The sequence below is a fragment of the Streptomyces sp. NPDC003036 genome (assembly GCF_040611175.1).
In the GTDB taxonomy this organism is placed as follows: domain Bacteria; phylum Actinomycetota; class Actinomycetes; order Streptomycetales; family Streptomycetaceae; genus Streptomyces.
Map to the genome: position 1 here is coordinate 1 of NZ_JBEXNO010000016.1, position 56544 is coordinate 56544.

The following is a 56544-nucleotide window of genomic DNA, read 5'->3' on the forward strand; positions in this document are numbered from 1 at the left end:
GTAGACGGCTACGCTCGCGATCCCGGCGTCCCGGCAGGCACGGGCGACACGGACAGCGATTTCGCCACGGTTGGCGATGAGCACCTTGCGCACGATGGCTCCCTCCTTGAAACAAGCTGAGTTTAGGGACTGCCGACACGGCCTTTCGACCCATCCCCACTAGTGAGCTTGCCCACACGGAGCGTGATCCGAGGCGTAGCCAGGGGGTGAAATCCCTTGTCGCACCACGTTACGCAGGGCGCCTTCACGGCACAGTAACCCTGGGGTGTGGTCAAGGTCTCTGTCCTGGCGTCCAGGGCGCTGTCCCGTTTCTTTGTGGACTCCCTACGAATGGGCGAATGATTCTTTGCGGTCGTGCCGGGACCCTTGTCCAAAGGTTTACCAGTCAGTAGCGTTCGCGTCGTCGTCCCTACCGGCCGTACTGCTGGTAACAGTCAGGGGGGTACTTGTGGTGACCCGCAGACCGATAGCCCTGGCGACCGGGGTCGCCCTGCTCGCCGAGGCGGCGGGCGTCCTGCTGGTCCACGTCGCGCTGACCGCGGTCCTTGGCAGCCAGCGGATGTCCCTGGCGGGCCTCGACCCCGACGCCATGATCGCCGGCACCTGGGCCATGGGCGGCGTCCTCGCCGCGTTCCTGGCCCTGTGCGGTGCCGCCCTGCTGGTGCTGGCCCTGCGCGACCGCGCGCCCGGCCGCACGTTGCGCCTCCTGCTGATCTCCTGCGCGATCACGCACGGCGTGCTCGGTGCCGTGACGGCCGCCCTGGTGGGCTGGGGCGCGTTCGCCTTCATGATGGCGATGCTGGCGCTGGTGGTGGCGTCGCTGATCCTCTACGGCCCCGAGACCGGCGAGGCACCCGAGAGCGGCCCGGGCCCCGAGGCGGCGGAGCCGGGCGCGGCGCCCGCCTGACCCGCCGGGGACTCAGCCCGCTTCCCGCGCCCGCTCGGCGAAGCGGGAGGCGAGGTCCTTGACGAGTGCGGCGTCGAGGTCGCCCTCGCGGGCGCCGGTGGCCTCGACCCACAGCAGAGCCGTGCCCACCCGCACCTGGGCCACCGCGCCCGGTCCGCCCTGGTAGCCGTACGTGCCGAGGACGGCGTCGCCCCGGTCACCGGGGCCGCCGAGGTCCACCTTTCGCGCCGTGGGGCCGGCCTTCGGGGCGTAGAGCCGCCAGAGCGTGTCGTACGCCGCTTCGGCGGCCTTCTCGCTCCCGTACGCGACCAGCCGGAAGTCGGCGCCGGCCTTCCCGTCCACGCGGCGGAAGGTGGAGACGCCGTAGAAGCGCGCGTCGTCGCAGCCCTGGTTGCCGTTGGTGGGGCACGCCTCGCTCTTGTAGAGGTCGTTCATGGCGGTGGCGGTCGGCTCCAGGGTGGCCTTCCACCCCGGCATGGCCGCACCGTCCGGCAGCGCCGCCCGCGCCTGCTCCTCGGTGAGGGCGGGGGCCTGCTCCGGAGGCTTGTCACCACCGCCCCCGGACTTCGTCCCGCAGCCCGCGAGCAGCAGCACGGCCGCGCAGGCCGCCGCGAACGCTCCGTACGCGCGCCTCACCGTCGCGGCTCCACCCACAGGTCCGTGATCTCGACGCCGAGCTGCCGCAGCAGCCTGCGCAGCAGCGGCAGCGACAGCCCGATGACATTGCCCGGGTCGCCGTCGATGCCGTCGATGAACGGGGCCGAGCGGCCGTCGAGCGTGAAGGCGCCCGCCACGTGGAGCGGTTCGCCGCTGGCGACGTACGCCGCGATCTCCTCGTCCGTCGGCTCGCCGAAGCGGACCAGCGTCGAGCCGGTAGCGGAGGCGTACCGCTTGGCCGCCGTGTCGTAGACGCAGTGGCCCGTCTGGAGGACGCCGACACGGCCGCGCATGGCCTTCCAGCGGGCGGTGGCCTCCTCGGCGTCGGCCGGCTTGCCGAGGGCCTGCTTGTCCAGCTCCAGGACGGAGTCGCAACCGATGACGAGCGCGCCGCTCACCTCGGGGCGGGCGGCGACGTGGGCCGCCTTGGCCTCGGCGAGGGCGAGGGCGAGCTCGGCCGGGGTCGGGGCGGTGACCTTGTCCTCGTCGACGCCGCTGACGATCACCTCGGGGGCGAGTCCGGCCTGCCGCAGCAGGCCGAGGCGGGCGGGGGACGCGGACGCGAGGACCAGGCGGCGCTGAGCAGTCATGCCCGTCATCGTACGGAACGGATCAGTGGAGGGGCCGGTCAATGCAGGCCGGCGACGAACATGGCGAGCACCATCGCCAGCGCCAGCAGGATCCCCGCGCGGCGCAGCATCGCCTGCATGTCGCGCATCTCTTTGGGGGGTTCGTTCTTCGGGTCGGACCAGAGCATGCCTTCGATCCTGAGGCCCACGGCCCGATGGCGCCTGAGTACGCGTACTCAAGCGCCACCGTCCTGACGAACTACGACCGACCCCTACGTCGGCCAGTACGACCGCGCCCACGAGCGCGGCCCCGGCTGCGGCCGCCGCGTGCGGGCGATCCTGGCCGGGTCCGACCACTCCTCGGGGACGCGTGCCGCGCCGCCGGAGGCCGCCGAGGCCGTCGCGGGGGCGCGCGCCCGGACCACCGCCAGTGCGGCGGCCAACTCCTCCGGCGTCGGGTTGCCCCGCAGCACCTTGATCATGGGGGCTCCTTACAGGGGGATGTTGCCGTGCTTCTTCGGAGGCAGGTTTTCCCGCTTCGTACGCAGCTGACGCAGCCCGCGCACGATCTGCGCGCGCGTCTCGGACGGCATGACCACCGCGTCGATGTAGCCGCGCTCGGCCGCCGTGTACGGGTTGAGCAGGGCGTCCTCGTACTCCTGGATGAGCCGCGCCCGCGTCCCCTCCACGTCCTCCGCTTCGGCGATGGTGCGCCGGTGCAGGATGTTGACCGCGCCCTGCGCGCCCATCACCGCGATCTGCGCGGTCGGCCACGCCAGGTTCAGGTCGGCGCCGAGGTGCTTGGAGCCCATGACGTCGTACGCGCCGCCGAACGCCTTGCGCGTGATGACGGTGATCAGCGGCACGGTCGCCTCGGCGTACGCGTAGATCAGCTTGGCGCCGCGCCGGATGATGCCCTCGTGCTCCTGGCCGACGCCCGGCAGGAAGCCCGGCACGTCGACGAAGGTCAGCACCGGGATGTTGAACGCGTCGCAGGTGCGGACGAACCGCGCCGCCTTCTCGCTCGCGTCGATGTCGAGGCACCCGGCGAACTGCATCGGCTGGTTCGCGACGACGCCGACCGGATAGCCCTCGACGCGCCCGAAGCCGGTGACGATGTTCGGCGCGAACAGCGCCTGCGTCTCCAGGAACTCGCCCTCGTCCAGGACGTGCTCGATCACCGTGTGCATGTCGTACGGCTGGTTGGCGCTGTCCGGGATGAGGGTGTCGAGCTCGCGGTCCTCGTCCGTCGGCTCCAGGTCCGCCTCCTCCGGGAAGGCGGGCGCCTCGGAGAGGTTGTTCGAAGGGAGGTAGGACAGGAGGGACTTGACGTACTCGATGGCGTCCTTCTCGTCCCCCGCCATGTGGTGCGCCACGCCCGAGGTGGCGTTGTGCGTCCGGGCGCCGCCCAGCTCCTCGAAGCCGACGTCCTCGCCCGTCACCGTCTTGATGACGTCCGGGCCGGTGATGAACATGTGCGAGGTCTGGTCCACCATCACCGTGAAGTCGGTGATCGCGGGGGAGTAGACGGCTCCGCCGGCGCAGGGGCCGACGACCAGGCTGATCTGCGGGATGACACCGGAGGCGTGGGTGTTGCGGCGGAAGATCTCGCCGTACATGCCGAGGGCCATGACGCCCTCCTGGATGCGGGCGCCGCCGGAGTCGTTGATGCCGATGACCGGGCAGCCGGTCTTCAGGGCGAAGTCCATCACCTTGATGATCTTCTGCCCGAAGACCTCGCCGAGGGCCCCGCCGAACACGGTGAAGTCCTGCGAGAAGACCGCCACCGGGCGCCCGTCGACCGTGCCGTACCCCGTGACGACGCCGTCGCCGTACGGACGGTTCTTCTCCAGGCCGAAGCTGGTGGAGCGGTGCCGGGCGAACTCGTCCAGCTCCACGAACGAGCCTTCGTCCAGCAGCAGGTCGATCCGCTCGCGGGCCGTCAGCTTGCCCTTCGCGTGCTGCTTCTCCACGGCGCGCTCGGAGCCCGCGTGTGTCGCCTCGTGAATACGGCGCTGGAGATCCGCGAGCTTGCCCGCGGTCGTATGAATGTCGATCTTCTCGGCCGGCTCGGACATCGGGATGCGGCTCCCTGACTGGTCACGGGTTCGTTGGCTACTGATCCGTAGCGTATCGGCGGCGATACCGTTCGGCAGTGCGGTGTTTGCCACACCTACGCTGGCTTGCATGACGTCCTCACAGTCCTCACATGGTCCCTCGCGAGGGCCCTCGAACCGCTGGTCGGATCTCGACCGGCCGCCCCTCAACGCCCCCGCGTTGCGCCGCGCGCTGCTCCAGCCCGGCGGGCTGTGGACGTCCCTCGACGTCGTCGCCGCCACCGGCTCCACCAACTCCGACCTCGCGGCCCGGGCCGCGGAGCTGCCCGAGGGTGCCGTGCTCGTCGCCGAGGAGCAGACCTCCGGGCGCGGGCGGCTCGACCGCGTCTGGTCCGCCCCGGCGCGCTCGGGCCTCTTCTTCTCCGTCCTGCTCAAGCCGGACGTGCCCGCCGAGCGGCTGGCCTGGCTGCCGCTCCTGACCGGGGTGGCCGCCGCCACGGGCCTGGCCCGCGCGGCCGGCGTCGACATGTCGCTGAAGTGGCCCAACGACCTGCTGGTGAAGGTCCGGCGGGAGGACGGGGTGAAGGAGGAGCGCAAGACCGGCGGCATCCTCGCCGAGCGGGCCGGGGGCGCCGCCGACGACGGGATCGTCGTCGGGCTCGGCCTCAACGTCACGCTGCGCGCCGACGAGCTGCCCGTACCGACGGCCGGCTCCCTCGCCCTCGCGGACGCCGTCTCCACCGACCGCGACCCGCTGCTGCGCGCCGTCCTGCGCTCCCTGGAGCACTGGTACGGGCGGTGGACGGCCGTCGACGGCGACCCGGCCGCCTGCGGGCTCCAGGAGGCGTACGCGGCGGGTTGCGCGACCCTTGGGCGCACGGTCCGCGCGGAGCTGCCCGGCGACCGGACGCTGACCGGCGAGGCGGTCGCGATCGACGGGGGCGGACGGCTCGTCGTGGAGCGCGCGGACGGTGGCGGGCGGGAGGCCGTGGGCGCGGGCGACATCGTCCATCTGCGCCCGGCGGACTGAACGCGCTCCCAAGACGCTCCCGCGAGGGGACGTGAGCCACGGCACACCTGCCGTATCGTTGAGGCGATCCAGCGACAGATCGGCAGGGCAGTGCGCAGGGAACGGGCAGGAGGCGGCCGGTGACCGTCGACGACGCGAATTCGCGCAGGTCCGGAGCCGGGTCGGGAGCCGGGTCGGAAACCGGGGCCGAGCCGGGCTCCGGGTCGCGGTCCGAGCCGCGGTCCGAATCACGGGCCGGGGCGGGGGCCGGCGGAGCCGAGTACCCGACTCCCCACCACGTCGTCGACCACACGGCGGAGCCGACCGACGACCCGCTCGCCATCCGTCTGGAGCAGCTGATCCTCGGCGCCGAGCGCCGCTACACCCCCTTCCAGGCCGCCCGCACGGCGGGCGTCTCCATGGACCTGGCGTCCCGATTCTGGCGGGCCATGGGCTTCGCCGACATCGGCCAGGCCAAGGCGCTGACGGAGGCGGACGTCCTGGCGCTGCGGCGGCTGGCCGGTCTCGTCGAGGCGGGGCTGCTGAGCGAGCCCATGGCGGTGCAGGTCGCCCGGTCCACCGGGCAGACCACGGCGCGGCTCGCCGAATGGCAGATCGACTCCTTCCTGGAGGGCCTGACCGAGCCGCCCGAGCCCGGCATGACGCGTACGGAAGTGACGTATCCGCTGGTCGAGCTGTTGCTGCCGGAGCTCCAGGAGTTCCTGGTGTACGTGTGGCGGCGGCAGCTCGCGGCGGCGACCGGGCGCGTCGTGCAGGCCGCCGACGACGAGGAGATGGTCGACCGGCGCCTGGCGGTCGGGTTCGCGGACCTGGTCGGCTTCACGCGCCTGACGCGGCGGCTGGAGGAGGAGGAGCTCGGCGAGCTGGTCGAGGCCTTCGAGACGACCTGCGCCGACCTGGTGGCGGCGCACGGCGGGCGGCTGATCAAGACGCTCGGGGACGAGGTGCTCTTCGCGGCGGACGACGCCGGTACGGCCGCCGAGATCGGGCTGCGGCTCATCGAGACCCTCGCGCACGACGAGACCATGCCGGCGCTGCGGGTGGGCATCGCCTTCGGCACGGTGACGACCCGGATGGGCGACGTCTTCGGTACGACGGTGAACCTCGCGAGCCGGCTCACGTCGATAGCGCCCAAGGACGCGGTGCTGGTCGACGGGGCACTGGCGGAGGAGCTGTCGCGCACGGGCGAGGCGCCGGTGTCGGAGGCGCAGGTCGCCGACGAGATCGCGCGCGCCGAGAAGGACGGCGAGACGCCCCCGTCGTACCGCTTCGCGCTGCAGCCCATGTGGCAGCGGCCGGTGCGCGGGCTCGGCGTGATCGAACCCTGGCTGCTGGCGCGGCGGGAGCCTAAGATCCCCGGGTAGCGTCGCTAACGCTCGTTAACCGGGAGGGTGTCAGATATGTCCGAGGATGTGTCCGAGGAGCGCTTCGGGGAGTTCGTCGCCGTACGCCGTCATGGGCAGGGTCACGTGGCCGAGCTCGTGCTCGACCGGCCCAAGGCCATGAACGCCGTCTCGTCGGAGATGGCACGCTCCATCGGCGCGGCGTGCGACGCGCTGGCCGCCGACAAATCGGTCCGCGTCACCGTGCTGACCTCCTCCAACGACAAGGCGTTCTGCGTCGGCGCCGACCTCAAGGAGCGCAACTCCTTCACGGACGCCGAGCTGGTGCGCCAGCGCCCCGTCGCGCGCGGCGCGTACACCGGCGTCCTGGAGCTGCCCATGCCGGCCATCGCCGCCGTGCACGGCTTCGCGCTGGGCGGCGGGTACGAGCTGGCGCTCGCCTGCGACGTCATCGTGGCCGACGCGACGGCGGTCGTCGGACTGCCCGAGGTGTCGGTGGGCGTGATCCCCGGCGGCGGCGGTACGCAGCTGCTGCCGCGCCGGGTCGGGGCCGCGCGGGCGGCCGAGCTGGTGTTCACGGCGCGGCGGCTGGAGGCGGAGGAGGCGGCTTCGCTGGGGCTCGTCGACCGGCTGGTGGAGGACGCGCGGACGGGCGCGCTGGAGCTGGCCGCGCGGATCGCCGCCAACTCGCCCGTCGGCCTGCGCGCCGCCAAGCGCGCCCTGCGGCTCGGGCAGGGCCTCGACCTGCGGGCGGGCCTCGAGGTCGAGGACGCGGCGTGGCGCTCGGTGGCCTTCTCGGGGGACCGCGCGGAGGGCGTCGCGGCCTTCAACGAGAAGCGCGCGCCGCAGTGGCCCGGCGAGTGACCGCCGGTCGCCCGTCGGTCGCCGGGGCCCGGGAGTGAAAAGTTCGGGGGCGTCCCTAAGCTTGAGGAATGGGTGAGGATGTCCGGCTACGGGCCGTAGTGGCGCTGGCGCAGTCGATGGCGGCGGCGCACACCCCGCGCGAATCGTGGCGGGCGGCGGCGCTGGGCGCGCGCGACGCGCTCGGCGGCACGTTCGCCGCGCTCTCGACGTGGGAGCGGGACCTGGGCCGGCTGCGCGTCCTGGTGAACGCCGGGGACCGGGTCCAGGGCGAGGAGGAGTTCCCGGACTCCGAGACGTACCCGGTGTACCAGTTCTCCGAGATCACCGAGTTCCTGCACGAGCGCTGGGCCGGGGGCGGGGAGCCGAACGCCTGGGTCGAGACGGCCGAGGGCCCGGGCCCCGGCTCGCACGGCTACTGCGCGCAGCGTGTGGCGGCCCTGCGCAGACGGGGCCGCGGCTGCTGCGTCGTCGCGCCGATCGTGCTGCACGGGCGCGCGTGGGGCGAGCTGTACGTGGCCCGGCCGGTCGGGGCGCCGGTCTTCGGCCCGGAGGACGCCAAGTTCGCCACCGTACTCGCGTCGGTCGTGGCGGCCGGGATCGCGCAGACCGAGCGGCTGGAGGAGGTCCGCAAGCTGGCCTTCACCGACCCGCTGACCGGGCTGGCGAACCGGCGGGCGGTCGACATGAGGCTGGACGAGGCGGTGGAGCGCTCCCTGGCCGACGGGTCGGTGGTCTCGCTGGTGGTGTGCGACCTGAACGGCCTCAAGCACGTCAACGACACGCACGGCCACGCGGTCGGCGACCGCCTGCTGGAGCGGTTCGGTTCGGTGCTGTCGTACTGCGGGGCGATGCTGCCGGGCGCGCTGGCCGCACGGCTGGGCGGCGACGAGTTCTGCCTGGTCTCGGTGGGGCCGGGGGCGGACGAGGTGGTCGCGGCCGCGGACGAGCTGTGCGTACGCGCCGGGGAGCTGGAGCTCGGCGAGGGCGTGGCGTGCGGGGTCGCGTCGACGGGCGATCCGATCGGCGAGGTGCGGTCGGCGCGGCGGCTGTTCCGGCTGGCGGACGCGGCGCAGTACCGCGCGAAGGCGGCGCGCTCCCTGAAGCCGGTGGTGGCGGGGCGCGACGGCGCGGTGATCGAGCTGGCGGACCACCCGCCGGCGGCGGCCCGGGACCGGCGCAGCTTCCGCGACGCACCTCCGGCCGCCGGGGCGTAAGGAGCGCCTGGGAGGTGGGGTAGTGACACGTTGGGATTCAGTCCGTACGCTGCTGAATATGGATATGCACACAGTGGTGGTGGGGACGTCCGGAACCACCGCTCAGGACGTCATCGCCGTGGCCCGCGGCAACGCACGCGTCGAGCTGTCGCAGGAGGCCCTCGACGCACTGGCCACGGCCCGCGAGATCGTCGACGCCCTCGCCGCCAAGCCCGAGCCCGTCTACGGCGTGTCGACCGGCTTCGGCGCCCTCGCGACCCGGCACATCAGCCCCGAGCTGCGCGCCCAGCTCCAGCGCAACATCGTGCGGTCGCACGCCGCCGGCATGGGCGCGCGCGTCGAGCGCGAGGTCGTGCGCGCGCTGATGTTCCTGCGGCTGAAGACCGTCGCCTCCGGGCACACCGGCGTCCGGCCCCAGGTCGCGCAGACCATGGCGGACGTGCTCAATGCCGGGATCACCCCGGTCGTGCACGAGTACGGCTCGCTCGGCTGCTCCGGCGACCTCGCCCCGCTCAGCCACTGCGCGCTCACCCTCATGGGCGAGGGCGACGCGGAGGGCCCCGACGGTGTGGTCCGCCCCGCCGGGGAGCTGCTCGCCGCGCACGGCATCGCGCCCGTCGAACTGCGCGAGAAGGAGGGCCTCGCCCTCCTCAACGGCACCGACGGCATGCTCGGCATGCTGATCATGGCCCTCGCCGACCTGGACACGCTCTACAAGTCCGCCGACATCACCGCCGCGCTCTCGCTGGAGGCGCTGCTCGGCACGGAGAAGGTCCTCGCGCCCGAGCTGCACGCCATCCGCCCGCACCCGGGCCAGGGCGCCGCCGCCGCGAACATGCTCGCCGTCCTCAAGGGCTCCGGCCTCACGGGCCACTTCCAGCAGGACGAGGCCCCGCGCGTCCAGGACGCGTACTCCGTGCGCTGCGCGCCCCAGGTGGCCGGCGCGGGCCGCGACACCATGGCCCACGCCCGGCTCGTCGCCGAGCGCGAGCTCGCCTCGGCCGTCGACAACCCGGTCGTCCTCCCTGGGGGTACCTCCCAGGCCGAAGGCCCTGGGGGAGGGCGCGTCGAGTCCAACGGCAACTTCCACGGCGCGCCGGTCGCGTACGTCCTGGACTTCCTCGCCATCGCCGCCGCCGACCTCGGCTCCATCGCCGAGCGCCGCACGGACCGGCTGCTCGACAAGAACCGGTCGCACGGCCTGCCGCCGTTCCTCGCGGACGACGCGGGCGTCGACTCGGGCCTCATGATCGCGCAGTACACCCAGGCCGCCCTGGTCAGCGAGATGAAGCGGCTGGCCGTCCCGGCCTCCGCCGACTCCATCCCGTCCTCCGCCATGCAGGAGGACCACGTCTCCATGGGCTGGTCGGCCGCCCGCAAGCTGCGGACCGCCGTCGGCAACCTGAGCCGGATCATCGCGGTCGAGCTGTACGCCGCGACGCGCGCCATCGAGCTGCGCGAGGGCCTCACCCCGGCGCCCGCCTCCCGCGCCGCCATCGAGGCGCTGCGCGCGGCCGGCGTCCAGGGCCCCGGGCCGGATCGTTTCCTCGCCCCCGACCTGGAGGCCGCCGACGCCTTCGTACGGGCGGGGCGGCTCGTCGAGGCCGTGGAGCGGGTCACCGGCCCGCTCGCCTGACCGCCGGAAGCGGAACCCGTGGGGCGCGCGCCGTCAGAGGGCGGTGTGCGCCCCACGGCGTACCGCGAAGGCCACGAGCCCCGCGCCGAGGGTCAGGAACGCCGTGCCCCCGATCAGATACGGGGTGGTGTCCACGCTGCCGGTGTCGGCGAGCGCCAGCTCCTGCCGCTGCTGCTGCCGCTGCAGTTGCTCCTGCGGCGGCGTGGCGGAGGACGCGCTCGTCCGGGTCTCCACCGGTGGCCGGTCCACCGTGTCCTCAACGGTGGCGTTGGCCGAAGGGACGAACCACAGCGCGCAGAGCAGCGTCCCGGCGGCGGTGGCGGTCAGCAGCGGTCGACGTGCGACGGACACAGATTCAGATCCCCTTGCGGAACCGAGAATTGGTGGGTGCGCCGATGCTAATGAACACAGCGGGTCGCAGGAAAGTCGCGAGGGCGGGCAGCTTACGCTCCGTCATATGAGCCCTTCTGAGACATCACGGTATGTGCGACTTCGGGTGGAACTGACGCTGGAGATCAGGGACACCGAGGAACTCACCGCGGCCGCCCTGGACCGCATCGACGCCGACGAATTCATGCCCGAGGACGAGGTGACGCACGCCCGCGCGGTCGTCCGCGAGGACGAAGCGGAAGCTCTCGCGTACCTCGTCGACCCCGACACGCTGCTCGGTGAGCTGCCCGGCGTCGAGCTCCTCCAGGCCTCCTGGACCAGCGAGCAGGTCGAGTACGACCCGGAGGTGGAGGAGTGGGATCTGGACGAGGAGGACGAGGACGACGAGGAGGACGCCGACGAGGAGGAGCGGGCGTAGGGGCCGCCCCGCCGCCCGCCGGGGAGTGGCCGAATTCCGAGGCCCCGGATCACGCCTCCGGGGCCCGCCCCCGCATGCTGGGAACCGGAACCGGTCCGCCAAGCGTCGGTCAGTGGTGTTCCCCACATACTTCGTGGATCCTTCGTGGATTTGGAACCGGACGGGTTGTTATGGATGTTGTTGAAACAGTTGGCAGGGATTCGGCGACGATGGAGAAGCGTGTGATGACGGACAGCAAGCGGCGCAAGGGCCTCATGGCCGCGTCCGCCCTGCTCGGTGGCGTGCTGGTGCTCACGGGCTGCAACGACGGCGAGGCCAAGAGCAACGGCACCTCCGACGGCCCGTCGTCACAGGCCCAGGTCGACGAGGCGGCCGCCAAGGACGCCTCCAAGGCCCGAATAGTGATCTCCCCGAAGAACGGCGCGAACAACGCGGGCATCAACGACGACGCGAAGGTCACCGTCAGCGAGGGCACGCTCACCCAGGTCACCATGACCACGCAGGACGGCAAGAGCGTCAAGGGCGAGATGGCCGCCGACGGCACGAGCTGGAAGCCCACGGAGCAGCTGGAGCGGGCGACCACGTACAAGATCGCCGCCTCGGCGAAGGACTCCGAGGGCCGCGAGGCCCACGAGAACTCCTCGTTCACCACCGTCTCGCAGGCCAACAGCTTCATCGGCAACTTCACGCCCGAGAACGGCTCCACGGTCGGCGTCGGCATGCCGGTCTCGATCAACTTCAACAAGCCGATCACGGACAAGAAGGCCGTCCAGTCCGGCATCACCGTGTCGTCGAGCAGCGGCCAGGAGGTCGTCGGCCACTGGTTCAACTCCCAGCGCATCGACTTCCGGCCCGAGCAGTACTGGACCGCCGGCTCCACGGTCACGCTGAAGCTGAACCTCGACGGGGTCGAGGGCGCCGACGGCGTCTACGGCGTCCAGCAGAAGACGGTCACCTTCAAGATCGGCCGCAGCCAGGTCTCGACCGTCGACGTCGCCGAGAAGACCATGAAGGTCGTCCGGGACGGCAAGACGATCAAGACGATCCCGATCTCCGCCGGCTCCCCGGAGAACCCGACCTACAACGGTCAGATGGTGATCTCCGAGAAGTTCAAGGAGACCCGGATGAACGGCGCCACCGTCGGCTTCACGGACGACGACGGCAAGGGCGAGTACGACATCAAGGACGTGCCGCACGCCATGCGGCTGTCCACGTCCGGCACCTTCATCCACGGCAACTACTGGGGTGCCGACTCGGTCTTCGGCAGCGTCAACACCAGCCACGGCTGCGTGGGCCTCAACGACGTCAAGGGCGCCGGCGACCCGGGCCAGCCCGGCGCGTGGTTCTTCGACAACTCGCTCGTCGGTGACGTGGTGATCGTCAAGAACTCCAAGGACAAGACGATCGCGCCGGACAACGGCCTCAACGGCTGGAACATGAGCTGGGCCGAGTGGAAGGCCGGCTCCGCCGTCTGACCCGTCCATCCGGCACCTCCGCGGCACGCACGACGAAGGCGGCGGCTCCCCTCACCGGGAGCCGCCGCCTTCGTCGTACCCGCCGCCAGGGCGGTTCTCAGCGCGTCGGCGCGACCTCGTCCACGCCCCAGTTCGCCAGCAGCCGCAGCGCGTCCGCCGACGCCGAACCCGGCTCCGCCGTGTACGTCACCAGGCTCAGGTCCTGGTCACCCGGCAGCTTCAGCGTCTCGTACGACAGCGTCAGCTCGCCCACCAGCGGATGGTGCAGCCGCTTCACGCCGTGGCCCTTCTCCTGCACCGTGTGCGCGGCCCACAGCGCCCGGAACTCGCCGCTCTTCACCGACAGCTCGCCCACCAGCGCCGACAGCTTCGGATCGTCGGGGTAGCAGCCCGCGCACAGCCGCAGGACGCTGACCACCTCGGTGGCCTTCGACTCCCAGTCGACGTACAGGTCGCGCGCGTTCGGATCGAGGAACACCAGCCGCGCCATGTTCCGCTCCTCGTCCGGCAGGGCGGCGAAGTCACCGAGGAGCGCGCGGGCCATCCGGTTCCAGCCGAGGATGTCGAGCCGCCGCCCCAGCAGGAACGCGGGCACGCCGTCCATGGCGTCCAGCAGGTGCCGCACCTCCGGCCGCACCCGCTGCGGGCGGGAGGCGGCCGTGCGCTTCTTCTTCGCCGTCGGCCCGGCCAGCCGCGTCAGATGCGCGTGCTCGGCGTCCGTCAGCCGCAGGGCGCGCGCGATGGCGTCCAGCACCTCCGTGGAGACGTTGGCGCCCTTCCCCTGCTCGATCGAGGTGTAGTACGCGACCGACACCCCGGCCAGCTGGGCCAGCTCCTCCCGGCGCAGGCCCGGCACCCGGCGCGCTCTGCCGAAGTCCGGCAGGCCGACGTCCTGCGGCTTGAGCCGGGCCCGTCGGGAGCGGAGGAACTCACTCAGTTCGGTGCGCTGGTCCATGACATCCCAGTATTCCCGTTCGTACGCGGGCGAGCCTGACCCCGCCAGTAGTAGGACCAGCGAACGTACGGAGACCAGGGGGCTGGGCCGATCGATCCCGGCCAGGAAAGATCATCCGCGTACACCCCACCAGGAGGAGAAACCGGCATGAACACCGTTGCCGCCTACGCAGCCCCCGCCGCCAACGCCCCGCTGGAGCGCACCACCGTGCCGCGCCGGCCGGTCGGCGAGCACGACGTGCTGATCGAGATCAAGTACGCGGGCATCTGCCACTCCGACATCCACCAGGCCCGCGACGGCTGGGGCGAGGGCATCTTCCCGATGGTGCCCGGCCACGAGATAGCCGGTGTCGTCACCGAGACCGGCTCGGCCGTGACCAAGTTCACGGTGGGGGACCGGGTCGGGGTGGGCTGCTTCGTCGACTCCTGCCGTACGTGCTCGTTCTGCGAGCAGGGTCTTGAGCAGTACTGCACGGGCGGTGGCTCCATCCCCACGTACAACGGCCTCGGCAAGGACGGTGAGCCGACCTACGGCGGCTACTCCACCCACATCGTCGTCGACGAGAACTACACCGTCCGCATCCCCGACAGCCTCCCGCTGGACGTCGCCGCGCCGCTGCTGTGCGCGGGCATCACCCTCTACTCGCCGCTCGTCCACTGGAAGGCCGGCCCCGGCAAGAAGGTGGCGATCGTCGGCCTCGGCGGCCTCGGCCACATGGGCGTGAAGATCGCGCACGCGCTGGGCGCCGAGGTGACCGTGCTCAGCCAGACGCTGCGCAAGCAGGAGGACGGCTTCAAGCTCGGCGCCGACCACTTCCACGCCACCAGCGACCCCGAGACCTTCCAGAAGCTGGCCGGCACCTTCGACCTGATCGTCTCCACGGTCTCGGCGCCGCTGGACTTCAGCGCCTACCTGAGCCTGCTCAAGACGGACGGCACCCTGGTGAACGTCGGCGCACCCGAGGAGCCGGTGTCGCTCAACCTCTTCTCGCTGATCAACGCCCGCCGCACGCTGGCCGGTTCCATGATCGGTGGCATCGCCGAGACGCAGGAGATGCTGGACTTCTGCGCGGAGCACGGCCTCGGCTCGGAGATCGAGCTCATCCGCGCGGACCAGATCAACGAGGCGTACGAGCGGGTCCTGAAGAGCGACGTGCGCTACCGGTTCGTCATCGACGCCTCGACGATCTGAGGGCAGGGCCTGACGGTGCCATGACCTCCGGGGTAATCGACCCCGGGCGGACGCGCGGAGACCATGGGGTCATCCCGATCACGAGGAGGACCCCATGGCCGCGTACGCCATCGCCCGTCTGAAGCCCCCGGCCGTGCTCCACGACGAGGTGCTGGACTACATGGAGCGCATCCAGTCCACCCTCGACCCCTTCGAGGGCCGCTTCCTGGTGCACGGCGCGCCCACCATGGAGGTGCGCGAGGGCAGCTGGGACACCGCGCTGGTGATCATCGGCTTCCCGTCGCTGGACCACGCCCGCCGCTGGTACGACTCCGACGCGTACCAGGCCCTCGTGCCGCTGCGCACCCGCCACATGGAGGGCGACATCATCCTGATCGACGGTGTCGCCCCCGGGTACGACCCGGCGGCGACGGCGGCGGCGATCCGCGCGGCTCAGTCGTCCGCGCCGGCCGCCGCCACGCCCACCGGGCAGGAGACGCCCGTGCCGCCGATGCCGCAGTAGCCGTTCGGGTTCTTGTCGAGGTACTGCTGGTGGTACGCCTCCGCCGGGTAGAAGGGGCGGCCGTCGGCGGGGAGGATCTCCGTGGTGATGGCGCCGTAGCCCGAGTCCTTCAGCACCTGCTGGTAGGCGTCCCGGGAGGCGTCGGCCGCCGCCGCCTGGGCGGGGGAGTGGGTGTAGAGCGCCGAGCGGTACTGGGTGCCCACGTCGTTGCCCTGGCGGAAGCCCTGGGTGGGGTCGTGGGACTCCCAGAAGAGCTTCAGCAGCGCGCTGTACGGGACGACGGACGGGTCGAAGATGACGCGGACCGCCTCCGTGTGGCCCGTCAGGCCCGAGCAGACCTCTTCGTACGACGGGTTCGGCGTGTAACCGCCCTGGTAGCCGACGAGGGTGGTCCACACGCCCTCCGTCTGCCAGAACTTCCGCTCGGCGCCCCAGAAGCAGCCCAGCCCGAAGTCCGCGACCTCCAGGCCGGCCGGGTAGGGGCCGAGGAGGGGGGTGCCGAGGACCGTGTGGCGGTCGGGGACGGTGAACTCCGGCTCCGGGCGGCCGGGCAGGGCCTGGTCCGGGGTCGGCAGGACGGGCGTGCGGCCGAAGAGCATGGTTCGGTCTCCTTGCGGGGCGGATGCGCCGGGGGCGCCGGACGCGGGTGACGGCACCGGAACAACGTTCCGGTGCCGTCGGGAATTCCGCGCGCCGCGCGGGTGCGGGTCAGCCGCTGGTCGCCGCGGCGGCGGCCACGCTCTCGTCGCGCAGTCGGCAGTACGCCGCCGCCGGGTCGTTCCGGTAGCGCCACGGCAGGGCGTCGACATAGCCGTCGACCAGCCGGAACTGCTCCACGGCGGCCTCGTCCCGGTCCTGGAGCGAGAGGTAGTACGCCAGCAGGTGGCGGACTTCGGACAGGCGCGGGTGGCCGGGGTCGGCGGCGGCCGCGTCGGCGAGGGCGGCGTCGACCAGGGCGTGCATCTCCGGCGTACGGTCGCCCTCGGTCGTGTCCGACTCGTCGTGCTCGAAGTGCGCGATGAGCGGGAACGCCGTCATGAGGCTGCCCAGCGGTGCCCCCGCGGCCGCCCGGGCCGCGAAGTCCCGCGCCAGCTCCTCCGAGCCCCGCCACTTGGCGCACCAGTACTGGAGCGCCGAGAAGTGGGCCTCGTAGTGGTGCGGCGCCCGCTCGGTGATCTCCCGCCACAGCCGGTCCATCTCGGCGTGCGGATAGCCGAGCCCGAGCGCGGTCCAGATCTCGCCGACGTACGGCGCCGGGTCGCCCTCGGGCGCGAGGGCCGCCGCGCGGGCGTGTTCCTCGCGCGAGCGGGCCAGGATCCGGTGGAACCCCTCGAACTGCTCGGACGTGGTGTTCCGGGCCCGCTGGGAGCCGCGGACCCGCCAGGCCAGGAAGACCGTCGAGCGGGCCCGTAATAGCGCCGCGCCCGGGTCGTCGGGGTGCGCGGCCTCCCAGGCCAGCAGCCAGGCGTCGTCCTCGGCCGCCACATCGGCGAACTCCTCGCAGTACCGGGTGCGCCACTCCCAGTCCCGCGTCGCCGCCGTCTCGTCGAACAGGGCGGCGGCCGGCCTGAAGTCGCCTGCCTTCGCGGCGGCGAGCGCCGCGTCCAGCCGGGCGGGGCGCGGGGCCGAGAGCTCGGTGTTCTGTCGCTCGGGCGGCAGGAAGCCGAGCGCGGCGGCCTCGTCCGCCCGCTGCTCCTCGGAGCCGACGTAGCGCCAGCCCTCGCGGGCGCCCTGCACGATGGCCTTGAGGAAGTACCCGCCGATCGCCAGCACGCCGAGCGCGATCGGGGTCAGGATGATCCAGAGGAGGACGGTCACCGCGCGGCCCCGTCCGTGAGGCCGTCCGTGAAGCCGCCCGTGAGGCCGTACGAGAGCAGCGCGCGCAGCGGCGCGGTGTCGGGTACGTCGGCGATCGCCGCGTCGACGGCCGCGTCCAGGTCGGGCTCGGCCCCATCGGGGCCCGGCGGCAGGTGGACGGTCGCGGGCTCGGTCCACGAGAACTCCCAGCGCAGCCGGGAGCGGGCGCTCAGCTCCGCCATCACCATGCTGGTGACCGACTTGCGCAGCGCTGGCCGGACGAACTCCCGGAAGACGCGCCCGTTCGCCGACGCCGCCTCCTCCGACAGCGGCAACCGCTGGGCCAGCTGCCACAGCTGACCGTCGTCGATCACCTTCAGCAGCGCGGGCAGCGTCGGCGGTTCGCCGGTGTACGCGGCCAGCGCCCGGTGCAGCGGCGACTCGACCGAGCCCAGGCGGGCGCTCATGGCCCCGTCGAGCAGCTCCTCCCAGCTGTCGGCGCGGCGGAACGTGCGCGCCTGCTCCGACAGCACCACGTCCTCCAGCGCGGTCAGCGTGCGGGCCGGGTCGGCGAGCAGGCCCGTCGCGGCGCCCTTGCCCTCGTCGATGCGGCCGTCCTCCGGGAGCGCCTCGACGGCGCGGACCCGGTCGGCGACCGACGGGTGCGAGTCGTACGGGGAGACCGGCTCGGTGGGCAGTTCGGCGCGCAGCCCGGCCAGTTCCAGCTCGCGGGCGGTCAGCAGACGGCCGAAGCCGCCGAAGACCTCGCCGCGCGGCGGCAGCAGCCGCGCCGAGGTGCCCAGCGTGGCGTAGCACTCCTTGTAGAAGGTGAACGCGGCGTCCAGCGAGGGCAGCTCGCGCACCGCGGAGGCGGTCGCGTCGCGGCCGGCGATCCGGGCGGCCGCGGCGTCGGCGGCGTACTCCTGCAGGCGCGAGTCGTGCATGGTGGCGCGGAAGTACAGGTGCGCGTAGCCGGTGTAGATCCGGGCCATCGTGCGGTACGTGATACCGGCGCTGCCCGTGTCGACCTCGCGGGTCTTGCGGCCCTTGGCCTCGGCCTTGGTGTTCCGCTTCTCCTGCCGGGCCCGCTCGCGGCCGGCGGTCTTCGCGGCGCGCTCCTCGAAGTGCGCGATGGTGCGGAAGAGCTGGGTGCGGCCGCGCGCGGTGAGGGCGCCCAGCCGGGTGTCGTGGTTGACGTAGTGCCCCAGCTCATGGGCGAGGACCGCGCGCAGCTGGGCTTCGCTGAGGCCCTGCATCAGCGGTACGCCCAGGTAGAGGTGGCGCGGCCCGGGCAGGAGGCCGAGGAACCGGGCGTTCTCGGTGACGGCGGCGTTGACGTCGCCGGTGAGCAGGATCCGGGTGGGCGGCCGCGTGCCCACCTGGTCGGCGAGCTCGCGGACGGTGCGCCACAGCTCCGGTTCGTCGGCCTCGGTGACGGCCAGACCGCCCTGGCCGTCGTCCTTCGGCGTCCGCAGCATGAACATGCCGCGTATGACGGGGATGGCCAGCAGCACGGACACCACGTACAGCTTGGTGGCGAGCCCGGAGGGGGCGTGCAGGTACAGCAGGTAGTCGATGCCGGCGAGGACCGCCAGCAGAAGGACGCCGAGCAGAAAGAAGCCGGCGAGCAGAACGAGTGCGCGCAGCGCGCGCAGGGATGCGCCCATCGGGCAGAGCTCCCCCACTGAAAATGGACATGACGAAGAGGCGTGGGGGGAAGCGGAGTATCACCCGGCGGGGCCGCTGGGGGCAACCGAGATCCGTGGGGCTAACCTGACGCGCATTCACTGCCACAGGGGGGCACACACCACATGCGCAACCTGCGTATTTCCCTGCGCGCGGCGGCCACCGCCGCGCTCACCGCGCTCGGCGTGCTGGCGACGGCCGTCCCGAGCGCGCACGCCGCGTCCGGGTACGACCGCTGCCCGCAGGGGAAGTTCTGCCTGTTCGACAACGTCGACGGTACGGGCACCATGGCCACGTACAGCGGCAGCACGGCCACGCTCGGCACCTTCGACAACAAGGCGTCCGGCATGCGCAACCGCACCGGGCTGTACGCCTGTGTCTACAGCCAGCCGCGGTACGAGTACTCCGACTCCGTCCGCCACGTGGCGCTCCAGGCGGGCAATGAGGACTATGCGTACGGGTTCGAGCACATCAAGGACGAGAACAGCTACCTCGACAACAACGTCAGCTCCTTCCGCCTTGCCCGCACCCAGCACGAGTGCGGCACCGGCCTGGAGTACATGCCGTGGTATTCGCCGTCCGAATCCAGCGAGCGCGGACCGCAGGAGTTCGGCGACTTCAACGCGGACGGCACCACCGACCTCCTCTTCCGCTCGGTCCACGGCAACCTGTGGTTGCAGCGCGGCGACTCCACCGCCACCCGCCTCGGCACCGGCTGGCAGTCCATGACCGCGCTCCTGCGCCACGGGGACCGCAACGGCGACGGCGCGGAGGACATCGTCGCCCGCGACACCGCCGGCGCGCTGTGGATGTATCCGGGCAACGGCGCGGGCGGGCTCAAGCGGCGCGTCCAGATCGGCACCGGCTGGCAGTCGCTCAAGCACCTCACCGCCGTGGGCGACTTCAACGGCGACGGCAGCAAGGGCGACCTGGTGTCCACGGACTCCACCGGTGCGCTGTGGCTGCACCCGGCCAGGGCGGCCGGCACCGTGGGCCCGCGCCAGAAGATCGGCTCCAGCGGCTGGCAGTCCATGACCGCGCTCGTCGGCGCCGGTGACATGAACGGCGACCGCCGGAACGACCTCGTCGCCCGCGACTCGTCCGGCAACCTCTGGCTCTATCCGGGCCGCGGTACCGGCACCCTGGGCCCCCGCAAGCTGATCGGTACGAGCTGGAAGAAGTTCAGCCGCGTCTTCGCCGTCGGGGACGCCAACGGAGACGGCTCCAACGACCTGTACGCCCTGGAGGATCCGCTGCTGTACCTGTACGCCAACAACGGCACAGCCCGGCTGCGCGAGAGCGGCGTCGACTGGGACTGGGACCGCCGCGAGATAGCGTTCTGACGCCTGCCGTAGAAGCGGGGGTGGCCCGGCCTGGCCACCCCCGTCCGCGTCAGTGCGGCAGCGTCGCCGGGCTGCCGCCGTTCGCCTCGTAGCCCGCCACCGCCAGCGCCCGGAATATCGCGTACTGCGCCGCCGGGTCCTCGCTCAGCGTCCACGGCAGGGCACCCACGTGGCCGTCCACGTGCACCAGCTGGTGCATCGCCTCCGACCAGCGCTCGGAGCTCACCAGGAAGTGGATCAGCAGATGGCGCACGTGCGCCAGCATCGGGTCGTCCGGGCGGGCCGAGTGCACGGCGTACAGGGCGCCCTCCATGGCCTTGGAGACCACCTCGGTGCCGTAGAAGTCCCGCACCAGCGCCACCTCGGGGAGGTGCTCGAAGACCGCGAACAGCGGCAGCGCGGCCAGCAGCGAGCCGCGCGGGGCGCGGGCCGCCGCGGCAGTGGCGAACTGGTCCGCGTCCCGGCGGGAGCCGTGCCACTTCTCGCACCAGAAGTGCAGCGCCGCCAGGTGCGCCCCCATGTGGTGCGGCGCCCGGTCGATGATCTTCGCCCACACCTGGTCGAACTGCTCGTGGCTGTATCCGAGCCCGCGCGCGACGGCGAGCTCGATGATGTACGGCACCGGGTCGCCGGGCGCCAGCAGCGCCGCCTCGCCGCTCACCGTGCGCGCCTCTTCGAGGATGATCCGGAAGTCGTCCGTGCCGGCCGACGACGAACGCCACGCCTGCTGCACCAGGAACTCCGCGTGCACCGCCGCGCCGCCCGGGTCCTTCGGCTTCTCGGCCCGCCACGCCCGCAGCCACGCGCCCCCGGTGCCCGGCTGCTGCTGGAGCTCCAGCGCCGCCGCCCCCGCGAACGCCTGCACGCGCTGCCAGCGCACCTCGCTGTCCTTGTCCGTACCGGCCAGCAGCTGCGAGGCGGCCCGCCAGTCCTGCGTCCGCTGCACCACGTCCAGCACGTCGACCAGGTCCTGGTCGGGCCCCGGCAGGCGTACGTCCAGCTCCTCCTGGCGCACGAAGCCGTACGCGCTCGGGTCGGCCGCGTCCGGCGCGCCCGGGTCGACCAGCCGGATGCCGCCGCGGCGGCGCGACAGGAACGACGCCAGGACCACGCCGATCAGACCGACCGCCAACAGGAACCAGAGAATCTCCATGCGCCCATTGTCGCGGACCCCACCGACAGTCCGGACCCGGCCGGTCCGGACCCGGCGGCGGCGTGGCCTCCGCTCCACCGCGGGCCCGACTACGCTCGGGGTGCATGAGCGACGAGCACACGCACCAGAGCTTCGAGACCCGCGCCATCCACGCGGGCAACACCGCCGACCCGCTGACCGGCGCGGTCGTCCCGCCCATCTACCAGGTCTCCACCTACAAGCAGGACGGTGTGGGCGGCCTGCGCGGCGGCTACGAGTACAGCCGCAGCGCCAACCCCACCCGTACCGCCCTGGAGGAGAACCTCGCGGCCCTGGAGGGCGGCCGCCGCGGCCTGGCCTTCGCCTCCGGTCTCGCGGCCGAGGACTGCCTGCTGCGCGCGCTCCTCGCTCCGGGCGACCACGTGGTCATCCCGAACGACGCGTACGGCGGCACCTTCCGCCTGTTCGCGAAGGTCGTGGCCCGGTGGGGCGTGGAGTGGTCCGTCGCCGACACCTCCGACCCGGCGGCGGTACGGGACGCGATCACCGACCGCACGAAGGCGATCTGGGTCGAGACGCCCTCGAACCCGCTGCTCGGCATCACCGACATCGCCGCCCTCGCGGACGTCGCCCGCACGGCGGGCGTCAAGCTCGTCGTCGACAACACCTTCGCCAGCCCCTACCTCCAGCAGCCGCTGGCGCTCGGCGCCGACGTCGTCGTGCACTCGCTGACCAAGTACATGGGCGGCCACTCCGACGTCGTCGGCGGCGCCCTGGTGACCGCCGACGAGGCGCTCGGCGAGGAGCTGGCGTACCACCAGAACGCCATGGGCGCGGTGGCCGGCCCCTTCGACTCGTGGATCGTGCTGCGCGGCATCAAGACCCTCGCCGTCCGGATGGACCGGCACAGCGCCAACGCCGCCCGCGTCGCCGAGATGCTGACCCGGCACCCGAAGGTGACGCAGGTGCTCTACCCCGGCCTGCCCGAGCACCCCGGCCACGAGGTCGCCGCCAAGCAGATGCGCGACTTCGGCGGCATGATCTCCTTCCGCGTCGCGGGCGGCGAGGCGGCGGCGGTCGAGGTCTGCAACCGCGCGAAGCTGTTCACGCTGGGCGAGTCCCTGGGCGGCGTCGAGTCGCTGATCGAGCACCCGGGCCGCATGACCCACGCGAGCGTGGCCGGTTCGCTGCTGGAGGTCCCGGGGGACCTGGTGCGACTGTCGGTCGGCATCGAGAACGTCGACGACCTCCTGGCCGACCTGCGCCAGGCGCTCGGCTAGATCCGGCCTGACCGGCAGGGCGCCTAGGGCCTCTCGTACGGATCTTGTGGGCCAGCCTGATCCAAACGAAAGACCCTAGGGCTCCACGGCCGACGCCCACACCGCGAACGCGGTCAGCGCGGCGCACAGCAGCAGCCACACCGTGCGCCGCAGCAGGCGAGCGCGGCGCAGCCTGCGGGTGCCGCGCTCGACCGCGCGGGCTGCGAGGTCGGCCGGGACCCGCGGGCGCGGCGGGGCCTGCAGCATCCGCCGGACCTCGGCCTCCTTCGCGGGGTCGATCACGGCGCCGTCACCGCCCGGCCGTCGCGGCGCCGCCGTCGCGACGCCGTGCCCGTGCCCGCATCGCGCGGACCGCACGCGTGCAGAGGGCCCGCACCCGCTCGACCGGCAGGTCCATCAGGGCGGCCGTCCGCTCCTCGCCGATCCCCTCGTACAGGCACAGGACGAGGACGAGCCGCTCCCGAGGGGTCAGCGCGGACAGCAGGCCGTCCCGCGCGCGGGGGGAGCGCCATGCCGTGCGGGCGAACCGCTCCGTCAGCTCCTGGCGGGCGATGTCGTACGGGTCCTCGCCGCGCAGCCGGTCCCAGCGGGCGTACGTGGCGGCCAGCGCGGCGGTTAGGAGTTCCTGGGCGCGCGGGTTGCGGGCGGGCGGCTCGGCGGTCAGCAGCGTGGCGGCGTGCAGCAGCCGGCCGGCCGCGCCCGCGACGAACGCCTCGAACTCGCGGGCGCGGTGGGCCGGTGTTCGCCGTGCCGTCGCCCGCCGCCGCTGTCGCACGTCCTCATATGAGGCCGTGCGCACGGCCGGGTCAAGAGGCCGGGGAGGCTTCCGTCGCGTCCTCTTCCGGGGAGGCCGCCGCCGCGGGCGTCTCCACGGGCGGCAGTCCGGCCTGGCGCGCCGAGAGCGCCGAGTTGAACCGGGTGAGCAGCGTGCAGAACGACTCGCGCTCCTCCTCCGTCCAGCCCTCCGTCACCTGGGCCATCAGCTCGCGCCGCGAGGAGCGGACCTCCTCCAGCCGGGCCTGTCCGCGCGGCGACAGCTGGAGCACGACCGCCCGGCCGTCCTCCGGGTGCGAGGTGCGCTTGACCAGGCCGGTGTCCACCAGCGGCGCCACCTGGCGGGTGACGGTGGACGAGTCGATGCCCATCCCGGCCGCCAGCGCCTTCACGCCCATGGGGCCCTCCCGGTCGAGCCGGTTGAGCAGCAGGTACGCGGCCCGGTCCATCGAGTTGCGGAGCTGGCCGGTGCCGCCGAGGCGGGTCTGCTCCGCCCGCCGGGCGAAGACGGCCACCTCGTGCTGGAGGGCATCGAGGAGGCCTTGGTGAAGATCAGTCGTCATGTCCTGGGACGTGGGCATGGCTGCGGCTCTCTCGTGCGGTGGTGGTGGTTGGTGGGGGACAGAGTACGCGGACCCGCGCGAGTCCGTACCAGTGCTGCACAAACGTGATGAGCGGCGGTGCGGCGGCGGCGCGGCAGGGCGTCAGCGCCGGGGTGAGCGGTGATGTGAGCCGTGGTGTGAGCTGCGAGACTGGCGGTCATGAGCTTCCGTACGCCACACCCCTCACACCCGCTCATCCTGGACGACATCCGCGGGGCGCAGAAGATGCTGTCGGGCGTGGCCCGGATGACCCCCCTGGAGGGCAGCCGGCACCTGTCGCAGCTGGTGGGGGCCCCGGTACACCTGAAGTGCGAGAACCTCCAGCGGACGGGCTCGTTCAAGCTGCGCGGGGCGTACGTGCGGATCGCCGGGCTGCGCCCGGAGGAGCGGGCGGCCGGGGTGGTCGCCGCGTCGGCCGGGAACCACGCGCAGGGCGTCGCCCTCGCCTCCTCCCTGCTGGGCGTGCGCTCCACGGTCTTCATGCCGGTCGGCGCTCCGCTGCCGAAGGTGGCGGCGACCCGGGAGTACGGCGCCGACGTCAGGCTGCACGGCCACGTGGTCGACGAGACGCTGGCCGCCGCGCAGGAGTACGCGCGGGCGACGGGCGCGGTCTTCATCCACCCCTTCGACCACCACGACATCATCGCCGGGCAGGGCACGGTCGGGCTGGAGATCCTGGAGCAGTGCCCGGAGGTGCGCACGATCCTCGTGGGCGTCGGCGGCGGCGGCCTGGTCGCGGGCATCGCGACGGCGGTCAAGGCGCTGCGCCCGGACGTGAAGGTGATCGGGGTGCAGGCGCAGGCGGCGGCCGCGTATCCGCCCTCCCTGCGGGCCGGCCGCCCGGTCGCCGTGGACACCGCGCCGACGATGGCCGACGGCATCAAAGTGGGGCGCCCCGGCGACGTGCCGTTCGCGATCGTGGACGACCTCGTCGACGACGTCCGTACGGTCTCGGAGGACGCCCTGTCGTCGGCGCTGCTGCTGTGCCTGGAGCGGGCGAAGATGGTCGTGGAGCCGGCCGGGGCGAGCCCGGTGGCGGCATTGCTGAGCGCGCCGGAGACCTTCCAGGGGCCGGTGGTCGCGGTGCTGTCGGGCGGGAACGTCGATCCGCTGGTGCTCCAGCGGATCCTGCGGCACGGCATGGCGGCGGCCGGGCGCTACCTGAGCCTGCGGCTGCGGCTGACGGACCGGCCGGGGGCGCTCGCGACGATGCTCGGGGTGCTGTCGGTGGTGGACGCGAACGTCCTCGACGTGGGCCACGTACGCACCGATCCCCGCCTCGGGCTCACGGAGGTGGAGGTGGAGCTGCACCTGGAGACCAAGGGGCCGGAGCACTGCGAGGAGGTGCGGGCGGCGCTGCGGGACGCGGGGTACGTGGTCATGGAGTGAGGGGCGGGGGCGCGCGGGTGCGCGGGGCGCCGTATATCGCGATACCCATCGCGAGTGCGGCCGGCAAAAAGGGTTGAGCAAACGCGATGTATCGCGTTACGGTGAGCGGGTTGTCATGTTCGCCGAGCGCGACCACCTCGGCGTCCCTACGCTCGGGTAGTACGTCTTGGTACGCCCGACCCACCACTCGCACCTGCCAACGGGAGAACCCACATGCCAGGCGCTATTCATGCCGAGGGTCTCGTGAAGACCTTCGGCGACGTAAGGGCTCTGGACGGCGTGGACCTGGACGTCCCCGAGGGGACGGTCCTGGGGCTTCTCGGCCCCAACGGCGCCGGCAAGACCACCACCGTGCGCGTGCTCACCACGCTCCTGAGGCCCGACAGCGGCAGGGCAGTCGTCGCGGGCATCGACGTGCTCAAGCACCCCAACGAAGTCCGCCGCTCCATCGGTCTCTCCGGGCAGTTCGCGGCCGTCGACGAGTACCTCACCGGCCGCGAGAACCTCCAGATGGTCGGGCAGCTGTACCAGATGTCCGCCAAGGCGGCGAAGATACGCGCCGGTGAGCTGCTGGACCGGTTCAACCTCGCCGACGCCGCCGACCGCCCAGCGAAGACGTACTCCGGGGGCATGCGCCGCCGCCTCGACCTCGCCGCCGCCCTCGTCGTCTCCCCGCCCGTGATGTTCATGGACGAGCCGACGACCGGCCTCGACCCGCGCAACCGCCAGCAGCTGTGGGAGGTCATCAAGGAGCTCGTCGCCGGCGGCACGACCCTGCTGCTCACCACGCAGTACCTGGAGGAGGCCGACCACCTGGCCCACGACATCTGCGTCGTCGACCACGGCAAGGTCATCGCGCGCGGCACCTCCGACCAGCTCAAGGCGCGCACCGGCGGCGAGCGCGTCGAGGTCGTCGTCCACGGGCACGACGAGATCGCCCCGGCCCGCGAGGTGCTGCGGGGCTTCGGCAAGGGCGAGGTCGCCGTCGAGGAGCACACCCGCAAGCTGACGGTGCCGGTCACCGGCGGCGCCAAGCTGCTCGCCGAGGTCATCCGCGAGCTGGACACGCACGGTGTCGAGATCGACGACATCGGCCTGCGCCGCCCCACCCTCGACGACGTGTTCATCTCGCTGACCGGCCACGCCGCCGAGCGCGGGGACGACGACACCGAGGCCGCGAAGGAGGCCGTGAAGTGAGCACCCTCTCCGACGCCCCGAAGGTCCCGGCGCCCCGCCCGCGCGGTGGGATGGCCCAGTCGGTCGGCGACTCGCTGGTGGTCGCCAAGCGGAATCTGATCCGGATGTCCCGGATTCCCGAGATGGTCATCTTCGGGCTGATCCAGCCGATCATGTTCGTGGTGCTGTTCACGTACGTGTTCGGCGGCTCGATCGAGGTGGGCAGCACCATCTCGCCGGGGGCGTACCGCGAGTTCCTGATGGCCGGCATCTTCGCCCAGACCGTCACGTTCGCCACCGCGGGCGCCGGCGCGGGCATCGCCGACGACATGCACAAGGGCCTCATCGACCGGTTCCGGTCCCTGCCGATGGCCCGCGGGGCGGTCCTCACGGGCCGGACGCTCGCCGACCTCGTCCAGACCACGTTCACGCTGGTCGTCCTGGCGGTCGTCGCCCTCATCGTGGGCTGGCGGGTCCACGAGAACATCGGCAAGGTGCTGCTCGGCTTCGGCCTGCTGCTCCTGCTCGGGTACGCGTTCTCCTGGATCGGCGCCCTCATCGGCCTCTCGGTGCGTACCCCGGAGGCGGCCACGTCCGGCGGTCTGATCTGGCTGTTCCCGCTGACGTTCATCTCGAACGCCTTCGTCGACGCCAACAAGCTGCCGACGTTCCTGCGCCACATCGCCGAGTGGAACCCGTTCAGCGCCACGGTGCAGGCGTGCCGGGAGCTCTTCGGCAACCTGCCGCCGGGCTTCACGGTCTCGGACGCCTGGCCCATGCAGCACCCGGTCCTCGCCTCGGTGCTGTGGTCGCTGCTGATCCTGGCCGTCTTCCGGACCCTGGCGGTGCGCAAGTACCGGTCGGCCGCCGCCTGAGGGCGGGGCGTGCGAAAACGGGGGGCGTACGAAAAGGGGCCGGGCCGCGTCTCGCGCGGCCCGGCCCCTCGTGTCGATGAGCGTGGGCTCAGCCCTGGTACGGCTTGGCGTCGAGGATCTTGACGGACGCCTTCTTGCCGTTCGGGAGCTCGTACTGGGCGTCCTCGCCCACCTTCTTGCCGTTGACGCCCGTGCCGAGCGGCGACTGCGGCGAGTAGGTCTCGACGTCGGAGCTCGCGTACTCGCGGGAGGCGAGGAGGAAGGTCAGGGTGTCGTCCTCGTCGCCGTCGAACGCGATGGTGACCACCATGCCGGGCGCGACGACACCGCTCTCCGTGGGAGCCTCGCCGACCTTCGCGTGCTCCAGCAGCTGGGTCAGCTGGCGTACGCGCAGCTCCTGCTTGCCCTGCTCCTCCTTGGCCGCGTGGTACCCGCCGTTCTCGCGCAGGTCGCCCTCCTCGCGCGCAGCCGCGATCTTCGCGGCGATCTCGGTTCGCGCGGGACCAGACAGGTACTCCAGCTCGGCCTTGAGCTGGTTGTACGCCTCCTGGGTGAGCCAGGTGACGTTCTCGCTGGTCTGGGTCACAGGTGCTCCTCGTCGGTACTGGGATACAAAGCAACGCCCTACCCAGAAGCATTCTGCCTTCCTGGATGGGCGAAACCACGAGCCTAACAATTTCGTGGGGAAAGGGGGAGGACGAACGTCACTTATTTTGCGTCGTCGCAGGTCAGCGCAGAATCGGACAGGGCCGTTCCAGTTACTTCAGGCTACTCCGAGGTGCAGCCGAGCAACTGGGCGCTGGTCGCCTCCGCCGTCGTACGCACCGTGACGATCTCGTCGAGCCGCGTCGCGGCCCCGTCGAAGCGGACCTCCTTGCGGCCCACCTCGCCGCCGTCCTCGGCGAGGGCCCGCAGGGTGCAGTAGCCCCGGGCGTCCCGCTCCTTGCGGACCTCCAAATGGACCGCGACCCGGTCCTCCGAGGAGAGGTCGAACTTGATCACCTCGGCGCTGATCTTCTGGCCGGCGACGTAGTCGTACCCGAACCAGCCGACCATGGCGAGCAGCGCGGCGCCCAGCACGGCGCCGAGGACCTTGAGCCCGCGGTCGGCGCGCTCGTCCGCCGAGCGGCCGTAACGGCCTTCGGGGAGCCCTTCCCGCACCGCGCTCATGATCGGTCCTCTCGTACGCCGGACGACGGAATTTTCCGTGCGCCGATTCCGTCACTATAGAAGCCGCCCCACGCCGACTATTCACCGAGGATCGAGTCTTGACCGAGCAGCTGCGACTGATGGCCGTTCACGCCCACCCCGACGACGAGTCGAGCAAGGGCGCGGCCACGATGGCCAAGTATGTGTCCGAGGGGGTGGACGTGCTGGTCGTCACGTGCACCGGTGGCGAGCGCGGCTCCATCCTCAACCCGAAGCTCCAGGGCGACACGTACATCGAGGAGAACATCCACGAGGTGCGCCGCAAGGAGATGGACGAGGCGCGCGAGATCCTCGGCGTCCGGCAGGAGTGGCTCGGCTTCGTCGACTCCGGCCTGCCCGAGGGCGACCCGCTGCCGCCGCTGCCGCAGGGCTGCTTCGCCCTGGAGGACGTCGACAAGGCGGCCGGCCGTCTGGTGAAGTCCATCCGCGCCTTCCGGCCGCAGGTCATCACGACGTACGACGAGAACGGCGGCTACCCGCACCCCGACCACATCATGACCCACAAGATCACGATGGTGGCCTTCGAGGGCGCGGCCGACGCCGAGAAGTACCCGGAGCAGGAGTTCGGCCCCGTCTGGCAGCCGCTGAAGGTCTACTACAACCAGGGCTTCAACCGGCCGCGCACGGTCGCGCTCCACGAGGCGCTCCTCGCCCGTGGTCTGGAGTCGCCGTACGGCGAGTGGCTGGAGCGCTGGAAGGAGTTCCAGCGCGCCGAGCGGACGCTGACCACGTACGTTCCGTGCGCCGACTTCTTCGAGACCCGCGACAAGGCGCTGATCGCCCACGCCACGCAGATCGACCCGGACGGCGGCTGGTTCCGCGTCCCGATGGAGATCCAGAAGGAGGTCTGGCCCACCGAGGACTACGAGCTCGCCAAGTCGCTGGTCGACACCTCCCTCCCCGAGGACGACCTCTTCGCGGGCATCCGGGACAATGCCTGACATGAGCGCACACCAGGCACTGACCCAGCTCGTCCCGATCGCCGCCCAGGAATTCGACAAGAACAAGGTCACCCCGGGCGTCCTCGGCTTCATCGTCTTCGCCGTCATGGCCGTGGCCGTGTGGATGCTGATGAAGTCGATGAACCGCCACATGGGCAAGGTCGACTTCGAGGAAGCCCCGGAGCCGGAGGCGGCGGCGCCGAAGGCGAAGGCGGCCAAGGGCGCGGCGGCGGGCAACTAGCGGCGGGCAACTAGCGGCGGGCAACTGGCGGCGGGGCAGGAGGACCGTCGGCGGCCGCCGGCTCAGCGCGCGTGCTCGGCGAGCGACAGCAGCAGGTGCGCGGACTCGGGGCGCAGGTGGTCGGAGTGGGCGCCCGCCGGGCCGTGGCCGTTCACGAACACGGACCCCGCGTCGACGCTGACGAACCAGTGGTCGAGGTCCCTCTTCGCGTACGGCTGGTCCGGCGGCAGCATCCGCACCTGGGACACCGGCTCGGGTGCGGTGCCGATGCCCTGGTTGCCGATGCCGCGCCGCTTCTCGGCGATGCGGTGCCACAGGCCGGTCGCCCAGTCGCGCTCCGCGTACGTCGCGACGACCGGGCCGCGCAGCGGCGCGGCGGCCAGCGCGGTGAAGGTGGTGGCGAAGGCGTCGCGGGGCGCGGCCATCTGGAACAGCAGCATGCCGTCCACGGTGAACGGCCGGTCCGGCGGTCCGGTACGGGACCAGCCGAGGGTGGCCCCGGGCGCGCCCTCCGCCGCCCACTGCACCGCCTCGCAGAGGAACCGGCAGCCGAAGGAGTGGCCCACCAGGTGGAGGTACTGCCCGTCCCGGTTCGCCAGGACGGGGGCCGCCGTCGGATCGGCGCGGTGCGCGTCCACGTATCCCAGCAGGTGCCCGATGACGCGGGCCGCGTGGGCGCCGTCCGCCGTGCTCATGGCATGGGCCCGGTCGCGCGTGGTGCGGTAGCCCGCCCGGGACGGCCAGCGGACCAGCACCGTCCACGGGGCGAAGGCGGCTGCCAGCCGCGGGTAGGAGGCGGGGCGTTCCGCCAGCCGCTCCGCGACGAGGGCACCCAGCCGCCGGGCGGCGTCGAGGGCCGACGCCGGCTTCGTACGCCAGCCGTGGACGTACACGAAGATGTCCGTGGCCCAGGCGGGCGGGGTGAGCTCGGCCGCGAAGTGGTCGTCGAGCCGGTCGGCGGGTACGGGCCGGCCGCCGTCGAGCAGCCATCCGGTCTCGTCGAGGTCGACGACACGGAGTGTGTTGTCGGGTGTCATACGGCGACCTCCTGGTCCTGACCCGCCGCGGAGATGTGGGCGCGCTCCAGACGCGCGTCCATGCCGCAGTGGAGCGCGTACGCGAACCCGAGGGGGTTGCGGAACTCGTCGGCGAACCGGCGGGCGAGCGCGTGGACGATCTCGCCGGCCGTCTCGCCGCCACCGAGATAGCGGGGCAGGAAGGCGAGCGCGTACTCGGCGGCGAAGGGCTGCGGCATCGCGATCTGCGGCCCGAGTACGCCGCGTGCCCCGTGCTCGATCAGCGCCCGGCCGAGGAACGCCCGGTCGACGTCCCCCTCGGGCACCCCGGCGTGGCAGGCGTTGAGCAGCACGAACGGCTGGAACGGGGTGCCGTCCCCGAAACTCCTGCGCCGCTCCCGAACCAGCTGGGCGTCGATGGTGGAGGAGTCACTGAGCCTGACGGCGAGGTAGGGCGCCTCGGCGCCGTTCGGCAGGAACGAGCCGTGGCACCAGAAATACATCAGCTGGTCGGAGAGGTCCGGGTCCGACAGCGCGGCCACCAGCTCGCGGCGCGTCGTGCGCTCGACGAACGTCGTCCCGCGGGCGAGGAGCGACGCCACCTCCGCCGCCCGTGTGGCGGCCCTCCGGTCGATGCCGGTGTCGTGGTTGAGGCTCACCACCGGCAGGTGGGGAGGCTCGGGGCGGTGGCCCAGCCACGGATACGAACCGCCGGTCTGCTCGATCTGGTGGCGGTAGCCGAGGAACCGGTCGAACAGCCCCGGTAAGCCGTCGCGCCGGTCCTCGTCGCGCTGGTCTTCCAAGTCGGACGGCAGCAGACTGAGCATCGGCCACGGAATGAACAGGTCCGAGTCGAAGCGGATCCGCAGCCCGTCGTCCGCCAGCGTGTGGACGAGGAACTCGCGGAACAGCTCGACCTGACGGCCGGTTCCGCCGAGCAGCGTGTGGTGGAGCAGATCGCTTCCGGCGCAGGCCAGCTCTTCGACCGCCGCGTGGAGCTCGTCCTCCGGCTCCCCGCTCAGGTCCGTCAGCACGGCGTACGGCAGCTCGGGGCGGCCGGGCGCCGGTCTCCCGTCGCCGGTGCCGGGCCGGAAGCCGACGAAGAGCTCCTGCCAGAGCCGCGCCAGCCGCGCGGCGGCCGCCCGTACCTCCCCGGGCTTCGCGGCCAGGTCGGCCTTGTGCTCGGTGCCCTTCAGCGCGGGCACACCCCGCCCGTAGAGCCGGGCCCTGATGCGGTCCTCGCCGCAGAGGTCGAAGCCGACGATGACGTCGGGGCCCTGGACCACCAGGTCCTGGACACGGGTGAAGTGGCGGCTCGGGTTCTGGACGATGCGGACGGGGAGCTCGGTGGCCACGCGCTCACAACCCCCGTACGTGTGCGGGGTCCGAGGCCGTCGGGGTAGGTCCGGACGCCGAGTCGGCGATGTCGATCTCGGTCTCCACCTGCTGGAGCACCGTCCCCGTGGACTCGTGCGCGATGGTGAAACGGATCCGGTGGATGCCCGGGCGATGAGGGGTGAACCGGAACTCCGCCCCGTCGGACTCCTGGTCGGAGGGGCGCACCAGGCCCGTGGCCGGTTCGATGTCCCCACGGGTGAGAGGTGTGGCGACGGCGGTGAGCCAGGGCACGCCCCCGCGGCCGGCCGACCCCCACGGATGCAGGTCACCGGGGACGACCCGCAGCAGGATCGCCGTGCCGGTGGGGCCGTCGAGCAGCGTGAGCCGGACGTGGCAGTCGGTGGGGAGACCGGTCCCGGAGGCCGGGTGGTCGCTCGTGGTGATGGTGTCGCGGGCGCGGCGGGGCAGGAGGTAGGGGGTGCGGCTGGGCTCGTCGTGCCAGAGGCGCCAGTCGCCGATCAGGTTCTCGATGTGGTGGCGGGAGGGAACCCTCCGTGCCGCCAGCTCTCGGAGGAACACCACGGGGTCGTCCCCCTGGCCCGGGGTCAGAGCGGTCTCCGCATAAGCCGTCCAGAGCAGTCCGGCCTCGTCGCCCATGCTGCGAAACAGATGCGCGGCGGCACCGAACCGGCTCGTGGCCCGCACCCGCGCCCTGTCGCCCCCCGGGCCGAGGGTGTCCAGCAGGCCCAGCTCCAGTGCGGTCCACGCGCTGCCGTGCGGACAGCCGATCTCCGTGAACAGTTGCTCAGCCTGGTGCAGGTGCACGCGGGCGGCGCCGTCCGGATCAGTCCAGCGTGCCAGCAGGCCGAGGTGGTGCAGTGTCCACGCCGTCCCGAACTCGTCCGGCAGGCCCCGGAAGATGTCGAGGGCGCGCAGCAGTTCCGTCTGTGCCTGCCCAGAGAAGGGCGCGTCCAGGGCGCGGCCGATGTAGTGGCGGGCCCAGGCTTCACCGCGGGGGTTCTCCGCGGCCTCATAGGCGGCGAGCGCGTCTCGGAACTTCGTGAGGGCTTCGCCCTGCCGCCCGCTGAGCAGCAGGAGCCGTCCCTCCTGGGTGAGCAGCAGGCCACTGTCGCGCTCGGTGGCGCATGCCCGGGCGGCGGTCAACGCTGTCCGGGCCGCGTCGGCCTGACCGAGCAGGAGGTGCAGCCGGGCCTGTTCGATGAGCCAAGGGAACGAGTCGCCGACTCCGTGGACGTGCGCGGCCTGCTCCAGAACGGCCAGTGCCTGGTGGGGAAATCCCTGGTCGATGAGGATGGATCCTTGGACGGTCAACAAGCGGTGCTCGTCGTAGCCGCTCGCACGCCGGGCGGTGTCGAGCGCCTCCAGTGCTCCCTTCAGGTTGCCGGAGTGGTGTTCGAGCACGGCGTATTCGCAGCTCGGTATGGCATTGCGCAGCAACTCCCGAGCCGTACTGGTACAGCCGACCTCGCGGGCGGCGTCGGCACCAACCAGGAAGAGGCTGTTCCGCACGCCCGGAGGGAGATCCTCAGTCCGGCCGGTGAACCACAGGAGCGCCGCCAGCTGGTCGTGCTCGAAAAAGCGGGCGGTAAAAGCGTTCGCCTTCGATGGATGGGCGACGATCCAGTCGAGATATTCATCGCCGAGAGCTCTCCGCCCGGTGGCGGGTGCGGTGGTGATCAGCTTCCGTAGTACCTCCTCGTACCGGCGGATGGCGAGGCCAGTGTTCTGCGGCTCGTCCTGGTCCAGCACATCGATCAGCGCCGAGGAGAGTACGAAGGTTCGCGAGTGCGCCCGCGTCACGAGCCCAGCTGCTGCCAGCCGCTCGAGCAGCCGCTTCGTTCTCCCCGTGTACGTCACCTGCGAGCCGAGGAGGAGGTTGGTCAACGTCTCGACGGAGAAGCTGGTCGCCCCCGCTGCCGTGAGCTGGCGGAGCGCCCCGCGCACGCTCCGGCCGAGCGGTGCGACGGCCTGACGCACCAGCGCCTCGCGCGCCTCAGGCAAGGGCAGCTGCAGTTCCCCGGCGATCCTTACGTACAGCGGCACCCCTCCGGTGCACTGCGCCAACTCCGGTCCCACCTCGGCCGGCAGGCCCGCCAAGCTGAGGCTGTCCGTCGAGCCGAGAGGCTCGACATGATGCGCCAGGACCTGAGGGCCGGCGTTCCAGCCGCCTTCCCGGCACGTCAAGACGGCGGAGAGGCGCGTCCCCTTGAGAGCGGCGAGCAGTTCCCGGCCTGCGGCCGGCGTGGGTACGTCGTCCACCACCACGAGTGCCCGCCGCCCGGCGGGAGGCAGGGCGAACAGCAGTCTCGCGGAGTCAAGTGCTGCCGCACCCGTCAGGTGCAGGATCCCCATGAACACCCGCCGGGAGACGCCCATTTGCCCCAGCAGCCGCACCAGCGTCACTTCCGGGTACCCGGACCAGGACTGGTGGTACACCGGCGCCCCCGTGACCCGCGCCGCCTCGCGGGCGAGGTGGTACGCCAGCGCCGACTTGCCCACGCCCGGCTGCCCGTGCAGGACCACATGGTGTCCGGGCCGGGTCAGCACCTCGCGCAGCCGGGCGGCTTCCTCCGCGCGCCCGACGAAGGGCACCGGATCATTCGGCAGGGGTAAGGGCTGCGGGTCCCTCACTCCGTCCCCCCTTCGCCAGAGCCGGGCACCGGATTCGAGCGTCCCAGTCGTGGTGGCCGCCGCGCAAGCGGTCAGCCCCGCGCGGTCTCCACCGGCACGCCCATCACCTCCCGCGCGTGCCGGTTCGGGGTGAGGCCCAGGGGCCAGGGCTGCCAAGGGGCCTCCAGACGTATGCCCCGTTCCAGGACCAGTGACCAGGCCGTCAGGCAGTCCGACAGTTTGGGGTCGCGGGACGGGTGCTTGGTGTCCAGCAGTTCGGACAGCTCCTGCTGGGCGACGACCGTGCCGACCTCCACGCCGCCGGGGGAGGCGTACGGCAGCAGCGTGCAGCGCAGGAAGCGGGCCCAGTCCGCGCCGCGGCGGTCGTCGTACGAGGCGAACAAGGCCGCCGCCTCGTCGCACAGGGCCAGCGCCTGCGGGGCGCGGCTGTTGCCCGCGTCGATGATGGCCAGTTCCAGGGAGGTCCACGCCTCGCCGTGGGAGACGCCGATGCGGCGGAAGTCCGCGCGGGCGTCCACCAGGAGCTGACGGGCGAAGCCCGAGTTGCGCAGGTTGCCGGTCTGCGCGGCGCGCTGGTCGCGGGTGAGGCGGCCCGCGTGGTGGCGGGCGCAGGCCAGGCCGTAGACGTCCCGCATCCGCGAGAACATCGCGCGCGCCCGCTCCAGGTGCCGGACCGCCTCGTCGGTGTCGCCGTGCTCCTCCAGCGCCTGGCCCAGGTAGTAGAGGGTCCAGGCCTCGCCGCGTACGTCCTCGCTGTCACGGTGGCGTGCCAGCGCCGTGCGCAGCTGGTCCACCGCCGGGCCCGCGTCGCCGGCCACGAGCCGGGCCCGGCCCAGCTGGGTCAGCGCCCACGCCTCGCCCCGGTCGTCGTGCGTGCGGCCGTACAGGTCGAGGGCCGTGCGCAGGGCTGCTTCGGCGCGCTCCACGTCGCCCATCCGCAGGCGGACCTGGCCCAGTTGGAAGTCCGCCCACGCCTCACCGTGCAGCGACTCGTTCTCGCGGTGCAGCGCCAGGGAGGTGTCCAACAGCCGCAGCGCCTCGGCGAGGTTCGCCCGGTCCCGCTCCACCGCCGCCAGCGCGTGCAGCGTCCACGCCCGGTCCGCCGCGAGCTCCGGCGCGGCCTGCAGCTCCAGCGCCTCGCGCAGCCGGGCCGCCGCCTCCGGCAGGTTGCCCTGGTGGTGCAGCGTGATGCCGAGCGAGCACAGCGCCAGCGCCGCGCCCGCGTCCTGCCGCGCCTCCTGGTACAGCGACACCACCGACGTCAGCGTCGTACGCGCCGTGTCGAGCTCGCCGAGCTGGCGCGCCGCGATACCGGTGCGCCACCGCACCGACCGGACCAGCAGGCCCTGGTCCACCTCCTCCGTCAGCTGCTGGAGCTCGCCCAGCCGGTACAGGTCGCCGCGCAGCAGGCAGTAGTCGCACAGCGCGCCCAGCAGGTCCAGCACCGTTTGCCGGGAGACGCCCTCCGCCTGCCGCAGCGCCGCGGTGATGAACCCCGACTCGTCGTCCAGCCAGCGCAGCGCCGCGTCCAGCGATGGGAAGCCGTGCCCGTCGAAGCGGCCTCCGTGGCCGGCGCGCGTCGACATCTTGCCGTCCACCATGCGGATCACCGCGTCGGCCAGCTCCGCGTAGTGGCGGATCAGCCGCTCCTGCGCGGCCGCGATGTCCGCCGCGTCCTCCTCCTCGCGCAGCCGCGCCGCCGCGAACGCCCGTACCGCGTCGTGCAGCCGGAACCGGTCGCCCCGCACTTGGTCCAGCAGCCCCGCCCGGGCCAGCTCCCGGAGCCGCTGCCGGGCGTCCTCTTCTGAGGGCTCGGTTCGCCTCCGGGGCGCCTCAGCGGGCGTCGACGGTCGATCGTGCTCGGGTCGCTCGTACCTCACGCCCCTCCGCGCGTTCTCTCTTTCGACGCCCGCGCGCCCCTGTGGCTCACTCGCCTCCTCCCTCGCCAGCAGCGCCGCGGCGGCCGCCGCCCCCAGGGAGGCGCGGCCCGCCAGCGCCAGGCGGCGCAGCAGCAGGCGCTGGTCGTCGGAGAGGTCGGTGGTGTAGCAGACGCCCAGGGCCCGCTCGACCGGGCCTCCCGGGCCGCCCGGGTGCCGCTCCAGGAGCCGCGCCGCCTCCGCGGCCGGGCGCGTGCCGAGCGCGGAACCCGCCACCCGCAGCGCCAGGGGGAGCCCGCCGCACAGCTGCCGTAGCCGCTCCGTGGCCTCGGCGTCGTACGGGCCCGGCTCGGAGCCCTCGGCCGCCGCGCCCCGCAGCAACTCCTCGGTGCCCGCCTCGTCCAGGCCGCCCACCGGCAGGTGGTGCACCCACGCCGGCACGTCCTCGCCCAGGTCGAGCGGCTCGCGCGCGGTCACCAGCACCAGGCCTTCGGACCGCTCCGGGATCAGCGTCCGCACCTGCGCGGGGTCGTGCGCGTCGTCCAGCACCACCGTGACCGGCAGCCCCGCCAGGTGCTGGTGGTACAGCTCGGTCAGCCTGCGCACCTGCTGCTCGGCCGACGCCCGCTCGCGCGGCAGCAGCTGCTCGCGCGGCGCGCCCAGCCGGTTCAGCAGGTTCAGCAGCGCGTCCCGCGTCGCCAGCGGCGGCTCGTCGCCGCCCGCGCCGCGCAGGTCCACCAGGCACGCCCCGCGGAACAGGTCCCGCAGCCGGTGCGCTGCCCGCACGGCCAGCGCGGTGCGGCCCGCGCCCGGCTCGCCGTGCAGCACCACCACCGTCGGCCGGGTCTCCGTCGCCGCCCGCGCCGCGCGCACCCAGCGCTCGATCAGCTCCAGCTCGCCCCGCCGCCCCGCGAACGGCGCGTCCGGCTCCGGCAGCTGCCCGTACGACTGCTCCAGCGCGGCCCGCCGCCGGGCGATGGCGCTGCGGTCGAGCCCGCGCAGCGGCACCGCCTTCGGCTCCGGTTTCTCCAGCGCGGCCGCGGCCAGCATCCGCTGCTGGTCCAGGAACGGCCGGATGCCCCGTACCTCCAGCGCTGTCAGCCACTGCAGCCGCAGCTGCTCCGGGCCGCCCGGCTGACCCAGCGCGCCCGCCCTACGGTGCGCGGCCGGCCAGTGCCCCGCCGTCACCTTCAGCACCGTCGCCGCGGCCCCCGCCACCGCCACCACCGCGCCGGCGCCCAGCGCGGTGCCCGGCGCCGTGCCGAGCGCCAGGTCGGCGCCCACGGCGGCGGCCGCCGCCACCACCGTGACCAGCGCGGACGTGCTCACCGTCGGCCCGCGCAGCCGCGCGCCGAGAGACAGCCGCCCCGCCTCCGCCTCCTCCAGGGCGTCCAGGGCCCGGACGTACGCCGTGTACTCCTCCACCGCGCCCGCCGCCATCCCCTCCAGCGCCGCCCGCCCCCTCGCCAGCAGCACCGCCGCGTCGGCCCGCCCGCCCGAGCGCCGCACCTCCTCTTCCACGGCGCGCGCCAACAGCCGCTCCGCCTCGGCGCGATGGCCCTCCCGCAGCCGGGCCTCCTGCGCGTACGCGTCCCGCATGTACGTCCCCCTCCGCCGGCGTCCACGTCCCGTCAAGTGTCGGCCGTTCGGCTGATCGGCGCGAGGCCTGTGGATAACTTCGGGAGAGGGGGGTGCCCGCCCGGGCGGGAGGCCATCGCGTCCGGCAGGACGGCCGTACGGCGAACCGACTGGCCCATGAGACCTGAGACCTCCCCCTACCTCCTCCAGCACGCGGACAACCCGGTCGACTGGTGGCCCTGGTCGGACGCGGCCTTCGAGGAGGCCAGGCGGCGCGGGGTGCCGGTGCTGCTGAGCGTGGGGTACAGCTCGAACCACTGGTGCCAGTGGATGAGCAACGTCCGTTCGGTTCGTGGTGCCCGGCCCGCGCGATGGTGGTGTCTCGGGCTGGGCAGGGAGGCGATCATCTGCTGAGGCCGCTTTCCCGGCCTTCGTCCCGTGCGGCTCCCCGGCAGTTCAGACATGCTAAGCCAGCGGGTGGCTCAAAGCAGCGAGCGAGTGGAAGCCCCTGTCGTACCAGACGAGCGGGCTGCCGTCTCCGGATACCGCCTCCGTCACCCGCCCCACCAGAATCGTGTGGTCTCCCGAGTCATACTGCGCGTTCGTCTCACATTCGAGGGTGCACAACGCTCCACGAATCAGGGGCGTCCTATGGTCAGTGCGCGTGACAGCGACATCCTGGAACTTGTCGTCCAACGAGCTCGCGAAGCGTTGCGCCAACGTCCCCTGGCCGGAAGCGAGAATGCTGACTCCAAAGCGGCGTACCTGCTGAAACACCGGGTGACAGCGTGCGCTCCGGGCTATGCAGACGAGCACCAGCGGAGGATCAAGGGAAACAGATGTGAATGAACTCGCAGTGAAGCCGTGGTCTGTGCCATCTCCGTCAGTCGTTGTCACAACGGCGATTCCGGAGGGGAACCGGGCCATGGCGGCACGAAATTCCTGCGAGGTCACTACGGGTGGTGCGGTCATGAACACGGTTCCCTTCTTGCGTGACGCGGCCGGTAGTGGCGATCGTGTGTTGGGGCTGCTGTGAGTCTTGATCGTGGCGCTGTCTGTGCAGGTCAGGGAATGGCCGGCGGGCGGGGGGCGGTGGAGGGGGGCGGTAAAAGGAGAGCCGGCGGGTGTGGAGGTGCCGGCGCACGACAAGGGCGCTCTGCCCGTCGCCCCTGTCGTGGCAAGCCCAGCTGATCAACTGCTGCCTCGCCGCGACCGGCCCGATGGTCGAGGGCTGGTGTGGGCGTCAGCAGCCTCTACGATGTCAATCCGAAGCCGTCTTCTTTGGGGAGGGAGCTCCCACCTGCCAGTCGACGGGCGGCGGCGTACCGTTGAGGAGCCAGTCTCCAATGGCCCGCTGCTTGAATATCGCAGGATTGTGGCTGGCGACCGTCCTTGAGTTGCGCCAGTGCCGGTCGAGATCGCGGCCGGTACTCGTTGCCGAGGCACCCAGGGCGTTGAACAGCAGGGTCGCCGAGCGCGGTACCAACTCGGAAAGCATGACCTGCGCCTGCTCGGAGCGGATTTCCGCTACGAGATTCGCCTCACGATCCTCCTCCGAATCACGCCCGGCAACGCCCGTCTCCGAGGCCCGCTGCAACGCCTCCGCAACGCCGCGGGTCAGAGCCCGCGCTGTGTAGGCGATGGAGGAAATTTCCCCGACGACCGACTGGATGTTGGGGTCATCCTTGGCGAGGATGGCGGAACTGTGCGAGTAGTTGCGTTGGCGGTTCCGCACCGCTTCTGTGATGTCTCGCTCAACGGCAACCGCAATGCCTGCTTGCACGACCAGCAATATCCACTGGTAAAGCGGCGTCTGATAGCGAATGCGATCCTCGAAGGGGGAGACGTCGCGAGGGTCGACACGCGCCTCGTTGAAGAGCAACGTGCCCGTGCCCGTGGTGCGTTGGCCGAAGCCGTCCCAATCGTCATGAACTGTGATGCCCGGTTGATGCATCGAGACGAAGCCGGCCACGCTCTGACCCTCGTAGACTCCTGAAACATCCGCCCAATCCGCGAAAATGGAGCCGGTGGTGTAATGCTTCTTACCGGAGACCGTCATCCCATCGTCGTGCCGGGTGAAGATCGTGTTCTTCTGCCCCATCGCGATCGGGCCCGCCTCCGCCCAGGCGTTGCCCACTACCTGCCCGTCAAGAAGTCGGGGCAGCCACCGCTTGCGATAATCTTCGTCGGGCCGGTGTACGACGTCCTCCACGAAGGCGATGTGGCCGCGAAGGATCTGCGGAATGTTGGAATCGGCCGCCGCCAGCTCGATGAGCACTTCTCCCCACTCGGGGATCGTGAGCCCGTCACCGCCCCATTCCTTCGGTATGCGCAGCCGGCTGAAACCTGCGTCAGCTACAGCACGCACCTGCTCTCGCGGCAGCTCTCGGTTGAGATCACGCGCGATCGCGCCCTCGGCCAGGTCTTTCACCACCGCCAACACACTCGCCTCGGACGACGCGGTGGGCGGGATTCCGGGTGTCATCTACCTGGCGTCCTTCCTGGGCTTCCGCACTACTTGCAAGGTCGAGTTGCCGAAGGCTTCCGTGTCGGTGTCGAGGCGTGCGAACTCTTCGAAGCCCGCGGCGGTCAACTCGGCGAGCAGCGATTCCGGGGAACGCTCGGAGTAGTGCAGCACCTCGAGGTCGATGGGCTTGCGCTCGCCGTCGATCTCGACGTACCGGGTGATGGTGCGCCCCGGCACCAAGTCGGCAGCGATGGCGTCGTAGTCCTTGATGGTGTGGAAGCCACGTCCCCAGTCCGAGGCGCAGTGGTCGACAATGAAGTGGCCACCGGGGCGCAGCACGTCGAAGACACGGGCGATGTGACGCGCCCGGTCCTCCGCCCGGTCGAGCATGTGAAGTGCACCCATGTTGAGGGCCAGATCGAAGGACTCCGCCGCCACATCGCGCAGGAAGATGATGTCCTTCTCGATGAATCCGTCGGCGGGCAGCCCCTTCTCCAGTGCACGCCGGCGCGCCTTTTCCAGGGCACTGTGCGACACGTCGAAAGAGGTGACACTGCGACCTATTCCGCTGCTCAGCAGAAAGAGGCTGTCGCGCCCTTCCCCCGTGCCTAGGTCCACGATGTCACCCTTGAATATCTCCGGGTGCCGGGCAAGGATCTCCCGCAGGCTCGCGTTCTCGGAGGGGCCTTCCCAAGATTCGGCGCCACGCTCGTAAACCTTTGCGTAGCGGTCTTCGTAGCCGAAGTAGTAGCCCTTCTCCGAGACGTATTCCCGCATCACAGAGACGATCGGGTAGTCCGCGGGGATGGTGCGTCGCTGCGGCTCCGCCGTGCTTTCGCTGCTGTACTCCGTATGCGGCTGCGCGGCCGTCAGCAGAAGCTTCTGCCCTGCCGCGATGCTGATCTTTTCGCCGACGCCGATGACCGCCACACCTTCGCGCAACTCCTCGTCGGAATAGCCACCGTCGGGTAGACAGTAGAAACCGAGCCGGCCCCGCTGGACCGTTAGCGACGCGGCCTCCGGGTAGTCGAGCTGTACGACTTCGTTCGCATCCAGGACGACAGTAATCTTCTCGATCATTGTTCACTTCCCCGTTCGTGCGTAGGTGTGAGAACTGAGGAGCTCGCTGGGGTTGCTGCCGCGGAGATAGGCATCGGCCGCATCCCGGGTCCAATGGAAGACGCTCTGCTGTACTTTGCTGCCGCCGATGGACAACGGCTGCCGCTCCAGGGCGAGGCGCATGACCCGTGCGGATGTCGCGTAGTCCCGCTGCGCGAAGGCTGCGATACCCTCGAAGAGCGGCCGGCACACGGAGTGGAAGAACTCCGGTGACTCTCGATCGCGGCAGGAAGCCACGATGCTGTCGAAGAGTCGGTACTCTTCAGCCTTCGCGAACGCCATCGCAGCGTGCAGATCGTTGAAGACGTAATTGGGGTCTTCCGCATAGGCAGCCCAGGCATCCGCGAGCGCCGACCAATGGGGCGCCAGCATCTCGGAGAACTCCTGTCCTCCCAGCATTTCCAGCCGCCACAGCAGTGCGACCGCATCGAGGTCTTCCCAGGCTCCTGCCCTCGTCTTGCGGCGCACCTCCAGCTGGTAGCAGCGCAGAGCCTCTTCCAATTCGCCCTCACCGAGCAGGCCTATGGCGAAGTGCCACCACATGTGGATGCGCATCGGCTCTGCCGCTCCCCACCCGTTGGGGTAGCGGGAGATGGATTCCTTCGCCGCCTGATGGTCGCGCAGCCTCTGCAGCACGTGCACCTTGGCGTGCAGTGCGTAGACATCATCAGGATTGACGCTCATGGCACGCTCAGCGGCGGAGATCGCGTCAGAAAATTCCCCGCATTCCTCCAGAGCGAAGGCGAGAAGGCCGTCGCTGAGGCCGGCAGCGCGGCGGGTCATCGTGGAGCGCAGCTCGACGAGGCTGCGGCCCGTCTCGAGCATTCCCTCACTGTCGCCCAGGAAGAAATCGACCATATGCGCGAGGAAGCCGGTGAGCAGCGCATGCTCCCCACGGGAGCTCTGTAGGCTGCTCGCCAGCATCTCGCGAGCACTCGGTAAGTCCCCGCGTGCCCAGCTCAGCACCGCCTCACGAGTGGTGCGGAACTCGGGTTCGAGAGAGTGAGGGGCCATCGACTCGAGAATGTCGATGGCCTCACGACATCGCGCCGCCTCCATATTCGTGACGGCTTCGGCGGCGGCCACGAGGCCGTGGTGCGGGTCAGTGTTGCGAACGGTGCGGGGGTCGAGGCGGAGGGCCACTAGATCTTCAACGATGCTTTCCATGTCTGCAATCCCTGGAACGAGAACGACATAACGATGACAAGCAGGAACGGCGCGATCCATACCAGCGATTGCGCCGCGCCGAAGACGAGGAAGACGACAGCCAAGATGGGAATCGCCGTGGCATTGCCGAGGGCGACCGCATGGCCGGTAACGGCGGAGTCGTAGTGCGTAGCGGTGTACTCCCGCAGTGCGATGCGCAGGGCGCCGAAGCCGGCCCCCAGCGCGAAGGTGGAGAGCGCCATCGCGACCACGGTGGCTCCACCTGCCGGCAGCGCCCACAACATCCCGCCCAGTACGGTGCAGGCGATTACCAGCCTGACGAGTGTCGCGGAAGACAGTTTCGCGCGGGCCGACATCACACCTGCGACGATGACACCGACGCCCAGGCAGGCGTCGACGATGGCGACCGCGACAAGGCCCGCGCCGCGGTCACTGACCTGGAGCGGCAGCATCAGGTTGAACGCGCCCAGCACTGGCCAGACGAGCGCGAACGTGGCGATCAGACGCAGCGGAGCCCCGGACTTCGCCGAGGGGCCGGCCTTGGCCTCGTCATTTGTGTCAGTGGCCACGGCGGCACCTACTCCCGCCCAACTGAGTGCCGCAACCAGCGCGAAACCCGCCGTCAACGCCTGCACGATGCCGCGGGTGCCCACCACTTCGATGATCGCTGGGGCCAACAGCGGCCCGATCATCAACGCCGCCTGATTGCCCGACATGGTGACGGAGCTGGCCCACGACACATCCTGCCGCCGCTTCTCCTCATTGAACCAGCTTTCCCAGCTCGCCTCCAGTGCAAAGAAGCCGATCCACATGAAGAAATTTGCTAAGACCAGCGCGGTGGGGTTCTCCACGAGAAAACTGACCGCGAATGAAACCATGGCCACGTAAAGCAGCGACAGCACAGAGAGGCGCTGCCCCGATATCGTGATGCGGCGGAGCACGACCGGCACCGCCAGCGCCGGCAAGTACGACAGCAGTGTCGAAATGACCAACCGCCAATAGCCCCCGCCTTCCGCCGTCGCGATCTGCCAGTTGATCACAACGAGGAAAATGCCGGCGAAGAGGCGGTAAGCGGTCGAAACGATGGCATAGCGGATCATAGATGCCGGCAGTACCTTACCCATGCGCCCAATCTCTGATCAACCGAAGATTTCGTCGGAGAGCGTATCCGCGATCTTGACGGGCATCATGGTGCGCTCGGTGAAGATTTCGTTCCACACCATTTCGACCACGCCGTCTCGGGTGGTCCAGTCCGCGACAGGCTTGGCGACGTCACCAGGCTTCTTGGACACGTGGACAGAGACCACGTTCTCGGGAAGCTCCTCCGGAATCGCCACCGAGGTGATCTTCCCCGGCTGTGCCTTCAGGAAGGCTACGGCGCTGCTGCGGGCGGGTTCGCTCTGCACCAGCGGGAAAGGATCAATCCCCAAGTAAGAGGCCACGTGCAGGGTGTAGGGGTTGTACCCGTAGGCACGTTCCACCTGGTCCATGATGCCGTCACCGCCCGGTCGAGCAGCCGCCTCGATGAGCCACGGAGCACCCTTGCTGTCGAATTTGACCTCGACGTGCGCGATCCCGCGATCGATCCCGAGGACCTCGCATGCTTTCTCCGCCAGAGTCGTCAACGCCGTATCGCCCGTACGGTGACTCGGCACCAGGTGCCCCACCTCGGCGAACATAGGAGGTTCCGAAAGATACTTTTCGGTCACCGCGAGCGTCGTGCGCCGATCGCCGTGGCAGAGTACCTCGACGGAGACCTCTTCCTGGGAGTCCACGTATTGCTCAACCAGGTAGTGGGTGCCTTCGATGGGGAAATCACCGCGGTAGCGCTCGATGTGTTCCACCGAGGCCGCGAATGCGGCAATCGCCTCGGCGCGCGTATGGGCGAGGCTGACGCCGCCGCTGCCGCTGAAGTCGGCGGGCTTGATCACGACCGGGTACCCGATCTCCCCGGCCGCCGCGAGCATCTCTTCCTCAGAGGTGACGGCGATGGAGCGCGGAGTCGGCAGATCCGCCGCCTCGAAACGCGCCTTCATCGCGTACTTGTCGCGTGTGACATGTGCCGAATCGGCGGAGAGTCCGGGTAACCCGTATTCCTTCGCGACGGCACTCGCTGTCGGCACACCCCAGTCGTTGATCGGCACAACTGCCGCCAGATCCCAGCCGCGCTGTTTCCACTCGGCCACCGCCGCGAGCACGGAATCGGCGTAGCCGTCGTCCGCCGCTATCACTCGGTCGAAGAAGCGCTGCGGGGAACGCTGCGGATCGAGTGCTGTTGCCCACACAGGCATGGAACTCGCATCTTTGGCGCCCGAGAACGAGCGCTCGCGCAAGAAGTAGCGCGTACCGAGTCCTAAGAGAAGGACATATGATCTTGGTGTAACCATGCGGTCACGTTAAGACGCGCTGTAACAGGTGTCAATGGGTGGCCTGATGAGAGCGGTCGGTCAATAACTTCTGCGTGCGTTTGGGCTGTTGGGCCGTTGGATGCGGATGTGTCCAAGGGGGACGAGGTGGGGTGGGTGGGGGTGTCCCGGTCTGCCGCCCAGCCGACGTCCAGGCCGGCGCACAGCGCGGGTCGCTGATCGCAGGCGATGGCTCGTCGAAGGCCGGTTCCGCGCGGGGGTCGGCGAGATGACGCACCGTGAAGCCCCGGATCACATCCCGGGCGGCGGTCTCGTTCCCGGCCGCGCGGGAAAGAAGACGCTGCGTGCTGTCAACGGCGTTGCCGACGGGGGTACTCCGTGTCCAGCCGTTCCTGCTCGGGAGGCTGAAAAGAGTCCGTGCAGGCGGGCCGCCGCATGTCGGCGCGGTTCACGGCGCGAGAACAACGGCGCTGGATCACAGGGAAGTTCATTCAACCTCGACGGCCTGGTCGACCGCCGCGTCTGCCAGGGCGCCGACTGGGCCGCCAACGAGGTCTACGACTCGAAAGCCCTGCGAACCAGCCTGCTCACCGTGGGTCTGGGCGGCCCGCTCCGGATCGCCGCCCACCGCCAGTGGCACGAGACCACTGCCGGGAGCATCACGACCGCAGCATGACCACCTCAGCCGCATCTACAGCTGCCGTAACCGTTCACGAAGTGCGGCCGGAGTCCTCGCCCGGGTCGGTGCCCACGTGCAACACGGACTCGGCTGCTTCCCTGTCCAACATCTTGAGAGCGGCGGCTACCGGAGGCGCGAGTCGCCGGTGGACCTTCACTGTTCGGGTGGATGGAAGTGAAGCCCCCAAAGGGGCAGTTCACGTGGCCAGTCATGCGTCAAGACCGCTGCCATGCGTGACGCGCGGCTCAGCTGTGATCTAGGCCACATTAGGAACAAGCCTGCTCATGAGTCGTCTGATGAGTGATGTCATGCCAGTGGCGAGCGCGCCACTCGGGGTGGAGTCCGGGCGCGAGAAAGCCGCATTCACGCAAGGGTCAACTCCACGACGATCACCGCGACGGCACAGCGCGTCGACGTGGGCCTGCCCACGTCAGTCCACGAACCGTTCCACGACCTCACGTGCGACCAGCTCAAGGCTCTCGATCTCACGCGGTGGGCAGCAGGAGCGCCGGCCGCGCTGCACGCCGAGACGCATCTTCGGCTCAGCTGAGTGTCTGACTGTCGGAGTGAGGTAACTGATGGCACTGCTCTGAGGGTGTCAAGAGGAGAGCTCAAACCAGCCAGGAGGATATCGAGCCGAGGGCCGAAGTCGCGCCTGCCGGAACGACGCGCCCTCCTGCGGAAGGCGCCGGTGCCATCTATGGCACGCCGAGCGTGCCAGGAGACTCTCACCATCGAGCGATGAAAGGCACTTATATGTCACGCGAACGCCTCGAAAAGCTTGCCGCTGAAGGAATGGAGCGGCTCTTCGAGAAGGTCCCGAAGGCACGTGAATTCCATGCCGCCGAGTGGTCGGACCCGGACTATTATCGGCGTCACCTCGTCGAGACTGTACTCAGAATTCGCCTCAATAACGAGGTGGATGCATACGGTCTTTACAAAGTGGGCTACAAGGACCACCGGCTTGCTGCGACGCTCGCAAGGTACCTCTCCGAAGAGAACAACCACGAGGGGATGTTCCTGCGCGACCTGAAAGAATTCGGTCTCAGCAAGGACGACGTGGACGCGACCCGTCCCTTGCCGTCGACCGAATACCTCATGGGGTACATGTACTTCTCCATCAACCAGGAAGGGCCGCTCCCGACGACGGTCTGGAACTGGTTCGTCGAGTGGTACTCGGACCGCTACAACCCGGGCATCACCAAGTACGCGGCCGAGGTCTACGGCCTGGAGAAGGTCAAGGGCTCCCAGGCTCACATCGACTACGACGAGTCCCACGACCACGACGAGCTGATGTGGGGCACGGTGGACCGAGCCATCAAGGGCTGGGGTTCCCTCGAGGACGCGGAACGGCACCTGGTCAACTTCATCGACCTGATTGCCCTCTACTTCACCGAGCTCTACGAAACCACGGTCGGCCGCAAGGCCTGAGCCGCCGCGAAGCCCTGGACCGCTCGCGGTGCCCGCACATCCGTGTCATGCCATGTCGACCGTAAGGATTCGCAGTGCCCGATGGGACCGTCCTGATACTCGAACCGGAGTCATCCGGCGTCGACCTCATCCCGGCAGCGCTCGAGCTCGGATTCGGTGTCCACATAGGTGACCGTCGGGCTGCCCACGAGCTGCCCACCGCGGTACGGGATGCCGTCGCCGCGGGTACGGCAGCCCACCTCCAGGTGGACACGCGGTCAGTCGGGGCGGTGGCCGATATGGCCGCCGCCCTGGCGCGGCGGACCGAAGTCGTCGCGGTGGTCCCGGGGTTCGAGTACTCCATATCCACCGCCTCCGCTGTGGCGCAGCGCCTCGGCGTTCCGGGTATCACCCCTCGGTCGGCTGAACTGCTGCGGGACAAACGCAGGATGAAACGAGCGCTCGCCGCTCGTGGCGTACAGGTGGCCCGCGGCGTCCCGCTCGCCGTCGAACGCGCCGACGACTCCGTACTGAAGGACGTGGCCCGCAGGGTGGGATTCCCCGCGGTCGTCAAGCCTGTCAACGGCTGCGGCAGCCTCCGGGTGCGCCGTGTCGAAGACTTCGGGGAGCTGTGTGACCAGGTGGAGTTGTCCCGCCGCGACCCCATCGACGACATGGGCCTCAGCATCGGTGGCCGGCTCCTTGTGGAGTCGTATGTGACGGGTCCCGAAGTCAGTGTCGAGGGATACGTCGCGGAGGGCACCGTTCGCGTTGTGGCCGTGACCGAGAAGCAACTAGGCCCCGAACCGCACTTCGTCGAGGTCGGGCACATCGTGGATGCCGGGCTCGAACCGGCGGCACGGGCCGAGGTGGAGCGGGTCACCCGGGCCGCCGTCGAGGCCCTCGGCCTGCACGTCGGGGTTTTCCACCTTGAGGCGCGGCTCACTTCGTCGGGTCCCGTAGTGATCGAGGTGGCCGCGCGCCTGGGCGGTGACCGGATTCCGGAGCTGGTCGCGGCCTCGTACGGATTCGACCTGCCACGAGCGATGATCCAGGCCCTGGCCGGGCTGCCCGTCGTACCACCGGATGCGGGCAGGCGGCCACGTGTTGCCGGAGTGCGCTTCTTCAGCGTCCCGCACCCGGCTGTCCTCGGAGACCCGGGTCAGCTCGTCCGGCGGATATCCGCCGTCACCGGGTGCCGAGACGCCTCGGTCAGCCAAGTGGCGGGAGCTGCCCTGCAGCCCGCCACCGACTTCCGCGACCGCTTCGGGCACGCCGTCCTCGTGGCCGACGACCGGCGGGCGCTGGACGCCGCGCTCGCACAAGTGGATACACACGTCGAGCAGTCCGTGAGGAGCGCCGCAGCATGCGTTTCCTGATCGCCAACCGCTACAGCGACAACTTCGCCGACCACGGTGAGTACCTCGGCCACGCCCGATATCAGGTCAGCGGTGTGACGATCGCGGATCACGTCCCGATGATCCCACCGGGCCAGGGACGCATCGGGTTTCCGAGGACGTCCATGACGCCCCTGTTCCGTGACGAGGCGCGGATTGCCTGGACACCTGTCATGGCTTCAGCCGGGGACGCCGGCTGGGCTCGGCCGTCCAGTCGGGCTCCGAAGCCGCAGCCGTCGCCGAGTCCGCGGACGGCGGCCTCGACGCCCTTGGCCCGACCGACAGCCCCTACCACCTCGAAGTGATCGAACACCGCGACGTCTACCGGCATCGGATCGCTTTCGCCGCCGTGGGCTTGCGGGTGGTGGGCACTGCCGCGCCGGCCACCGGCAGCTCATCGAGCGGTCGGTGCCCCCGACGGTCGTGGACGTCACCGAGTAGGGAGACGGGCCTCACCCCGGACGCATGCCAAGCACGCCGGCATGCCGGCTCTGCGTGGGCGCCCTCCTACGGGCGCCCGCGGACAGCACCACCCAGCCACCGAACAGGGTAAGGAAAGAATGCGCATGTCCACCCAATGGGCCGTGCCGGAGGGCCGCTACGAGCCCTACCGCTTCAACAAGGAGATCCAGCACCGCATGCGCCTCGCGCGCAACCGTGGTCGCGCGGCGGGCGAAGCCGCGGCGGACCGGGTGGACGCCCTGGTGGGGAAGGCGACGGGAGGGACCGCGGCATGCGTCTTCTGATTCTCAACCGGCACAGCGACAGCTTCGCGGAGTACGACCGGTACATCGACCACCAGGAGCATGAGGTCTCCTACGTGACGGTCCCGGAACACGTGCCCATGGCCCGGCGGTCCCGCCACCTGGAGGTGCTGTCCTCGCTCAGCGACGAGCAGCAGGTGCTCCGGGCCGCCGAGCGGTGCCACCGGGAAGCCGGTCCCTTCGACGCCGTGTTCGCCCAGTCCGAGTTCGACCTGCTGACCGCTGCCGCCGTCCGCGAGCAGCTGAACGTGCCCGGTCCTGGGGTGCAGGCCACCCGACTGTTCCGGGACAAGCCTCGTATGAAGGAGGCCGTCGCCGAGGCAGGGCTGCGGGTGCCGCGGTTCACCACCGTCACGTCGGTCGCGCAGGTCGTGGAGTTCGCCCGTACCTGCGGGGGAGCGATGGTGGCCAAGCCGCGCGCCGGTGCGGCCTCCGGCGGAGTCGTCGTGATCGAGCCTGGTACCGACCCCGCCGCGGCACTCGCCGGCCTCGACCTGGCCGAGTACGAGGTCGAGGAGCACGTCTCCGGGCCGATCTGGCACGTCGACGGCCTGCGCCACCGGGGCCGCACGTGCTTCCAGCTCAGCTCCCAGTACATCGGCACCTGCTACGGGTTCTCGCGCGGCGAGCCGCTTGCCTCCGTGGTGCGCCTCGACGAGAAGGCGGACCTCATCGGTGAGTTCGCCGGCCGGTGCCTGGACGCGCTGGACCTGCGCGACGGGCCGTTCCACCTGGAGGTCATCGAGAGCGCCGACGGGCCCGTCTTCCTCGAAGTCGGAGCGCGAGTCGGCGGCGGCGAAATACCGTTCGTCCTGCACGATGTCTACGGGGTGGACCTCGTGGGCGACTGGCTCCGCGTCGTCATGTCGCAGACTCCGCGGACGCTGCCCCGGGACACCCCCCGTGAGCACGCGGGATTCCTCATGCTGCCGGAACCGGCGGGGCTGACCCTGGTGTCGCGGCAGAGCCTGCTGGAACGAGTGGAGTGCCTGTACGCCGAGGTGCTGCCCGAGCCGGGCCACCGCTTCGACGGCGCCGGTGGCTACGAGGAGCTCCTCGGGCGGTTCCGCTACCGCGCGCCGTCCGCGAAGCACATCACCGACGCGGTCGACGAGACGCTGCGGACCTACCGCTACGTGCTGACGGAGGAGGGACGATGAGCCGTATCGTCTTCTTGATGCAGGACCCGAGCGAGGTCATGCCCGCAGAGATGGCGCTGTTCATGGGCGAGGACCCGCCGTACGACCCGGGGCGCGCCGCCGCGGAGTCGGCCGCGCTGAAGGAGACCCTGATCAGTCGCGGAGCCGAGTGCCTGACCATCCGTCAGCTCTTGAAGGATGCCCCCCGGGAGGCGCTCGTCGACCTCGCCACCGCTGCGGTCGGCACCGACGACCCCGATCGCTGGCCCGGCATCCGGGCGGCTTTCGACAGCTGGAGCGGCAACGACCTGGCGGACATCGTGATCCGCCGACCGCACCTGCGAACGCACGCCGATCCCCAGCTCGCCGAGATCAGCCCTGACGCCGCCTACGAGTCCTACGAGATCCGCCCCCTGTTCGGCTTGATGTTCCCCCGCGACCACTACGTCGATCTGGGGGAGTCGGTGGCGCTCGGCCGACTGCGCCGACAGGACCGGGCGCGGGAGACCGCGGTCGTCAGGACGGTCCTCGAGCAGCTCCGGGGCAGGCCCGCCGAGCTCACGACCGGGGAAAACCACTGGCTGGAGGGCGGGGATGCCGCGGTTTCGCAACGCCTCGCCGTGCTCAGCGGGGGGTTCCGGAGCAGCCCCGAAGCGATGGACCGGCTCCGCCGGCAGCTGCTGACCGGGGAGCGGGCCGTCATCAGCGTGCATGACGGACGCAGGCGCCCCGAGGAGTTCCACCTCGACCACTGGCTGGCCCTCGGCCGCGACATCGCCCTCGTGGCCGACGACCGGCTCGACGACGTTGAGGTGTCGGCCGTCGTCCATCGGGACCCGGACGAATCCGGCGCCGCCGCGACGACCCTCCGCGAGGCGCTGCACGCGACAGGCGCCGAGGTCATCCCCCTCTCGGCCGCGCAACGGCTCCTCTTCGCCGCCAACAGCTTCTTCCTCCCCGACGGGCAGACCGTCCTCACCTCGACGGCCGCGCACAAGGAACTGGCGTCACTCCTGGAGCCGCGGGGGATCGAGGTGGTGAGCGTGCCCTTCGACAACCACCACAAGCTCTTCGGAAGCGTTCACTGCGCACTCAACACCGTTCGTGTTCCGGAACAGGAGAGCGAGACCTCATGACGAAGGCACCGGAGATGGGTCCGCCTGTCACACGAACTGAGCGCATACGGGGGAAACTCGCCCTCTCAGGCAGCGTCGTGGGGATCGGCTCGGCCTTCATCTTCGTGCGCCTGAGCGAGGTGGACCCCACCGCGACGCTCATGCTGCGCATGCTGGCCGCGTCGATGCTGATCGGGGCGGTCCTCGCACCGCGGAGCGCTGCTGTGCGTGTGCGTGACATACGCGGCCGGGACATGGGGCTGCTCGTGCTGGCCAGCATCGTCTCCGGGCTCGATCTTCTGGCCAATCAGTGGGCGGTCAGCTACACCTCAGTGGCCAACACCGCGTTCCTGATGAATGCTTCGCCCGTGTTCGTGCTGCTCTTCGCCTGGCTGGTGTACCGCGAGCGCGTCGCCCTGATGAAGCTGGTGGCGGTGGTCGTCGCGGTGGCCGGGGGCACGCTCGTCGTGGCGGGCGGGGGTGACCGGGCGCCGAGCAGCCTGCACGCTTTCGGCGACGGACTCGCTCTGGCGTCCGCGGCGCTGTACGCCGTGTTCCTCCTCATGACCAAGCGCCTACGGGAACGCATCCCCACGAGCGTCATCATGCTCACGAACTCGCTGGTGATCATGGTGATGCTGGCACCAGTGGCGATCTTGACGAGCGACCCCCTGCTGCCGAAGAGCGCCTGGGGCTACGCACTGATCTTTGGCTACGCGCTCGTCAGCCAGCTGCTCGGGCACGGGCTGATGACCTATGCGCTGCGCACCGTGGACCCCGCCCTCGCGTCAATGTCCGGGCTGCTGCGTCCAGTCGTGGCCGCCGCCCTGGCGTGGCTGATCCTCGACGAGGGAATGGGTCCGCTCCAGTTCCTGGGCGGCGCCGTCATGCTGCTCGCGCTCTACTGTTTCCAGCGTGCGGACTGGGGCGGCGCCCGTCCCTCATCCGCCACCACCGAAGAGGAGCAGCGGCTCAGCCCTGCGGAACAGTCGAGGCGTCCGGGGAGTTCAGACCCGAATCCGCAGGTGAGGGCCGATGGCCGGGCAGATGATGTGTGAGTGTCGTGGTGAACGGGCCTGCCTCATCGCGCGCTCAAACGCGATGTGGATCACGACCCGCGGGCTGGACGGTCCGGATCGTGCGACGATTCGGATATGAACCGCCTGGCCAATTCGCATTCGCCCTATCTGCTTCAACACGCTTCAAATCCGGTGGACTGGTGGCCGTGGGGACAGGAGGCATTCGACGAAGCTAAACGGCGCAATGTACCCGTATTGCTGTCGGTCGGTTACTCTGCGTGCCACTGGTGTCACGTCATGGCGCACGAATCCTTCGAGGACGACGCCACCGCCGCGTACCTCAACGCGCACTTCGTGCCCGTCAAGGTCGACCGCGAGGAGCGGCCGGACGTCGACGCCGTGTACATGGAGGCCGTGCAGGCCGCCACCGGGCAGGGCGGGTGGCCCATGACGGTGTTCCTGACGCCCGACGCGGAGCCGTTCTACTTCGGTACGTACTTCCCGCCCGAGCCGCGTCACGGCATGCCGTCCTTCGTCCAGGTCCTCGAAGGCGTACGGGCCGCGTGGACGGACCGGCGCGAGGAGGTCGGGGAGGTCGCGGGGAACATCGTGCGCGAGCTGTCCGGGCGCTCGCTCGCGTTCGGCGGGGCCGGGGTGCCCGGTGAGCAGGAGCTGGCGCAGGCGCTGCTGGGGCTGACCCGGGACTACGACGCGCGGTACGGCGGGTTCGGCGGGGCGCCGAAGTTCCCGCCGTCCATGGTGGTCGAGTTCCTGCTGCGGCACCACGCGCGCACCGGGGCCGAGGGCGCGCTGGAGATGGCGGTCCACACGTGCGAGGCGATGGCGCGCGGCGGGATCTACGACCAGCTCGGCGGCGGCTTCGCCCGCTACTCGGTGGACCGCGAGTGGGTTGTGCCCCATTTCGAGAAGATGCTGTATGATAATGCGCTTTTGTGTCGCGTGTACGCGCACCTGTGGCGGGCCACCGGCAGCGACCTGGCCCGCCGGGTGGCGCTGGAGACGGCCGACTTCATGGTGCGCGAACTGCGCACCGCCGAGGGCGGCTTCGCCTCCGCGCTCGACGCGGACTCCGACGACGGCACCGGCAAGGTCGTCGAGGGCGCGTACTACGTGTGGACGCCCGAGCAGCTGCGCGAGGTGCTGGGCGAGGAGGACGCCGCCCACGCCGGGCGGTACTTCGGCGTCACCGAGGAGGGCACCTTCGAGCACGGTTCCTCGGTGCTGCAACTGCCGCAGGACGCCGGGCTGGACGACGGCGAGCGCGTCGCGCGCATCCGGCAGCGGCTGTTCGACGCCCGGGACCGGCGCCCCCGGCCCGGCCGGGACGACAAGATCGTCGCGGCCTGGAACGGCCTCGCGATCGCCGCGCTCGCCGAGACCGGCGCCTTCTTCGACCGGCCCGACCTCGTCGAGCGCGCCACGGAGGCCGCCGACCTGCTCGTACGGCTCCACATGGACGGCTCGGCGCGGCTCGCCCGCACCTCCAAGGACGGCCACGTGGGCGCCAACGCCGGCGTGCTGGAGGACTACGGCGACGTGGCGGAAGGATTCCTCGCCCTGGCCGCGGTCACCGGTGAGGGCGTGTGGCTGGAGTTCGCCGGGTTCCTGCTCGACATCGTGCTGGACCGCTTCACCGGCGAGGGCGGCGAGCTGTACGACACGGCCCACGACGCCGAGCGACTCATCCGCCGCCCGCAGGACCCCACCGACAACGCCGCCCCGTCCGGCTGGACCGCCGCCGCCGGGGCCCTCCTCGCGTACGCCGCCCACACCGGTTCCGAGGCCCACCGGACGGCCGCCGAGCGGGCCCTCGGCGTGGTGAAGGCGCTCGGGCCGCGCGCGCCGCGCTTCATCGGCTGGGGGCTGGCCGTCGCCGAGGCGCTGCTCGACGGGCCGCGCGAGGTCGCGGTCGTCGGCGGGCCGGACGCGGAGGAGGCCCGCGCGCTGCACCGCGCGGCGCTGCGCGGGACCGCGCCGGGGGCCGTGGTGGCCTTCGGGCGGCCGGGCGCCGGGGACGAGTTCCCGCTGCTCAGGGACCGGCCGCTGATCGACGGGCGGCCCGCCGCGTATGTGTGCCGGCACTTCGTCTGCGACGCGCCTACCACGGACGTGGCCGAACTCGAGCGGAAACTGTCCAACTGACCAGGAAAATAATGTTTTTATCGGGATAGCCCCTGAGTGTCAGTCCCGGCCTCTATTCTCATTCGCACGAGGAGTTGAGGAGACTCCGCGCACGTTCTGGGGAGGGCGTGTGCGGATGTCGATCATGGGCGTCGACGGCCAGGGGGGTCCTGCCGCGATCCGCCCCGAAAAGCTGCTTTTCGATCCGGGGATCGACCACCGCCGCGGTGGCGCGCGCCGCTCCTGACCCGCGCGCCCGCGTCACCGCGGCAGGTCCGAGGGGGGACCTTCCGTGCTGCTATCGCTGTTCGTCGCTGCCGTTTCGCTGGCGCTGTTCTGGATGGCCGCGTTCACGCTCTGGTGGCAGATGCACGCCTGGCGTACGCCCGAGACGCTCGCCGCCACCCGATTCGCCCGACCGGACGGCCAACAGGGCCTGTCCTTCTCGCTGCTGCTGCCCGCCCGGCACGAACAGCTGGTCCTGGAGCACACCATCGACCGGCTCCGGGAGTCCAGCCACCGCGACTTCGAGATCATCGTGATAGTCGGCCACGACGACCCGGAGACCGCCGAGGTCGCCGAGCGGGCCGCCGCCCGCGACCCCGGGCGCGTACGCGTCGTGGTCGACACCCACGAGACCAAGAACAAGCCCAAGGCGCTCAACACCGCCCTGCCGTACTGCCGGGGCGACGTCGTCGGCGTCTTCGACGCCGAGGACCAGGTCCACCCCGAGCTGCTCGCCCACGTGGACCACGCCTTCACCGCCACCGGCGCCGACGTCGTCCAGGGCGGCGTCCAGCTGATCAACTTCCACTCCAGCTGGTACTCCCTGCGCAACTGCCTGGAGTACTTCTTCTGGTTCCGCTCCCGCCTCCACCTCCACGCCGCCAAGGGCTTCATCCCGCTCGGCGGCAACACCGTCTTCGTCCGCACCGACGTGCTGCGCGAGGCGGGAGGCTGGGACCAGAACTGCCTCGCCGAGGACTGCGACCTGGGCGTACGCCTCTCCAGCACGGGCAAGAAGGTCGTCGTCGCGTACGACGCCGACATGGTCACCCGCGAGGAGACCCCCGGCACCCTCGTCAGCCTGCTCAAACAGCGCACCCGCTGGAACCAGGGCTTCCTCCAGGTCTACCGCAAGAAGGACTGGCGCGAACTGCCCACCCTGGGGCAGCGGATGCTCGCCCGCTACACCCTCATGACGCCGTTCATGCAGGCCTTCACCGGCGTCATCATCCCGCTCAACGCCGCGATCGCCCTCTTCCTCGACGTGCCCGTCGGGGTCGCCTTCATCACCTTCCTGCCGATGATCACCGCCCTGGTGACCTTCGTCTTCGAGATCGTCGGACTGCACGACTTCGGCCGCCAGTACGGGCTGCGCGTGCGGTTGGTCCACTACCTGAAGCTCATCGCCGGCGGCCCCTTCTACCAGCTGCTGCTGGCGGGCGCGGCCGTCCGCGCGGTCTGGCGTGAACAGCGCGGCCGCAACGAATGGGAGCTCACCAGTCACGTCGGGGCGCACCTCGTCCGGGAGGAGGCCACCCGATGACCGCGACCCTGCCCGCCGCGAGCCCCCCGGCCCCCGCGGCTCCCGAGGCCCCCGCGCCCCCGGCGCCGCGCCCCGACAAGAGACGGATCGTCACCCG

53 protein-coding genes and 1 pseudogene (1 of these 54 only partly in view) are annotated in these 56544 nt (G+C 70.9%); 27 read left to right on the top strand and 27 right to left on the bottom strand.

The features are described from left to right. The coding region (locus tag ABZX67_RS13995) for a biotin carboxylase N-terminal domain-containing protein (protein WP_280842533.1) at positions 1-93 on the bottom strand (93 nt) is incomplete at its 3' end. Positions 94-451: 358 nt separating this feature from the next. Here ABZX67_RS13995 and ABZX67_RS14000 point away from each other — a divergent pair. Then, complete coding sequence (locus tag ABZX67_RS14000) at positions 452-907, top strand: hypothetical protein (protein ID WP_355358888.1); 456 nt, start codon at positions 452-454, stop codon at positions 905-907. Between the two features lie 12 nt (positions 908-919). On the opposite strand, the gene ABZX67_RS14005 is transcribed toward ABZX67_RS14000, so the two are convergent. The 5 genes from ABZX67_RS14005 to ABZX67_RS14025 form a co-directional block, all read right to left on the bottom strand. After that, entirely contained in the window at positions 920-1543 is a 624-nt protein-coding gene (locus ABZX67_RS14005) for a hypothetical protein (RefSeq protein ID WP_355358891.1), read from the bottom strand. Next, the gene (locus ABZX67_RS14010; RefSeq protein WP_355358894.1) at positions 1540-2154 is read right to left on the bottom strand and encodes a nucleoside triphosphate pyrophosphatase; all 615 of its coding nucleotides are present in this window, start codon (positions 2152-2154) and stop codon (positions 1540-1542) included. Before ABZX67_RS14010 ends, ABZX67_RS14005 begins: the two co-directional genes overlap by 4 nt. Positions 2155-2192: 38 nt before the next feature. Beyond that, complete coding sequence (locus ABZX67_RS14015) at positions 2193-2321, bottom strand: hypothetical protein (protein WP_355358897.1); 129 nt, start codon at positions 2319-2321, stop codon at positions 2193-2195. A gap of 84 nt (positions 2322-2405) precedes the next feature. Further along, complete coding sequence (locus tag ABZX67_RS14020) at positions 2406-2615, bottom strand: acyl-CoA carboxylase epsilon subunit (RefSeq protein WP_355358900.1); 210 nt, start codon at positions 2613-2615, stop codon at positions 2406-2408. Between the two features lie 9 nt (positions 2616-2624). Then, entirely contained in the window at positions 2625-4211 is a 1587-nt protein-coding gene (locus tag ABZX67_RS14025) for an acyl-CoA carboxylase subunit beta (RefSeq protein ID WP_355358903.1), read from the bottom strand. 109 nt (positions 4212-4320) lie between these two features. Here ABZX67_RS14025 and ABZX67_RS14030 point away from each other — a divergent pair, with 109 nt between their 5' ends. From ABZX67_RS14030 to hutH, 5 genes are all read left to right on the top strand, one after another. Next, a complete protein-coding gene (locus ABZX67_RS14030; RefSeq protein WP_355358906.1) occupies positions 4321-5220 on the top strand; it encodes a biotin--[acetyl-CoA-carboxylase] ligase in 900 nt (299 codons plus the stop codon). Positions 5221-5339: 119 nt separating this feature from the next. Further along, positions 5340-6584: an adenylate/guanylate cyclase domain-containing protein gene (locus ABZX67_RS14035; RefSeq protein WP_355358909.1), complete on the top strand. Its 1245-nt coding sequence runs from the start codon at positions 5340-5342 to the stop codon at positions 6582-6584. A 36-nt stretch (positions 6585-6620) separates the two neighbouring features. Continuing rightward, positions 6621-7427 (top strand): enoyl-CoA hydratase-related protein, encoded by an 807-nt coding sequence (locus ABZX67_RS14040; protein ID WP_355358912.1) that lies wholly within the window; start codon positions 6621-6623, stop codon positions 7425-7427. Positions 7428-7495: 68 nt separating this feature from the next. Next, positions 7496-8641, top strand: coding sequence for a sensor domain-containing diguanylate cyclase (locus ABZX67_RS14045; protein ID WP_355358915.1), 1146 nt, complete (start codon positions 7496-7498; stop codon positions 8639-8641). A 64-nt stretch (positions 8642-8705) separates the two neighbouring features. After that, positions 8706-10277: a histidine ammonia-lyase gene (hutH, locus tag ABZX67_RS14050; RefSeq protein ID WP_355359273.1), complete on the top strand. Its 1572-nt coding sequence runs from the start codon at positions 8706-8708 to the stop codon at positions 10275-10277. A 33-nt stretch (positions 10278-10310) separates the two neighbouring features. Here the strand turns inward: hutH and ABZX67_RS14055 are convergent, their stop codons facing one another. After that, positions 10311-10628, bottom strand: coding sequence for a hypothetical protein (locus tag ABZX67_RS14055; RefSeq protein ID WP_355358918.1), 318 nt, complete (start codon positions 10626-10628; stop codon positions 10311-10313). A gap of 133 nt (positions 10629-10761) precedes the next feature. Between ABZX67_RS14055 and ABZX67_RS14060 the strand changes: the two genes are divergently transcribed. Continuing rightward, entirely contained in the window at positions 10762-11085 is a 324-nt protein-coding gene (locus ABZX67_RS14060; protein ID WP_355358920.1) for a hypothetical protein, read from the top strand. A gap of 209 nt (positions 11086-11294) precedes the next feature. Continuing rightward, entirely contained in the window at positions 11295-12560 is a 1266-nt protein-coding gene (locus ABZX67_RS14065) for an Ig-like domain-containing protein (protein WP_355358923.1), read from the top strand. A 97-nt stretch (positions 12561-12657) separates the two neighbouring features. Here ABZX67_RS14065 and ABZX67_RS14070 read toward each other — a convergent pair whose 3' ends face one another. Next, positions 12658-13515, bottom strand: coding sequence for a helix-turn-helix transcriptional regulator (locus tag ABZX67_RS14070; RefSeq protein ID WP_355358926.1), 858 nt, complete (start codon positions 13513-13515; stop codon positions 12658-12660). A gap of 147 nt (positions 13516-13662) precedes the next feature. Between ABZX67_RS14070 and ABZX67_RS14075 the strand changes: the two genes are divergently transcribed. Both ABZX67_RS14075 and ABZX67_RS14080 read left to right on the top strand, forming a co-directional pair. Further along, a complete protein-coding gene (locus ABZX67_RS14075; protein ID WP_355358929.1) occupies positions 13663-14706 on the top strand; it encodes an NAD(P)-dependent alcohol dehydrogenase in 1044 nt (347 codons plus the stop codon). 94 nt (positions 14707-14800) lie between these two features. Continuing rightward, positions 14801-15208 carry a DUF1330 domain-containing protein gene (locus ABZX67_RS14080; protein ID WP_355358932.1) on the top strand — a complete coding sequence of 136 codons (408 nt, stop codon included), beginning with the start codon at positions 14801-14803 and terminating at the stop codon, positions 15206-15208. Here the strand turns inward: ABZX67_RS14080 and msrA are convergent. From msrA to ABZX67_RS14095, 3 genes are all read right to left on the bottom strand, one after another. Beyond that, a complete protein-coding gene (gene msrA, locus ABZX67_RS14085) occupies positions 15139-15807 on the bottom strand; it encodes a peptide-methionine (S)-S-oxide reductase MsrA (RefSeq protein ID WP_355358935.1) in 669 nt (222 codons plus the stop codon). The genes ABZX67_RS14080 and msrA overlap by 70 nt on opposite strands. Before the next feature lie 109 nt (positions 15808-15916). After that, the gene (locus tag ABZX67_RS14090; RefSeq protein WP_355358938.1) at positions 15917-17026 is read right to left on the bottom strand and encodes a hypothetical protein; all 1110 of its coding nucleotides are present in this window, start codon (positions 17024-17026) and stop codon (positions 15917-15919) included. Then, positions 17023-18672 carry a M48 family metallopeptidase gene (locus ABZX67_RS14095; protein WP_355358941.1) on the bottom strand — a complete coding sequence of 550 codons (1650 nt, stop codon included), beginning with the start codon at positions 18670-18672 and terminating at the stop codon, positions 17023-17025. The genes ABZX67_RS14090 and ABZX67_RS14095 overlap by 4 nt, the downstream gene beginning before the upstream one ends. Positions 18673-18816: 144 nt before the next feature. Here ABZX67_RS14095 and ABZX67_RS14100 point away from each other — a divergent pair, with 144 nt between their 5' ends. Further along, positions 18817-20034 carry an FG-GAP-like repeat-containing protein gene (locus ABZX67_RS14100; protein WP_355358944.1) on the top strand — a complete coding sequence of 406 codons (1218 nt, stop codon included), beginning with the start codon at positions 18817-18819 and terminating at the stop codon, positions 20032-20034. A gap of 49 nt (positions 20035-20083) precedes the next feature. Here ABZX67_RS14100 and ABZX67_RS14105 read toward each other — a convergent pair whose 3' ends face one another. Beyond that, positions 20084-21187, bottom strand: a complete 1104-nt coding sequence (locus ABZX67_RS14105) for a hypothetical protein (protein ID WP_355358947.1) — start codon at positions 21185-21187, stop codon at positions 20084-20086. Positions 21188-21291: 104 nt separating this feature from the next. Here ABZX67_RS14105 and ABZX67_RS14110 point away from each other — a divergent pair, with 104 nt between their 5' ends. After that, positions 21292-22446: a cystathionine gamma-synthase gene (locus ABZX67_RS14110; protein ID WP_355358950.1), complete on the top strand. Its 1155-nt coding sequence runs from the start codon at positions 21292-21294 to the stop codon at positions 22444-22446. 75 nt (positions 22447-22521) lie between these two features. On the opposite strand, the gene ABZX67_RS14115 is transcribed toward ABZX67_RS14110, so the two are convergent. From ABZX67_RS14115 to ABZX67_RS14125, 3 genes are read right to left on the bottom strand one after another with little or no spacing between them, the layout of a single operon-like run. Continuing rightward, positions 22522-22728: a hypothetical protein gene (locus ABZX67_RS14115; RefSeq protein ID WP_355358953.1), complete on the bottom strand. Its 207-nt coding sequence runs from the start codon at positions 22726-22728 to the stop codon at positions 22522-22524. Between the two features lie 7 nt (positions 22729-22735). Further along, a complete protein-coding gene (locus ABZX67_RS14120) occupies positions 22736-23221 on the bottom strand; it encodes a sigma factor-like helix-turn-helix DNA-binding protein (protein WP_355358956.1) in 486 nt (161 codons plus the stop codon). A 31-nt stretch (positions 23222-23252) separates the two neighbouring features. After that, on the bottom strand, positions 23253-23801 hold the full coding sequence (locus tag ABZX67_RS14125) for a MarR family transcriptional regulator (RefSeq protein ID WP_355358959.1): 549 nt from the start codon (positions 23799-23801) through the stop codon (positions 23253-23255). A 180-nt stretch (positions 23802-23981) separates the two neighbouring features. On the opposite strand from ABZX67_RS14125, the gene ilvA reads away from it, so the two are divergent. The 3 genes from ilvA to ABZX67_RS14140 all read left to right on the top strand — a co-directional run bounded on the left by ilvA (position 23982) and on the right by ABZX67_RS14140 (position 27262). After that, positions 23982-25211 carry a threonine ammonia-lyase gene (gene ilvA / locus ABZX67_RS14130; RefSeq protein ID WP_355358962.1) on the top strand — a complete coding sequence of 410 codons (1230 nt, stop codon included), beginning with the start codon at positions 23982-23984 and terminating at the stop codon, positions 25209-25211. A 213-nt stretch (positions 25212-25424) separates the two neighbouring features. Further along, complete coding sequence (locus ABZX67_RS14135) at positions 25425-26408, top strand: ATP-binding cassette domain-containing protein (protein ID WP_355358964.1); 984 nt, start codon at positions 25425-25427, stop codon at positions 26406-26408. A 50-nt stretch (positions 26409-26458) separates the two neighbouring features. Continuing rightward, entirely contained in the window at positions 26459-27262 is an 804-nt protein-coding gene (locus tag ABZX67_RS14140) for an ABC transporter permease (RefSeq protein ID WP_355359276.1), read from the top strand. Between the two features lie 88 nt (positions 27263-27350). Here ABZX67_RS14140 and greA read toward each other — a convergent pair whose 3' ends face one another. Together greA and ABZX67_RS14150 are read right to left on the bottom strand one after the other, a co-directional pair. Continuing rightward, on the bottom strand, positions 27351-27848 hold the full coding sequence (gene greA, locus ABZX67_RS14145; RefSeq protein ID WP_355358966.1) for a transcription elongation factor GreA: 498 nt from the start codon (positions 27846-27848) through the stop codon (positions 27351-27353). A 182-nt stretch (positions 27849-28030) separates the two neighbouring features. Then, the gene (locus ABZX67_RS14150; RefSeq protein ID WP_355358968.1) at positions 28031-28432 is read right to left on the bottom strand and encodes a DUF4307 domain-containing protein; all 402 of its coding nucleotides are present in this window, start codon (positions 28430-28432) and stop codon (positions 28031-28033) included. 98 nt (positions 28433-28530) lie between these two features. Here ABZX67_RS14150 and mca point away from each other — a divergent pair, with 98 nt between their 5' ends. Together mca and ABZX67_RS14160 are read left to right on the top strand one after the other, a co-directional pair. Beyond that, positions 28531-29412, top strand: a complete 882-nt coding sequence (gene mca / locus ABZX67_RS14155) for a mycothiol conjugate amidase Mca (RefSeq protein ID WP_355358970.1) — start codon at positions 28531-28533, stop codon at positions 29410-29412. 1 nt (position 29413) lies between these two features. Then, on the top strand, positions 29414-29653 hold the full coding sequence (locus tag ABZX67_RS14160; RefSeq protein WP_355358972.1) for a hypothetical protein: 240 nt from the start codon (positions 29414-29416) through the stop codon (positions 29651-29653). A gap of 62 nt (positions 29654-29715) precedes the next feature. On the opposite strand, the gene ABZX67_RS14165 is transcribed toward ABZX67_RS14160, so the two are convergent. From ABZX67_RS14165 to ABZX67_RS14180, 4 genes are all read right to left on the bottom strand, one after another. Further along, on the bottom strand, positions 29716-30690 hold the full coding sequence (locus ABZX67_RS14165; protein ID WP_355358975.1) for a hypothetical protein: 975 nt from the start codon (positions 30688-30690) through the stop codon (positions 29716-29718). Then, a complete protein-coding gene (locus tag ABZX67_RS14170; RefSeq protein ID WP_355358978.1) occupies positions 30687-32024 on the bottom strand; it encodes a CHAT domain-containing protein in 1338 nt (445 codons plus the stop codon). Before ABZX67_RS14170 ends, ABZX67_RS14165 begins: the two co-directional genes overlap by 4 nt. Before the next feature lie 4 nt (positions 32025-32028). Further along, positions 32029-34620: an ATP-binding protein gene (locus tag ABZX67_RS14175; protein ID WP_355358981.1), complete on the bottom strand. Its 2592-nt coding sequence runs from the start codon at positions 34618-34620 to the stop codon at positions 32029-32031. A gap of 110 nt (positions 34621-34730) precedes the next feature. Next, the gene (locus tag ABZX67_RS14180; protein ID WP_355358984.1) at positions 34731-38135 is read right to left on the bottom strand and encodes a tetratricopeptide repeat protein; all 3405 of its coding nucleotides are present in this window, start codon (positions 38133-38135) and stop codon (positions 34731-34733) included. Positions 38136-38291: 156 nt separating this feature from the next. Between ABZX67_RS14180 and ABZX67_RS14185 the strand changes: the two are divergent. Beyond that, positions 38292-38453: pseudogene (locus ABZX67_RS14185) on the top strand (DUF255 domain-containing protein); the annotation flags it as partial. A 126-nt stretch (positions 38454-38579) separates the two neighbouring features. On the opposite strand, the gene ABZX67_RS14190 reads toward ABZX67_RS14185, so the two are convergent. From ABZX67_RS14190 to ABZX67_RS14215, 6 genes are all read right to left on the bottom strand, one after another. Beyond that, complete coding sequence (locus ABZX67_RS14190) at positions 38580-39086, bottom strand: flavin reductase family protein (protein ID WP_355359279.1); 507 nt, start codon at positions 39084-39086, stop codon at positions 38580-38582. A gap of 289 nt (positions 39087-39375) precedes the next feature. Beyond that, positions 39376-40599 (bottom strand): acyl-CoA dehydrogenase family protein, encoded by a 1224-nt coding sequence (locus ABZX67_RS14195; protein ID WP_355358987.1) that lies wholly within the window; start codon positions 40597-40599, stop codon positions 39376-39378. Next, entirely contained in the window at positions 40600-41661 is a 1062-nt protein-coding gene (locus tag ABZX67_RS14200; RefSeq protein WP_355358994.1) for a class I SAM-dependent methyltransferase, read from the bottom strand. It lies immediately after the preceding gene. A 3-nt stretch (positions 41662-41664) separates the two neighbouring features. Then, positions 41665-42867 carry a hypothetical protein gene (locus tag ABZX67_RS14205; protein WP_355358999.1) on the bottom strand — a complete coding sequence of 401 codons (1203 nt, stop codon included), beginning with the start codon at positions 42865-42867 and terminating at the stop codon, positions 41665-41667. Then, positions 42843-43991, bottom strand: a complete 1149-nt coding sequence (locus ABZX67_RS14210; protein WP_355359002.1) for an MFS transporter — start codon at positions 43989-43991, stop codon at positions 42843-42845. The genes ABZX67_RS14205 and ABZX67_RS14210 overlap by 25 nt, the downstream gene beginning before the upstream one ends. Before the next feature lie 15 nt (positions 43992-44006). Next, positions 44007-45200, bottom strand: coding sequence for an ATP-grasp domain-containing protein (locus ABZX67_RS14215; RefSeq protein WP_355359005.1), 1194 nt, complete (start codon positions 45198-45200; stop codon positions 44007-44009). Positions 45201-46668: 1468 nt separating this feature from the next. Here ABZX67_RS14215 and ABZX67_RS14220 point away from each other — a divergent pair. The 9 genes from ABZX67_RS14220 to ABZX67_RS14260 form a co-directional block, all read left to right on the top strand. After that, positions 46669-47343, top strand: coding sequence for an iron-containing redox enzyme family protein (locus ABZX67_RS14220; RefSeq protein ID WP_355359008.1), 675 nt, complete (start codon positions 46669-46671; stop codon positions 47341-47343). 74 nt (positions 47344-47417) lie between these two features. After that, positions 47418-48701, top strand: a complete 1284-nt coding sequence (locus ABZX67_RS14225; RefSeq protein ID WP_355359011.1) for an ATP-grasp domain-containing protein — start codon at positions 47418-47420, stop codon at positions 48699-48701. A 584-nt stretch (positions 48702-49285) separates the two neighbouring features. After that, positions 49286-49465, top strand: coding sequence for a hypothetical protein (locus ABZX67_RS14230; RefSeq protein WP_355359014.1), 180 nt, complete (start codon positions 49286-49288; stop codon positions 49463-49465). Further along, positions 49453-50643, top strand: a complete 1191-nt coding sequence (locus ABZX67_RS14235) for a hypothetical protein (RefSeq protein WP_355359017.1) — start codon at positions 49453-49455, stop codon at positions 50641-50643. Before ABZX67_RS14230 ends, ABZX67_RS14235 begins: the two co-directional genes overlap by 13 nt. Continuing rightward, positions 50640-51758, top strand: coding sequence for an arginine deiminase family protein (locus tag ABZX67_RS14240; RefSeq protein ID WP_355359020.1), 1119 nt, complete (start codon positions 50640-50642; stop codon positions 51756-51758). Before ABZX67_RS14235 ends, ABZX67_RS14240 begins: the two co-directional genes overlap by 4 nt. Next, positions 51755-52795, top strand: coding sequence for a DMT family transporter (locus tag ABZX67_RS14245; RefSeq protein ID WP_355359023.1), 1041 nt, complete (start codon positions 51755-51757; stop codon positions 52793-52795). Before ABZX67_RS14240 ends, ABZX67_RS14245 begins: the two co-directional genes overlap by 4 nt. 96 nt (positions 52796-52891) lie before the next feature. Then, entirely contained in the window at positions 52892-54919 is a 2028-nt protein-coding gene (locus ABZX67_RS14250) for a thioredoxin domain-containing protein (RefSeq protein WP_355359026.1), read from the top strand. Between the two features lie 271 nt (positions 54920-55190). Further along, entirely contained in the window at positions 55191-56447 is a 1257-nt protein-coding gene (locus ABZX67_RS14255; protein ID WP_355359029.1) for a glycosyltransferase, read from the top strand. Continuing rightward, positions 56444-56544, top strand: the 5' portion of a protein-coding gene (locus ABZX67_RS14260) for a phospholipid carrier-dependent glycosyltransferase (protein WP_355359032.1). The gene runs 1606 nt beyond the window's last position; 101 of the gene's 1707 nt are visible here — the first part of the coding sequence; its start codon is at positions 56444-56446; the stop codon falls past the right edge of the window. Before ABZX67_RS14255 ends, ABZX67_RS14260 begins: the two co-directional genes overlap by 4 nt.

Excerpts from the sequence above, each read along its gene's own strand:
- ilvA (WP_355358962.1), top strand. The coding sequence starts at position 23,982 with ATGAGCTTCCGTACGCCACACCCCTCACACCCGCTCATCCTGGACGAC.
- ABZX67_RS14235 (WP_355359017.1), top strand. The coding sequence starts at position 49,453 with ATGCGTCTTCTGATTCTCAACCGGCACAGCGACAGCTTCGCGGAGTAC.
- ABZX67_RS14040 (WP_355358912.1), top strand. The coding sequence starts at position 6,621 with ATGTCCGAGGATGTGTCCGAGGAGCGCTTCGGGGAGTTCGTCGCCGTA.
- ABZX67_RS14075 (WP_355358929.1), top strand. The coding sequence starts at position 13,663 with ATGAACACCGTTGCCGCCTACGCAGCCCCCGCCGCCAACGCCCCGCTG.
- ABZX67_RS14135 (WP_355358964.1), top strand. The coding sequence starts at position 25,425 with ATGCCAGGCGCTATTCATGCCGAGGGTCTCGTGAAGACCTTCGGCGAC.
- ABZX67_RS14015 (WP_355358897.1), bottom strand. The coding sequence starts at position 2,321 with ATGCTCTGGTCCGACCCGAAGAACGAACCCCCCAAAGAGATGCGCGAC.
- ABZX67_RS14010 (WP_355358894.1), bottom strand. The coding sequence starts at position 2,154 with ATGACTGCTCAGCGCCGCCTGGTCCTCGCGTCCGCGTCCCCCGCCCGC.
- ABZX67_RS14025 (WP_355358903.1), bottom strand. The coding sequence starts at position 4,211 with ATGTCCGAGCCGGCCGAGAAGATCGACATTCATACGACCGCGGGCAAG.
- ABZX67_RS14245 (WP_355359023.1), top strand. The coding sequence starts at position 51,755 with ATGACGAAGGCACCGGAGATGGGTCCGCCTGTCACACGAACTGAGCGC.
- ABZX67_RS14065 (WP_355358923.1), top strand. The coding sequence starts at position 11,295 with ATGGAGAAGCGTGTGATGACGGACAGCAAGCGGCGCAAGGGCCTCATG.
- ABZX67_RS14080 (WP_355358932.1), top strand. The coding sequence starts at position 14,801 with ATGGCCGCGTACGCCATCGCCCGTCTGAAGCCCCCGGCCGTGCTCCAC.
- ABZX67_RS14140 (WP_355359276.1), top strand. The coding sequence starts at position 26,459 with ATGGCCCAGTCGGTCGGCGACTCGCTGGTGGTCGCCAAGCGGAATCTG.
- ABZX67_RS14230 (WP_355359014.1), top strand. The coding sequence starts at position 49,286 with ATGTCCACCCAATGGGCCGTGCCGGAGGGCCGCTACGAGCCCTACCGC.
- ABZX67_RS14180 (WP_355358984.1), bottom strand. The coding sequence starts at position 38,135 with ATGCGGGACGCGTACGCGCAGGAGGCCCGGCTGCGGGAGGGCCATCGC.
- ABZX67_RS14220 (WP_355359008.1), top strand. The coding sequence starts at position 46,669 with ATGTCACGCGAACGCCTCGAAAAGCTTGCCGCTGAAGGAATGGAGCGG.
- ABZX67_RS14160 (WP_355358972.1), top strand. The coding sequence starts at position 29,414 with ATGAGCGCACACCAGGCACTGACCCAGCTCGTCCCGATCGCCGCCCAG.
- ABZX67_RS14200 (WP_355358994.1), bottom strand. The coding sequence starts at position 41,661 with ATGATCGAGAAGATTACTGTCGTCCTGGATGCGAACGAAGTCGTACAG.
- ABZX67_RS14190 (WP_355359279.1), bottom strand. The coding sequence starts at position 39,086 with ATGACCGCACCACCCGTAGTGACCTCGCAGGAATTTCGTGCCGCCATG.
- ABZX67_RS14110 (WP_355358950.1), top strand. The coding sequence starts at position 21,292 with ATGAGCGACGAGCACACGCACCAGAGCTTCGAGACCCGCGCCATCCAC.
- ABZX67_RS14105 (WP_355358947.1), bottom strand. The coding sequence starts at position 21,187 with ATGGAGATTCTCTGGTTCCTGTTGGCGGTCGGTCTGATCGGCGTGGTC.
- ABZX67_RS14165 (WP_355358975.1), bottom strand. The coding sequence starts at position 30,690 with ATGACACCCGACAACACACTCCGTGTCGTCGACCTCGACGAGACCGGA.
- ABZX67_RS14240 (WP_355359020.1), top strand. The coding sequence starts at position 50,640 with ATGAGCCGTATCGTCTTCTTGATGCAGGACCCGAGCGAGGTCATGCCC.
- ABZX67_RS14125 (WP_355358959.1), bottom strand. The coding sequence starts at position 23,801 with ATGCCCACGTCCCAGGACATGACGACTGATCTTCACCAAGGCCTCCTC.
- ABZX67_RS14250 (WP_355359026.1), top strand. The coding sequence starts at position 52,892 with ATGAACCGCCTGGCCAATTCGCATTCGCCCTATCTGCTTCAACACGCT.
- ABZX67_RS14195 (WP_355358987.1), bottom strand. The coding sequence starts at position 40,599 with ATGACACCCGGAATCCCGCCCACCGCGTCGTCCGAGGCGAGTGTGTTG.
- hutH (WP_355359273.1), top strand. The coding sequence starts at position 8,706 with ATGCACACAGTGGTGGTGGGGACGTCCGGAACCACCGCTCAGGACGTC.
- ABZX67_RS14210 (WP_355359002.1), bottom strand. The coding sequence starts at position 43,991 with ATGGGTAAGGTACTGCCGGCATCTATGATCCGCTATGCCATCGTTTCG.
- ABZX67_RS14100 (WP_355358944.1), top strand. The coding sequence starts at position 18,817 with ATGCGCAACCTGCGTATTTCCCTGCGCGCGGCGGCCACCGCCGCGCTC.
- msrA (WP_355358935.1), bottom strand. The coding sequence starts at position 15,807 with ATGCTCTTCGGCCGCACGCCCGTCCTGCCGACCCCGGACCAGGCCCTG.
- ABZX67_RS14150 (WP_355358968.1), bottom strand. The coding sequence starts at position 28,432 with ATGAGCGCGGTGCGGGAAGGGCTCCCCGAAGGCCGTTACGGCCGCTCG.
- ABZX67_RS14070 (WP_355358926.1), bottom strand. The coding sequence starts at position 13,515 with ATGGACCAGCGCACCGAACTGAGTGAGTTCCTCCGCTCCCGACGGGCC.
- ABZX67_RS14020 (WP_355358900.1), bottom strand. The coding sequence starts at position 2,615 with ATGATCAAGGTGCTGCGGGGCAACCCGACGCCGGAGGAGTTGGCCGCC.
- ABZX67_RS14045 (WP_355358915.1), top strand. The coding sequence starts at position 7,496 with ATGGGTGAGGATGTCCGGCTACGGGCCGTAGTGGCGCTGGCGCAGTCG.
- ABZX67_RS14030 (WP_355358906.1), top strand. The coding sequence starts at position 4,321 with ATGACGTCCTCACAGTCCTCACATGGTCCCTCGCGAGGGCCCTCGAAC.
- ABZX67_RS14205 (WP_355358999.1), bottom strand. The coding sequence starts at position 42,867 with ATGGAAAGCATCGTTGAAGATCTAGTGGCCCTCCGCCTCGACCCCCGC.
- ABZX67_RS14095 (WP_355358941.1), bottom strand. The coding sequence starts at position 18,672 with ATGGGCGCATCCCTGCGCGCGCTGCGCGCACTCGTTCTGCTCGCCGGC.